The sequence below is a fragment of the Corynebacterium atrinae genome, assembly GCF_030408455.1.
In the GTDB taxonomy this organism is placed as follows: domain Bacteria; phylum Actinomycetota; class Actinomycetes; order Mycobacteriales; family Mycobacteriaceae; genus Corynebacterium; species Corynebacterium atrinae.
Genome location: NZ_CP046977.1, coordinates 509,587 through 565,907, shown reverse-complemented (window position 1 = coordinate 565,907; position 56,321 = coordinate 509,587). Strand labels below are relative to the sequence as shown.

Below are 56,321 nucleotides of genomic sequence, written 5' to 3'. Positions count from 1 at the left end.
CAAGGCAACCCGATCGATGATCGGCCACTACCTCGGGGTCCTGTTCATCATGTTCTGGGGTCTGGCCCCGTTCTACTGGATGGTCGTCGTCGCCCTCCGCGATAAGGCGTACACCTTCGATACCACCCCGTGGCCCACCCACGTCACGCTGGATAACTTCCGCGACGCCCTCTCTACCGACAAGGGCAACGACTTCCTCGGCGCCATCGGCAACTCGCTGTTCATTTCCTTAACGACGACCGCGCTCGCCGTCGCCGTCGGCGTCTTCACCGCCTACGCGCTCGCCCGCCTGAACTTCCCCGGCAAGGGCATCGTCACCGGCATCATCCTCGCCGCCTCCATGTTTCCCGGAATCGCCCTGGTCACGCCCCTGTTCCAACTCTTCGGCAACCTCGGCTGGATCGGCGAGTACCGGGCGATGATCATCCCCAACATTTCCTTCGCCCTCCCCCTCACCATCTACACCCTCGTCTCCTTCTTCCGGCAGCTGCCCTGGGAACTGGAGGAAGCCGCGCGTGTCGACGGCGCCTCCCGCGGCCAAGCCTTCCGCCTCGTCCTCCTCCCCCTCGCCGCCCCCGCGCTGTTCACCACTGCCATCCTGGCGTTCATTGCCACATGGAACGAGTTCATGCTCGCCCGCCAGCTCTCCACCACTGCCACCGAACCCGTCACCGTCGCCATCGCCCGGTTCTCCGGCCCCAGCGCCTTCGAGTACCCCTACGCCTCCATCATGGCCGCCGGAGCCCTGGTCACCATCCCGCTCATCATCATGGTGCTCATCTTCCAGCGCCGCATCGTATCCGGCCTCACCGCCGGCGGCGTCAAGGCGTGATCGAGTGAACCCGACCGAACCCAGCGACTCTGGGCGGGGGCAGCGCCGAAAGCTCCAGCACGAGACCCTGCTCGGTTTCCTGGGCTTCTTCGCCTTCCTCGCGTTAGCGCAGGCGGTAGCGAATCTCTTCTCCCCGGAACCTGCGATTTGGCCCGGGCTGTTGGCCGCCGTTCTCGTAGGCCTGACCTGGTGGGTGTGGCGACGCTAGTCTGGACCCAATGCCGATCATCTACAACGCCGCAACCACCCTCAACGGCTTCCTTGCCGATGATCACGACCTACGAATGGCTCCTGCGGGAACTCGGCACCCCGGACGAGATCGTCATCCAACACGGTGGCCGACCAATCTGGGTGTTCAGCTCCCGCGAGCTTCCTCTCCCCGAGTCCGGCACAATCCGGCTGCTCAACGGTGCGGTAGCTGATCATCTTCCCCTCATCCGGGAAAACGCAGACACCATCTGGGTCATGGGCGGCGGAGATCTAGCCGGTCAATTCTTCGATGCCGGTGCGCTCGACAGAATCATCCTCACGTTGGCACCGGTGTTCTTGTCCTCCGGGCGCCCCACCCTTCCCCGCAGGATCGATTGCTCTTGGCTCAGGATTTCAGATCATCGACAGGTGGGAAGGTTCGTCGAGGTCACGATGGACATAATTACACCGTAGCTATTTATCTCCAACATCGAACACATGGTTTAAAGGTTCAAGCCTCATGTCTGAAGTGGTGGATAGCTTCTGAATTGTCACCAACAACGGTGACCTTTCAAGCAAGGAGTCCACTGTGACTAATCCCCAGCCCTTCCACCAGGACCAGGTCCCGAACCACCCTCAGTACCAGGCATTCTCAGTCGAAAAGCCGAAGAAAAAGAAGAAGTGGCCGTGGGTCGCAGGCATCGGCGCGCTTCTGGTCCTTTTCGCCGCTACGAGTGGTGGCGACTCCGAAGACACAACCACCACCACCGCGGGGCCGGCGGGAGCCACCCAGCGGGCCAACTCCGAGCAGACCGAAGCGAAGCAAGCAGTGCAGGCAGCGGCGGTTCCCGCGACACTTCAGATGGGTGACGCCACCGAACTCGGCGGCATGCAGGTGATCATCAGCAACGCTCACTTCGCTTCCGACTACTTCAGCAGCTACGTCTGCGCCGACGTGGACCTAACCAATAACAGCGACCGCGCCAAACGATTCAGCCAGTTCGACTTCGAACTCGAGAAGCCTAATGGTGTCGTCGCGAGCACGACCTTTACGGGGCTCGACACTAAAGATCTAGAGTCCGCAGAGCTAAACCCGGGCGGCAACACCAACGGCACCATCTGCTTCGAGGGAGACAACACCTCAGGGTTGTACAAGGTCATCTACGAGGGTGGCCTGTTTGATAAGCCAGTCAGCTGGGACGTCACGCTCTAGGAGAAAGGCTGAAAGGGGCCCTTTCTTCATCGTGATATCACGGCGAACCGGTGGGCGGAGCTCCAGCGCTGCCTCGGGGGTCATCGATGAGGTCGAACTCTCCGATGGTGGCAAGGGATTCGCGGGCGGCGGCTTCGTCGATGAGCGACATGGCGAAGCCGTTTTGGATGAGCACCCAGTCGCCCACCTCCGCCTCGGGGAGGTAGGCGAAGCAGCAGGGGCGCAATTCCCCGACCATGTCAATGGAGCCCATGGGTAGCGGGCTCGTGGGGTCGCCGGTGTCGAGGACGCGGGCGGGTATGCCGAGACACATGCGATCAGGCCTCCTTAATGCTGAGGTTCATTGCTCCGGGTGGGGCGGCGGTGCAGGGCAGGCAGGGGTCGGCGGCGCGGATGGCATCTTCCACGGCGATCATCCCTTGGCCGGTAGCAAGTGCGGTGGTGAGCATGTCGGACATCCAGCCCTCGTTCTGGGCGGTCGGGGTGATGATGCGGCTGGCAGCCAACCGGCCGGTGCCGTCGGCGCGGTATTCGTGGACGAGTAGTCCCCGAGGGCCGTCGACCACGCCGACGCCAACTCCAGTCACTCCTTCCAAGGATGCCGAAGGTCCGCCGACCTCTCCTTCCACCAGTTCCGGAAGCGACAGCAGGTCCAGGACGGCGTCGATGGATTCTTGGACCGCCAACGCCTGCGCTCGACGGGGTGCCACCCCGGGGAAGCGGGCGACGGGGCCGACGCGGTAGGGCTGCGGCTCGCCGCCCAAGAGCAGGCGGGGGCGCGGGGCGATGTCGGTGGGGTTGGTCTCCACGAGGACCTCGGGAAGCGCAGACACCGGGATCATCGTCGAACCGGCGTGCAGCCAGGAGCCGAGAGGATCCGGCGCTCCCGCCTCGTCGACGACGACCACATCGAGACCAGCAAACGTGTCTGACCAGGTGGTGGGGAGGGTGTCGATGAGGGAGAGTAGGCGCGAGCGGACGTCGATAAGCAGGGACGATAGGCCCTCGATCTGGGCGACGGTGCGCACCCCGCCGGGGACGGCGACATCAGGAAAGTGGCCCGGCGCGCCCGCGGCGGCCATGACCGCGCCGCCGACCTGCTTCAGCTTGATAGCCAACGATCGGTCTTCCGCGAAGAAGCGTACGCCCATGACCGCGATAACGGAGCCGTGGTGGAGGAGGCGCCGCACGGCCTGCGCCGTCGGAGATGGCCGAAGGTCGAGGAGGCCATCGAGTGCGCGGATACCGGCGAGGTGATGGGTGACCGGGCAGAGGCCGCAGAGGCGGGTGATGAGGCCGGGGACCTCGGCCAGGGGTCGGCCGACGAGGAGGGCGTCGACGCGGGGCACACCGCTGAGGTCGAAACTCGCCGTGCCATCCGGGCGGCGGAGGATGGTGGCCTGCAGGGGGTCAATGATCTGATCAAGTTGGAGCTTCTGTCGTGCCATGGGTCTCCTCCTTTCGCGTTATGCTGCGATTATGCATGAACTTAGTCTGCTCGCGGGCGTAGTTGGGGCGGTCGAAGAGGTGGCCGGGGATAAGCCCGTTAGTTCCGTGGGGCTGCGGGTGGGGGCGCGGTCCGGGGTGATGGTCGATGCCCTCGAAGCTGCCTGGCCGGTTGCTATCGTGGGCACTCGGTGCCACGCTGCCAGCCTGGAGATCGAGGCTATCCCGGCCACCGTGTGGTGCCCCACCTGCCAGAACGAGCAGGTCATCGACGAGTTTTTCGCCCTCGTGTGCCCGGTGTGTGAGACCCCCACGGCGGATTTACGCCAGGGACGCGAGTTCACCATCAGCTGGGTTGACGTTGGCACCAACGATTAAGCAGTGCCACCGCGGAGTCGGCGGCCGCCGGGAGCGCCTCAGCGACCGTGTCAGTGATGCCGACGTGTAGCTGTACGTCCTGCGCCACCACTCCCACCACGGCGACCGCTGCCGGTTCCTGGTCCAACAGCCGTGCCGCCGAGAGTAGGTCCAACAGCCCCACTTGATGGGGAGAGAGCTTGGATTGCAACAACCGGGGGATCTGATCCCCTTCGAGTGTGACCACGTCTCCGCTGGTGCCGGGCCCGGCGAGGGCGTCGAGAAGCAGCAGGTAGTCGGCGTCGAGGATGTCGGGGAGGATTTCCATGCCGGAGGTCCCGCCGTCGGTGTAGGTCACGCCGCGAGGTCCCTGCTTTTCGACGATCCGCAGGAGTTCCAGTCCCGTCGCATCATCACCCATGATGGGGTTCCCCACGCCGAGGCAGGTGATCCGGGCGCTCATTGCACTTCCGGGGCGTCGACTGGCTTGGTGCCCCGCGGCAGCCACAGCCCGCCGTTGATCATGGAGGACACGCTGCCGTGCCCTTCGAGAGCGTCGGAGCGGAAGGCCAAGTAGACGTGGAGGACAACGAAGGCCCAGATGATGAACATGATCATCGTGTGGATGAGGCGCACCACCGGGATCCCGAGCCAGTGCACGGGATAGGACAGCATGACGAAGAACCAGGTGGTTTGGTTCGCCAGTCCGAACAGCGCCAAGCCGGTGATGATCTGGATGATACAGAGCACGTAGATGCCGGAGTAGGTGAATTGCTGCAGGGAGTTGTGGCCCACGTAGAGCGGCCCCTCCTTCTTGAGGAAGAGGTAGTACTGCGTGGTTCCCCACATATCTTTAGCGTTTTGTTTGCTGTGGATTGGCCATAGTGATCGCCACCGCATCTGCCGTTCCTTGGCAAAAATAGTCAAGCCCAGGCGCCACAGCGCCAGCACGATCCACCCGAATCCGGCGGCGAAGTGAATGAAACGGATCAGCCCCATGAGGTAGCCAGTGTCCTCCGAGGCGGCGGGCCCGAAGAAGGGCCGCATGATGTAGTAGCCGGTCATACTCAAGGCGACGATGAGGATGAGATTGACCCAGTGCTGGATGCGCAGCGCCAACGGCCACATTTCTACCCGCGCGTATCCACCTCGGCTCGGGGCGGAGACCCTCTCGTGGTGTCCCGGTGCCAGCGCGACAAACCCCGCGAGCTGGAACTCTCCCGCCATGCCATCAGCATCGATCTCAGCCACGCCCACGCCCAAGCAGCGACGGCCCAGCTTCTTCATGGCATTGGCATTGCGGACCACCAAAGCACGTTGCTCCCGGGTGGCGGTAGTGGCTTGGAGGACCGCCCCCATATCGCCGCGGATGATCGCCTTATCGCCCACCCGGGCCAAAGAGTAGCGCTGTTGCACCGTGGCTGGCTCGAATTCCTCGGCGACGGGAGCCGGCCCCGTGCGCACGGAGGCCGCCAGCGCCAGGTCCACCGGGTCGGTTGAGCCCGCGGGGGCGGCGGCCGCCAAAGTCACCAGGCTTTCTGCTCCCACGTCCGCGACCGGGTAGGAGGCGACGACGGAGATGTCCCGCTTGGTCATGGGACGGGCGGAGGTGTCGGTCATTGTGTCATCACCTGGAACAATTCCTCTCCCGACGGATCGAGGAGATGGACCGCGCAGGACATGCACGGGTCGAAGGAGTGGATGGTGCGCAGGACTTCCAATGGCTGCTCCGGGTCCACCAGCGGGTGCTTCCCGTTACCGGCCAATGCCTCCTCGTAGGGCCCTCGCTGACCTTCCGGGTCACGTCCGCCGGCCAGCCAGGTGGTGGGGACGACAGCTTGATAGCGTTCGACCTTTTCGTCCTTGATGCTCACCCAGTGGCCGAGGCAGCCGCGGGCCACTTCCATCATGGCGAAGCCGCTGGATTCCTTCGGCCAGGACTTTGGTTCCCACTTGGTGGAGTCGAATACATCGATGTCTCCGGATTGGAGGCCCTTGATGAACTCCGGCAGGAGGTTGTGGGCCAGATCGTCGGCGGTGGTGACCGCCTCGACGGCGCGGGCCAGAGTACGGCCGCCGGTGGAATTGAACTTGTCGATGGTGATGCCGAGGGAGGCCATCGCCTGATCAACCAACTCGACGGTCTGTTTCTCTCCCTGCAGGTACGCCAGCAGCACCCGGGCGTTCGGACCGACCTGGACGGGGCGGCCGTCGTAACGCGGGGCCTTGGACCAGGTGTACTCCTCGCGGTCCGCCAACCACTCGTAGGGCGGCTTTGGACCGGTGTAGGCGGGCGTAGTCTCCCCTTCTGCCGGGGCGAGGCCCACCTCGTTGCCGTCTTCGTAACTAAACCAGGCGGAGGAGACGTACTCGCGGATCTTGGCCGGGTCCAGCGGGTGCACCTTCGTGTAATCACCATCAAGGATGATGCCCGGGGTGACGCTCGGATGGGCATAGGACAGGCTGCGGGAAAGCTGGTCGCCGCGCACGATCGCGCCCGCCATACCGACGGCCATGAACGTGTCCGAGGCCGCTCCGATGTCGAAGTAGTCCTTGTACACCCCCATGATCGCCAGGGCATCCGGAAGGTAGCAACCGTGGACAAACTCCTCGATCTCGGCTACCCAGTTCTTGATCTGGTCAAGGTGGACTTGGTTGACCGTCTCGGAGCGATCGGGGTCGATGGAACACGCCATGCCGCCGACGAGGAAATTCGGGTGCGGGTTCTTGCCGCCGAATACCGTTGAGATGCGAATGATCGAGCGCTGGAACTGCAGCGCATCGAGGTAGTGGGACACGGCCATGAGGTTGGCCTCCGGGGGAAGCCGGTAATCCGGGTGCTCCCAGTACCCGCCGGTGAAGATAGACAGCTGACCCGATTTCAGCACCCCCTGCAGCGTCTCCTTCACCTTTTGGAATTTCTCGAGGGAGTTTCCCCGCCACGTCGACCCAATCGACTTAGCGAAGTCCACCGCCTTCTGCGGGTCTGCCTCCGCCGCCGAGACCACGTTCACCCAGTCGAGGGCATGCAGGTGATAGAAGTGCACCACGTGATCATGGGTCTCGTGAGAGGCCAAGACGAGGTCGCGGATGAGCTGCGCCTGCTTAGGGATGTGGGAGCCGATCGCGTCCTCCACCGCCACGACGGAAGCGACCGAGTGGGTGCCGGTGCACACACCACAGATGCGGCCGACGAAGGCCCACACATCACGCGGGTCGCGGCCCTCCACAATCGTCTCGATGCCGCGGTACTGGGTCGTCTCCGACCAGGCCTCCTTGATTTGCTTCCCGTCGACTTCCAACTCGACGCGCAGGTGCCCTTCAATGCGAGTCAGCGGATCAACAACAACTCTTTCGGTAGCCATGGGAGGTCCTTAACTGTTCTTCGGCTGGTCGGAAGGGGAAATAGTGCTTTGCGACGGTGCGTCGGGGTCACCGAAAGCAGCGAGCGTTTCCACCTCGCCATTTTCTCGGCGCATACCCACCTGACGCACCAGGGTCACGCCACCGTGGATGGCGGCGCCGGCCGCCGCCGCGCCGACCAATCCCCATCCAACCTTTTCTGCCGTTGCCTCCACACCGAACCCGGTGATGTGCGGCAGCGTGGAGTAGAAGGGAGTGAACGTGTCGAAGAAGTCCTTCTCCGTGCAGCCGATGCAGGGGTGGCCGGCACCGATGGGCCAACCGGATTTAAGGTTCCACTGCACGATCGGACAGGGGCTAAACGTCGAGGGGCCTTTACAGCCGACTTCGTAGAGGCACCAGCCGTTGCGGGCGGCTTCATCATCGAAGGTGCGGACGAACTGCCCGGCGTCAAAGTGGGCGCGCTTGGGACAGGAATCATGGATGCGCTGGTCGTAGGCGAATAGCGGGCGACCCTGGGCATCGACCTTCGGCGGGCGGCCGTGGGTGAGCAGGTACGTGATGGTGGCGGTGATAACTTCGCCGATGGGCGGGCAGCCGGAGACGTTGATGACGGGCTTGTCCTTGATGATCTCGTCCACTCCCACCGCGTGCGTCGGGTTGGGGCGGGCGGCTTGGACCGATCCGTAGACGGCGCATGCCCCGACGGCGAGGATGGCCGTGGCATTTTCTGCGGCCTCCTCGAGCACCTGGAGGGAGGTCTTGCCGCCGATCATGCAGTAGACCCCGTCCTCGGCCAGTGCCACCGAGCCATTGACCACGAGGATGTGGGGCTCCTGGTTGAGTTCGTGGAGAGCCTGTTCGGCCGCAGCCCCAGAAGCCGCCATGACCAGCTCGTTGTAATTCATCGAGAGTTGATTGAGTACGAGATCTTCAACAGTAGAGGAACCGGAGCGCAGGACCGACTCCATGCATCCAGTGCATTCCTGCAACTGCAACCACGCCACGTTGGGTTTTTTCACGGCTCCCAGCGCGTCCGCGATGTCTTGAGCTTCCGCCGCATAGGCCTTGCCTGAGCCCATCGCGGGGGCACCGGTGGCAAATATGGCGGCCAAGCCCGCGCACATCTTCATAAAATCGCGGCGACTCACTCCGCGGCGTTCCAGATTGTCGCGGAGGGTCTCCCCCTGCCAGCTATCAACGAGATTCATCGTGGGGCCCTTCTCGGTTGTTATCACCAGCCGGGCCCTTTGCCCCTCACCCTAGGGTGAAGGAAAATGCACGAAGGAAGACCAGCTTGTGAGCTCATTGCTTCCTTCTAGCTTAGTTCTCCACCGCGCCAGCCACAGGCGATTGTGGGATGTCTAACCCAATTCTGGTGATAACCACTCCAGCCATTCGGAAAGCCCCTCGCCCGTGGTGGCGGACATCTCAATGACCTGGACCCCGGGATTGACCTTGTCCAGGTTTGCTTTGAACAGGTCGAGGTCGAAATTCAGGTACGGGAGCAGGTCGATTTTGTTGATCACCACGACTTCGACGGAGCGGAACATCACTGGGTACTTCGACGGCTTATCTTCACCCTCGGTGACGGAGGCGATCATTGCCTTGCGGTGCTCGCCGACCTGGAATTCGGCCGGACACACGAGGTTGCCCACGTTTTCGATGAGCACCAGATCCAACTGTGCGAGGTCGAGCCCCTGCAGAGCCTTCGCCACCATCGGGGCGTCGAGATGGCATTCACCACCGAAGCCTTGCCCGGTGTTGAGCAAGGAAATCTGCGCCCCATAGTTGTTCAGCCGGTCAGCATCCAAGGATGTCTCGATGTCGCCCTCGACTACCCCCACCCGCACCTTGCCTTGAGCGGCGGCGAGGGTGCGCTCCAACAAGGTCGTCTTGCCAGCTCCCGGGGAGCTCATGAGGTTGACGCACGTGACACCGTGGTCGTCGAAGGCACGCCGGTTGGCATCGGCGAGGCGGTCATTTTCAGAGAAGATGTCCTCGAGCACTTCGATGCGCTCGCGGCCGGTGGCGTAGCCCGAGTGATCGCCGTGCTCATGATGCTCATGTCCGTGATCGTGGCTGTGCACGGTGCCGTCTTCGTGGCGGTGGAAACGTCCCATAGTGGGCCTCCTGGATGAGTCAGTCGACGCTGAGTGACTCCACCTCGATGTCGACGACGGTGAATTCTTCCCCTCCGACGATAGCCGCGATTTCCCCGCACCGAGGGCAGTGCAAATCCAACTCGCCGTCCACCTCCGAACAGTGCCCGGCGGGGCAGGTAAGGCGGACGGGGAGAGAATCAATGCTGAGGGAAGCTTCTGCAAGCAGGGTTCCCCGGGTCACCATGGACCAGGCGTAGCGCAGAGTGTCCGGGACCACCTGGCGCAGCTGACCGATCTGGAGGTGCACGGAAAGCACCCGACGGTCTCCCGCCGCCCGCGAAACCACTCCCGCGAGCTGGGTACTCAACGCGACTTCATGCACACCCTTGAGGCTACCCTCGATGTCATGGAGCTCACCCGTCGCCGCTATCGCCTCTTCGGGGTGGTGCAGGGAGTGGGTTTTCGCCCCCACGTGGCGCAGGTTGCGCAGAAGTTCCCGGTCACCGGCTTCTGCGGCAATAACGACCGGGAAGTGTTCATCGAGGTCCAGGGCACGCTGTCCGACGTCGAGGCGTTCTACGCCGAGCTGCTGGAGACGTTGCCGGCGTTGGCCACTGTGGTGCGGGCGGACGTCGACAAGCAAGACCCGCGGGAGGAAGCTGGCTTTCGGATTGTGCCCTCTGAGCACGTGCCCGGCGCGCGCACCTTGCTCCCGCCGGATGTGGCGACCTGCGCGGATTGCCTGGCGGATATGTCCGACCCGGCTAATCGGCGCTACCGCTACCCCTTCACCACCTGCACCAATTGCGGGCCCCGGTTATCGATCATCCAGGGGCTGCCGTATGACCGCCCCTTGACCACGATGCGGGATTTTCCCATGTGCCCCGCCTGCCAGGCCGAGTACGAAGACCCACGTGACCGGCGTTTTCACGCCCAGCCGATCTCCTGCCCCGATTGCGGTCCTCGCTTGTGGACTTCCCCTGAGTCGGAGGACGTATTTCACGCTGTGCGGATGGCCCTCGATGCCGGGCAGATCATCGCCGTGCGCGGTATCGGCGGCTTTCATCTGCTGTGCGACGCCCAGTCCCCCTCAGCACTGCGCACCCTTCGGGAGCGGAAGAATCGGCCCGGAAAACCGTTGGCCATCATGGCCCCGACGCTCGAGTCGGCCCGCACCCTGGCGGTGTTCTCCCAGGAGGAGGAAGAACTATTGCTCTCCCCCGCCCGGCCAATCGTCATCGCGCCCTCCCGCGGCGTGTTGCCGGAGGAGGTGGCACCGGGCCTGAGTGACGTCGGGATCATGCTGCCGTACTCCCCGCTGCACCACCTCCTGGTTGATCGGCCAGTGGCCGCCACCTCGGGAAACGTCGCCGGGGAGCCGTTGTGCTTTAGCAACGACCAAGCGCTGGAGAAACTGGGCGGTATCGCCGATCTCTTCGTCCTGCACGACCGAGAGATTCACGTTCCCGTGGAGGACTCGGTGTTTATCGGCAGCACCCCGGCGCGCCGCTCCCGCGGATACGCCCCCGTACCCATCCCCTTGCCACCCGGCCCGAGTGTGCTCGCCGTCGGCGGCGAGCTGAAGAACACCTTCACGCTGGCCCATGAGGACTACGCGCACGTTTCCGCCCATATCGGCGACATGGGTTCGCTGGCCACCCAGGAGGCCTTCGAGCGGGCCGTCGAGCAACTGCTGAGCATGCGCCGCGGCGCGCCTGAACTGGTCGTCTGCGACCTGCATCCTGGCTATTCCACGAGCTCCTGGGCGGCACGTTTCGCCGAACGTCACGGCCTCGACCTGGTCGAGGTCCAGCACCATCACGCACACGCGCTCTCCTTGCTGGCCGAACACGGCATCTTCCAGGGCCCCGCCGTGGTGGCCACCCTGGACGGCACCGGCTTCGGTCTGGACGGCACCATCTGGGGTGGCGAGCTCCTCACCCTCTCCCCCACGCTCGACCAGGCGGCCCGCACCTGGCACCTACCCGACTTCCCACTGGTCGGCGGCGACCGCGCCGTCACGCATCCGTGGCGCAGCGCCCTGGGAGTGGCGGCGGCTTATGGCCTGGACTGGTCCCCACCGGGAGCACCTGCGGCCGAGGTGGAGCTGGTGCGCTCCCAGCTGTCCAGCGGCATCGGCACCGTGTCCACCAGCTCTACTGGTCGGCTTTTCGACGCCGCCGCGGCCTTCCTCGGCGTCGTCCCAGGCGCGATCACCTTCGAGGCCCAGGCGGCGATGTCGCTGGAAGGCCTGGCGTCGACTGGCGCTTATCCGGACCGCATCCCGGACAGCATCCCCGCCCTCATGGCTGCGCTTCTCGACGCCTCGCTCACCCCAGCCGACCGCGCCCGCCTCTTCCATGCGGGTCTCGCCCGCCTCGTCGGCGGCGAGCTGCTCCGCGCCGCCGACGACGCCGGCACCGAGGTCATCGGTCTCACCGGGGGCTGCGCCCTCAACCGGATCCTCGTCGCGGATCTGCAGGCCGTCATCGAAGGCACCGGTCACCGGCTCCTCCTGCACGAGAAGGTGCCTGCCAACGACGGCGGGCTGAGCCTCGGGCAGGCCCTCGCCGGGCGCCTAGCGGTGGGGCTAACAGATTCGCGGCAGTGGGTCGCCGACGAGCTTGTCCACCATCCGAGTGCCGCCGAAGGCGGTGAGGAGCACGACGGAGGCTTCCGGTTCCGCCGCGACCCGTCCCACCAGGCACGCCTCCGGGGCGCCCGCTGCCTGCAATGCGGCTAAGGCGGCTTCCGCTTCCTCAGCGGCGACCACGGCGGCGAAAGTGCCCTCGTTGGCCACGTAGAGCGGATCGATGCCCAGGATGTCGCAGGCCGCGCGGGTCATCGAGCGCACGGGCAGGGCGGTATCCTCGAGCAACACGGCAAGGCCCGTCTGCTCGGCCAGCTCATTCATTACGGTGGCTAGGCCACCGCGCGTGGCGTCACGCATCCACTTCGTCCCCTGGGCCGCGTCCAGCAGCGCGGCGGTGAGGGAAGCGACTTCGCGGGTGTCGGACTCGATGGGGGCGTCGATGGCAAGGTCGCCGCGGGCCATCATGACGGACATGCCGTGATCGGCGATGGGACCGGAGAGGAGAATCCGATCACCCGGCTCAACCCGGTGGAATCCCAAGTCACGGGAGTCGGGGATCTCGCCTACCCCGGCGGTGGTGATGTAGATCCGATCGCAGGCGCCGCGCGGGACAACCTTGGTGTCACCGGCGGCGATGACTACTCCCGCCTTCTCGGCGGCAGCTGCCATCGCGGCGACCACCCGGCGCAGCACGGAGATCTCTAGCCCCTCTTCGAGGATGAACGCCGCGGAGAGGTACTTCGGCACCGCACCGGCCACCGCCAGATCATTAACCGTGCCGTTAACCGCCAGCTCCCCGATGGAGCCGCCCGGGAACTCAATGGGATTGACCACATAGGAGTCGGTGGAAAAGGCCAGGCGAGCTGGGCCCACGAGATCGAAGACTGCGGAGTCCCCGGCTTGGCCCAACAGGTCATTGCCAAAAGCTTCATAGAAAACCTGCTCCACCAGTGCCGCCGACGCTTTCCCCCCGGCCCCGTGGGAGAGGGTGACGTGATCGTCCTTCAGCCGCCCCGGGCGGCGCCGGACCCGGGAAATGGTGGCGTTGACTTTGTCCACGTCCTCGTTGAGTCGGTTCTTGGGATCCATGAAGATCATGCTAGTCCGGCGAGTAGCATCGGATTAAGACCTTTTCCCGTCACCCGACCGAGGAGCTGTCAATATGTGCCTAGGAGTACCCGCGCAGGTGGTGGACATCAAGGATTCCACCCGCGCCACCGTCAGCATCGACGGGGTGACCCGGGTAATTTCCACCGACCTACTGGTCGCCGAGGGCCTCGAGATCGGTGAGTGGGTGCTCGTCCACGTCGGATTCGCCTTGAGCAAGATCGATGAGGAAGAGGCGCGCACCACCCTGCAGCAGATCAAGCAGCTGGGAGCCAATACCTTCGAGGACGAAGTTGATTCGTTCACCACGACGAGGATCGAGTAGCCCCATGAAATTCGTTGATGAATTCCGGGACCCAGCCGACGCCCGCGCCCTCATCATGCGCATCACCGACAAAGCCGCCCGCCTCGACCGCCCGGTGAAGATCATGGAGATCTGTGGCGGCCACACCCACAGCATTTATCGCTACGGCTTGGAGAACCTCCTGCCCAGTTCGATCGATCTCGTGCATGGCCCCGGCTGTCCCGTCTGCGTCATCCCCATGGGCCGCGTCGACGACGCACTGTGGCTCGCCGAACAGCCCGAGGTCATCCTCACCACCTTCGGTGACATGATGCGCGTGCCGGGTTCCGATGGCTCGCTCCTGCAGGCTAGAGCCCGCAGCGCTGACATCCGCTTCGTGTACTCCCCGCTCGACGCCTTGAAACTCGCCGAGGACAACCCCGACAAGCAGGTGGTGTTCTTCGCCGTCGGCTTTGAAACGACCGCCCCGTCCACCGCCATCACCCTGCGCAACGCGCGGGACCGTGGCGCAGACAATTTCTCTGTCTTTTCCAACCATGTCACCATCGAGCCCCCGCTGCGCGCCATCGCCAATGGCGGCAAGACCGCGGTCGATGGATTCATCGGCCCCGGCCACGTGGCCACCATCGTGGGCACCCAGGCCTTCGAGTTTCTCCCCGCCGAGCATCACTTGCCCGTCGCCGTCGCCGGCTTCGAGCCGCTGGACATTCTCCAGGCCGTGGAGATGCTCATCGACCAATTCCTGGCCGGTGAAGCCAGGGTGGAAAACCAATACGCCCGCGTGGTGCGCCCCGGCGGCAACCCCGCCGCCCGGGAACTCCTCAGCGAGGTGTTCACGCTCCGCGACACCTTCGAGTGGCGCGGCCTCGGCTGGCTGCCGGACTCCGGCCTGGGCGTCTCTGCGGACTACGCCGCCTGGGATGCCGAGATGCTTTTCGACGTCCCCGGCTCCCGCGTCGACGACCCCGCCGCCTGCGAGTGCGGGTCCGTCCTCACCGGACAGATCAAGCCCTGGCAGTGCAAGGTCTTCGGCACCGCCTGCACCCCCGACACACCGATTGGCACGTGCATGGTCTCCCCCGAGGGTGCCTGCGCCGCATATTACAACTTCGGCCGACTCGACCGCGCGATGACGGCATCCTTAACCTGAGGCTGTCAGCCGAATGGAGGACCCGTGATTGTTACAGGCCAACCGATCAGGATATCCGCTAAATCCTAGAGGTAGCGTTCTGCGTCCCTACGGGCCGTATCCGACTGCAGGACGGACTCAATCTTCTGTGTCGGGGTGGCTGCCAACTGCAGCGACTCGTGCGTAGCAAGCAACTGCCGGTAGATTTCGGCGGCCTGATCGTCATGCCCGTAAAGTTCAGTGCCGATTCCCTTGGTCACAACCAGGGTGTCGAACCTCGCTATGGTCTCCGCCAGTTCCAATGAGGCGTCACGTCTCAGGGCTTCGAGTTCGGAGTCAACTGCTTCATGAGTGCGGACCTGGCGACGTGCGTCATTGGCTTGGGAGAAGATCATACAACCGAAAATCAGTCCCGCGATCGGAACGGCGATAGACAGAAGCCACAGCGCAACACCAACAACCCACAGCACGGCCATGACCACTAAGGCGAAAAGAACAAGCGTGCCGAACCCAGCATTGTTCTTTTTCATGAGTTCAGCCATGCCCACATCGAGTCGGCTATAAGGTAAATACCATAACCAAGCGCACATCCAGCCCCGATGATGAGCACACCGAATAGAGCGAGAATCCACGGGCTGGATGGGGCAGGACGTTGCTCCAGATCAGCCGCTAGCTGGAAGAGGCGTGCACGGACTGCGATGTATTCCGGTTCCGTGGCAGCAGAGCGGCGCTGTAGGCGAATCCACTCAACATCCTCGGCCGTGACATCCCTGTTGGCGGTTACGTTTTCAAGTTTCACAGCCTGATCGTATCCCCGACCCCAGACATGACCGTCTTGGGTATTCGAACTAGGGCAACGAGCGATTGTCCGCCTCCACATGAGAAGAAATCCTCGCCGTCTATCCCTCCCGGGCAGGAGCCTCCCCACCACCTAGAACTTGACCGATCCCTGCTTTTCAGACCTGGCCATGACGTCCAGCCCGGAATTGTGCTGGCCAGAGACTTCGAACCTGTTCCACTCGCCGGACAAGTCGTCAACACTTCACTGGTACGTGCTTTGGTGCACATGGAAGCAAAACGTCACAGTCAACGCCCTCGAATCGCTCGAAGTTGGTCACAATCCATCTGCGCCGAGTTTGGTGCCGAGAGGGTGCTGTTGCTCTTTGGAGCCCCCAACCGGGATGCTTCATGAACAACCTTTCGAAATGATCCAAGCATTCGGACCTCATCCGTCGGCCCTTGGCAGTAGCGTCCATTCTATGAAAACCGATGCAATTACCATCGATGAACTATCCGACGGTCGCGTTATTTGCGAGCTACGCTCCCCGAAAGGCCGCTACATCTCCATCGATATGCGACCAAACCAGGCAGAGCCGATAATTGAAGGTGATGCGATCCTCACTGGCAACCCGGCGATGAAATCCAGCTTTCTGCTCGCCCTCGGCGCCTACCTCGACAGTCACGACGAATCCTTGAATGAGGACGAGCAAAAGGCACAGGCCAAGGGAGCCGAGGCATTGTTCAAGGAATGCTCCCAACTCGCCAAACTGTCCGATAGGCTCACAAGTGATTCCAGGCAGGCTTGGTGCTCATCCTGCTTGTACTTCACCGTGCACCAGAAGGTCGAAAGACGCGGCCCAGGCACGACCATCTACCTGTGTGGCGGTTGTGGATCAGCCACCATCACCTGCACAGTACCTGGGTGCCACGCGCTCGCGGTCTACAAACGCAAGGTCCGCAATGTGGTCCCCTACTGCTCCGAACACCGGCACGAGCTCCCATCGTTCGAAAACGCGGCAGCACCTCTCGCGGATCTAGCGGATTTCCGCGAAGCGATGAACTACACGCGAAAGAACATGGCGCGCAATACTCTCTATGCAACGGCTGGGATCGGAGCCGCCGGTGTAGCGACCATAGCGGCGGCCGGGGCCGCACCTGCAATCGGTGGCTTCATCGGAGTGAAGTTTCTGGGTTTGACTGGTGCGGCAGCTACAAATGCAGGTCTAGCGACGCTCGGCGGCGGCGCGCTCGCAGCGGGCGGATTCGGTATGGCAGGTGGAACCGCCGTGATCACCATGACAGGTACAGTCATCGGCGGCGCCTGGGGAACCCTTTATCTCAGGGGATACCTCGATACCGATAAGTCATTTAAAATCAAAAAGATCCATCAAGGCACAGGCCCTGCCGTCGTCATCGCCCGCGGCTTCTTCACTGAAAACGACACCAGTTGGTTGAACGAGGAGCGATTCGCCAAGTTAAGCTACGATAACCCCACAATTTACCTTCTTAGCTGGGGCGCCAAGGAACTGAGCGATCTCGGAGTTTTTCTGAGCAACGGTGCGGCAAAGGGCCTCGCGATTGCCGGGGCGAAAAAGGTCGTAAAGCGGGCAAGCAAGAAGGCCGCGAGAAACCTAGGACCGGCCGGCGGCTTGTTGGGTGCCCTGGACGTCGTCAACAACCCTTGGCACCTCGCAGTTAACAAGGCGGAGCGAGCCGGGCAGGCGCTGGCGGAGCTCATCATCAAGACCGATCGAAAGGACTGGGTGCTCATCGGCCACAGCCTCGGTGGTCGTGTGATGATCAAGACGGCAACCGCGCTGTCAACGAAGTCAGATGTGCCCCGGATCTTAGATGTCCATTTGCTTGGTTCTGCTGTCAGCCAGCGAGCGTCAAAGGAATGGGCCGGTCTGGGCAGATCTGTATCGGGAACAATTCACAACTACCATTCGAAGAACGACTCGATTCTCGCGTGGCTGTACCGCACTGCTCAAGGCAACAAAGTCTCCGTGGGGCACTCAGGATTTCAAACAAACATTGCGTCCATCATCGACCATGATGTCAGTGATCTGGTGAATAGCCATGGAGCCTACTACTCGCAGATTAGCCAGGCACTGCGTGCAAGCTCAGACGATCGCCGCTAAAACCTAGCTTCCAAGCAGCTTTCGTCGCAGGTTTTCGTCCTTGCGCTCGACTTCTTGAGCCATGGCCGCCTGGTAGGCGGCCATCTTCTCCACCAGGGCCGGGTCGCCTGCGCCGAGGATGCGCACGGCCAGCAGACCAGCGTTTTTCGCCCCGCCAATGGAGACGGTGGCGACGGGCACGCCCGCTGGCATCTGGACGATGGACAACAGCGAATCCATGCCGTCGAGATCCTGCAGCGCACGGGGTACACCGATGACGGGCAGCGGCGTGGCTGCGGCGACCATCCCCGGCAGGTGGGCGGCGCCACCGGCGCAGGCGATGATGGCCTTGAGGCCACGCTCGTGTGCCGCCTTGGCGTAGGCGAGCATCTTCTCCGGGGTGCGGTGAGCTGAGACGACACCCACTTCAAAGGGCACGCCGAACTCGGCGAGGGCCTCGGCGGCGGGGGCGACGGTGGGCCAGTCCGAGTCCGAGCCCATGATGATGCCAACTTGGGGATTCATGGGTGTCATTGTGCCAGAGGCGAACCTAGGCAGAGCTGCTAAGCAGCGATGAAACCGTCGGCCCAGCGGCCATGGACGAGGAAGTCGGCCGCGAGGTTCGCTTCCCGGCGGACGAGTTCAACGTTCTCGCCGGAGACGTTAACGTGGCCAATCTTCCGCCCGGCGCGCCAGGTCTTGCCGTAGAGGTGGATCTTGACGTGGGGGAAGCGCTGCCAAACCTGCGCCATGCGCTGAGCCATGGGCATCTCCGGGTCGGCCTCACCACCGAGGACGTTAGCCATGACAGTGACGGGGGCGGTGGGCTCGGTGGAGCCGAGTGGGTAATCCAGGACGGCCCGCAGGTGTTGCTCGAATTGGCTGGTCACGCAGCCGTCTTGGGTCCAGTGGCCGGTGTTGTGCGGGCGCATGGCCAGCTCGTTGACGGCGATGTCTGGTTGGCCGTTGGCGTCGGCGAATTCGAAGAGCTCGACGGCAAGGACGCCGGTCACCCCGAGTTCTTCGGCGACGTGCACGGCCAGGTCGCGGGCTCGCTGACCCAGCTCCGGGGACAAGCCCGGCGCGGGTGAGACCGCCTCGGTGCAGATTCCGTTGGTCTGGACTGACTCCACGACGGGCCAGGCCTCGACGCGCCCGGATGGGGTGCGTGCCACCATGGCCGAAAGCTCGCGCACCAAGGCGACCTTCTTTTCTGCCATGAGTGGGGTGTCTGCCGCGAGTAGTTCGGCAACGAGAGTGCGCAGCTGCGCGCGGTCGGCGGGGAACCAGACGCCGTGGCCGTCGTAGCCGCCGCGGCGAGCTTTGAGGCAGACGGCGCCGTCGACGGCGTCGAAAAACGCTTCCGCATCCTCGACTGATTCGATCGCCGCGAAGGGCGGGACGGGGGCGCCGATCTCGCGGAGGCGTTTGCGCATGACCAGCTTGTCCTGGGCGTTGACCAAGGCGTCGGGGCCGGGTTGGACGTTGATGCCCTCGGCGATGAGTGCGCGCAGGTGCTCGGTGGGCACGTGCTCGTGGTCGAAGGTGACGGCGTCGGCGCCCACGACCGCCCGGCGGAGATCAGCAAGGTCGGTGTAATCGCCGTAGACCACATCCGCGGCCACTTGGGCTGCCGATGCGTCGGGGGAGGCTGCGAGGAGCCGGATGGATTGACCGAGTTCGATGGCTTCGGTCTGCATCATCCGGGCGAGCTGGCCATCGCCGATTACGGTGACGGTGGGCATGCCCGGGACGTGGGCGTGGGGGTTTCCTGCAGCGTCAATCACGGGCTTTACTATAGCCGTCTACCAGTAGCGCACCGGCACGGGCGGCAGGGAGGACTCGATGAGGGACGCGACCTTCTTGGTGCGCGGGACATCGGGGAAATACAGGGGGCGGTCGAAGCCGAGGATCGCCAAGGTGATGCCGTTGCGGCGGCGTTGGACGCCGCGGACGTCGTGAAGCGGGATGGAGTCGACCCGGGAGCGGAAGGTGCCGTCGCGGACGATGATGCGGCGGTCGGTGACCAGGAAGCGGCGGCGGCGCGCGCGTAGCAGCGGCACCACGAAGCGCCACAGCACCAGCAGTGCCCAGATCCCCACGAGTCCGTTGCGGATATCTACACCGAAGGCCTGGCCAGGTTGATCGAGCCATCCGATGCCCATCCAACACACCCCGGTGATGAGGATGAGTTCGAGAGTGGGGAAGGTGAGCGTGCGCAGCGGCGCCGTGAGGTCGGCGCGCACTACCTCTCCTTGTCCCGGTCGGATGGATCCCATGGGGCGAGAGTCTAGTAGCTGGTGTCGGTGCGGCGAAGGTGAGTGACGTCACCGGCGGAGATAAAGTGGCGGGCTCCTTGTTCGTCTTCGAGCTCCAACCGTCCGTCATTGGACACGCCGGTGACGGTGCCCAGGAGTTGTCCGGTGGCGGCCTCGACGCGGACTGGCTTGCCGATGGTCGCGCAGACCGCGCGGTAGTCCGCCATGAGGCCACGCCCGCCGGTGGCCCACTGTCCCAGCCTGCGATGCAGGGCGGTCAGGACGGTGACGCCGGCCTCCTCGACGGGAATGTCGATGCCTTCCAGTGCCAGCGAGGTGGCGTGCGGCACGGGGAGTTGCTCGCGGGTGAGCGAGACGTTAAGTCCCAGGCCGACGACGATGCGGGGATCTTCCGGCAGCCCGGCGGCCTCGGCGAGGATGCCGCAGATCTTCTTCTCGTTCAGCAGCACGTCGTTGGGCCATTTGAGCTGTACGTCTGCCCCCGTTCCTGCGACCTCTCTCACGGCGTCCAGCACCGCGAGGCCCGCCGCCAGGGGGATGGTGCCCAGCTGGTCCATCTCTTCGACCGTGGGGCGCAGGAGTACTGACAGGATGACCTGAGTGCCGGCGGGTGAGACCCACGGGCGCCCCATCCGGCCGCGACCTGCGGTTTGCTGCCCGGCCAGGCGCACGGTCCAGGCCGGGGCTAGGGAATCCGCGAGGAGGTCGGCGTTGGTGGAGCCCGTCTCGGGGACCCAGTCGACGCGGGCGTAGGACGGCAGGTGGTCGCGGTAGTAGCTCTCAGGGGTGGTCACGGGAAGCGAGTGTACAGGTCCGGGAAGGCCCATCTAGTCACATGAGCCACTTCCGACACGCCGATATTTTGCCCGCAAAAGCGCCGCCACCTGCACAAACATGAAGTGTGATACTCATCACGTAGGTTTCGTTGTGGAAACTACGCATCAATGGGTCTACTATTCCCAAACATGACCATTTCCTCACCTTTGACGGACCTGTCCGATCTGACCGACGTCACCACCACCGCCGGCAAGATCGCCGACCTGAAGCGTCGCCGCGCGGAAGCCACCTACCCCATGGGCGAGAAGGCCGTGGAGCGGGTGCACGCCCAGAACCGGCTGACGGCACGTGAGCGCCTGGATTACCTCCTCGACGAGGGCTCCTTCGTCGAGACCGACATGCTGGCCAAGCACCGCACCACCGACTTCGGTATGGGCAAGAAGCACCCCACCACCGACGGCATCGTCACCGGCTGGGGCACCATCGACGGCCGCGAGGTCTGCATCTTCTCCCAGGACGGCACCGTCTTCGGTGGCGCCCTCGGCGAGGTGTACGGCGAGAAAATGATCAAGATCATGGACTTGGCCGTCACCACCGGCCGCCCGCTCATCGGCCTCTACGAGGGTGCTGGCGCGCGCATCCAGGACGGCGCGGTCTCCCTCGACCAGATCGCCCGGACCTTCTACCAGAACATCCACGCCTCGGGTGTGGTCCCGCAGATCTCAGTGATCATGGGCGCCTCCGCTGGCGGCAATGCGTACTCCCCCGCCCTCACCGACTTCGTCGTCATGGTGGACAAGACCTCCAAGATGTTCGTCACCGGCCCAGACGTGATCAAGACCGTCACCGGCGAGGAAATCACCCAGGAAGAGCTCGGCGGCGCCACGACGCACATGGCCACCGCCGGTAACTCCCACTTCACGGCCCAGACCGATGAAGAGGCCCTCGACTGGGTCCACGACCTGCTGGGCTTCCTGCCTTCCAACAACCGCACGGTCGCCCCCTACGAGCCCTTCACCGCTGACCAGGGCGCGGTTGGCGACAACATCACCGCCGATGACCTCAAGCTCGACGGCATCATCCCGGATTCGCCGACCCAGCCTTACGATGTCCGCGAGGTCATCGAGTGCCTCACCGACGACGGCGAGTACCTGGAGATCCAGGCTCAGCGCGCCGAGAACGTCGTCATCGCCTTCGGCCGCATCGAGGGCCAGTCGGTCGGCTTCGTCGCGAACCAGCCCTCCGTCTACGCCGGCTGCCTCGACATCGACTCCTCCGAGAAGGCCGCCCGCTTCATCCGCACCTGCGACGCCTTCAACATCCCCATCGTCATGCTTGTCGACGTCCCGGGCTTCCTGCCCGGCGCCGGCCAGGAGTACGGCGGCATCCTCCGCCGCGGTGCGAAGCTGCTCTACGCCTACGGCGAGGCCACTGTCCCGAAGATCACCGTCACCACCCGCAAGGCCTACGGCGGAGCGTACTGCGTCATGGGCTCCAAGGGCCTCGGCGCTGACGTCAACCTGGCGTGGCCGACCGCGCAGATCGCCGTCATGGGCGCTGCCGGTGCCGTGGGCTTCATCTACCGCAAGGAGCTCAAGGAGGCCTCCGAGAAGGGCCTCGATGTCGTCGAGCTGGCCAAGTCCTTCGAGCGCGAGTACGAGGACCACATGCTCAACCCGTACAAGGCAGCGGAGCGCGGCCTCATCGACGCGGTCATCCTCCCCAGCGAGACTCGCGGCATGATCGCCCGCAATCTCCGCCTCTACCAGGACAAGAACGTGTCCCGCCCGGCCCGCAAGCACGGGAACATCCCGCTCTAAGAATTCGGCCGAGAAGTTACCCCGCGCACCTCTTCATTGGGGTCCGCGGGGCCTTCTTTTCGCGGTACCTGCGCAACAACCTAGACTAGAGGACCATGACGACCACCTCCCCTGATCTCACCACCACCGCCGGAAGGCTCGCCGATTTGCGGGCCCGCCTGGCGGAGGCCGAGGCCCCGGTGGGAACCGACGCTGTCGAGGCCACCCACGCCGCGGGCAACCAGACCGCCCGCGAGCGCCTCATCAGCCTGCTCGACGACGATTCTTTCGTGGAAACCGATGCCCTGGCCCGGCACCGTTCCGCCGAGTTCGGCCTAGACGGCGAGCGCCCCCTCACCGACGGCGTAGTCACCGGCTACGGCACCATCCAAGGCCGCAAGGTCTGCGTGTTCTCCCAGGATGCGACGGTATTCGAGGGAACTCTCGGCGAGGTGTATGGCGAGAAGATCATCAAGATCTATGACCTCGCCATCAAGACCGGTGTGCCCATCATCGGCATTCATGAGGGCGTCGGCGCACGCATCGCCGAAGGCATCGTCACCCTGTCGATGTACTCGAAGATCATCGCCCGTTCCACCACCGCCTCGGGATTGATCCCCCAGATCGCCATCGTCACCGGCCACACGGAAGGCGTCCACGCGCTGGCACCCGTGTTCGCGGACATCCTCGTTATGGTCGATGGCCAGGCCAGCCTGCATCTGGTGGCCGCAGACGTCGTGGAAAAGGTCACCGGCACGGCCGCCACCGCCGATTCCCTGGGCAGTGCGCAGGTTCACGCGGCCACCTCCGGCACGGCACACGCCACCGCAGACAGCGATGCCGCCGCCATCGAATTGGTCCAGGAGATCGTGGGTTTCCTGCCCGCCAACAACCGGGCGGAAGCCCCCCGCGCCGAAGCACCAGAGGCACAAGAAGGCTCGGAGGGCTCCGAGGCGGACATCGACCTCGACACCATCGTCCCCGACTCCAACGCGCAGACCTACGACGTCAGCGATGTCATCCGTCGCGTGGTGGACAACGGCACCTTCTTCGAGCTGCAGCCGCAGTACGCCACCAATATCGTCACCGGATTCGCCCGCGTCGAGGGCCGCACCGTGGGCATCGTGGCCAACCAGCCCTCCGAGCTGGCCGGGTGCCTCGATTCCACCTCTGCGGAGAAGGCAGCGCGTTTCATCCGCACGTGCGACTCCTTCAACATTCCGCTCATCGAGTTCGTCGATTCCCCCGGTTTCGTCCCCTCCGAGGGGGAGGAACACGGCGGAGTCCTGCGTCGCGGTGCCAAGCTGGCGTATGCCTACGCTGAGGCCAGCGTCGGCAAGATCACGGTGATCACCCGCCGCGCCATCGGCGCCTCTTATGTGCTCATGGGGTCGAAGGACCTCGGCGCGGACCTCGTCTTCGCGTGGCCCACGGCGCAGATTGCGGTGGCGGAGGCTGCCGCGGCCGTCGATAAGCTCTCGGTGGACGAGGCGGACTACGCCGAGAAGTACCTCACCCCCTACCTGGCTGCGGAACGCAGCTTGGTGGACGCGGTGATTGAGCCGTCGACCACCCGGGCTCGCCTCGTCGATGGCCTGCGCCTGTTGGATCGCAAGGTCCTCATGACCCCGCCGAAAAAGCATGGCAACATCCCCCTCTAAGGAGCAGAACGTGACCACAACCATGGAAAAGCCACTGTTTCGGGTCCTCAAAGGAAACCCGGATGCCACCGAGCTAGCCGCGCTCACCGCCGTCATCGCGGGTCTGGCCAAGCGCCGCCCCGCTGAGGATTCCGGCGAGCGTAACCTGTGGGGCCGCCCCGAGGATCGTCTCCAGCGCACGACCTTGTACAACCCGAACGCGTTCCGCAACGTCACGTTCTACTGATGCAGCTGGTCCTCGCGTCAGCCTCGCCCTCGCGGAAGTTCATCCTTCACTCCGCGGGGGTTGAACCGATTGTTCATCCGGCCCACGTCGATGAGGAAGCACTGTTCACCCAGCTTATCGACGCCCCCGCCTCCCGCACCGTCGCCGCCCTCGCCGAGGCGAAGGCACTCGCCGTCGCCGGCGAGTATCCGGCCGATACGGTGGTCATCGGCTGTGATTCCATGCTCCTGCTGGACGGGGAACTCCAGGGCAAGCCCCACACGGTGGAGCGCACCATCGAGCGATGGCAGGCCCAAGCAGGCCGCAGCGCAGAGCTACTCACCGGGCATTGCGTGGTCTACGGCGGGCACACAGTCGTAGAAACCGCCTCCACGACGGTGCACTTCGCCGACGCCTCCCCCAAAGACATTGACGCCTACGCCGCCACGGGCGAGCCCCTAGAGTGCGCCGGCGCGTTTACCCTCGAGGCCCTCGGCGGCTGGTTCATCGACCGCATCGAGGGCGACCCCTCTTCCGTGGTCGGGCTATCGCTGCCCCTCGTGCGACGGGCCCTGTACCACTTCGGCTTCTCGGTATCGGACTTCTGGAACCGCTAGAAGAATTCCTTGATCTCGTCCCACAGCAATGGCGCGAGACTCTCCCCGTAGGCCACGGAGAAATGGTTGCCGTCACGGTAGACGTAGACGTTGCCAATTACTCCCGGGCAGGTATCCCCCGGGCAGAACCAGTCTGCGGTGTCCACGGCCTTCATGTTCGGCAAGCGCTTGAGATAGCGCGCCGCCGGATCGACGGAAGCGTAAGCCTCGGAGCGGGGCTGGCCGCAACCGTCCACGTCGCCCGTTTCGGCGACACACCGCGACACCATGAACCCGGACCCATCCGGCTCCAGGAACCACGGATTATCCCGCAACCCCACGAAGGGGATCCCCCGGTCTGCGAGGAAGTTCCACAGCGTAGGGTAGCTCAGCGGCACCTCATCGACGGTGCGTCCCTTCTCGATCAACGGGCGCGTCGAGGTCGAGATGACCAGATCGGGGCGATCCTCGTCGATCTTGCGCAACACCGACTTGTTAAAGGTCTGGCAGTCTTCGCTAAACACCCCATCCAGCTCCGTCTCAAACGTCGGGCAGGACTGTCTGGTCAGGGGGATCACCCGGAAGCGGTACTGCCAGCCCAACATGTCCAGCGCCGTCGTCCACTGCTCAGCGTGGGAACCCCCAACGACGTAGACGTCGAATCGGGCATCAGGATCGCCCAACACGCAATCCTCTTCGCCACGCTCTTCCACCGGAAGCAGGGCGGGATCACTGCCAAACACCGACATGCAGCCCATCGTCCACGCTGGTGGGTAGTACTCATGCACCACGGGAAGCTCCGGTTGAAATTCCTCCACTGCCGGTACCCGCTGCCCGGCTGTCGCCATTGCCCCCGGATACTCCCGCGGGTCCAACCTCATCTGCCCGATGTCCGCAATGCGCTCGGCCCAGGCTTGTGGGACTGTTAGCAACATGGACGTCAGGGCCACGATGAGCACGGCGCCGATGGAACGCCCTCGGGCGCTGGACTCCGTCTGCAGCTCCTCCACGGCACCGGCCACTCTTTTTTCGCCCTGGACGGGACGTCTACCGTGCTGGCGCAGCGGGACCTCCACGAAGCGGTGGGTGAAATCGGCAAGGATCACCGACACGGCCACGACCCCGATGCCAATCCAAATGTTTGCGTCTTCCCCGGCATAGGCCAGCGCGAGGATGAGCAACGGCCAATGCCACAGGTACAGCGCGTAGGCAATGTCGCCGAGCCAGCGCATCCACCGGTGCGCCAACGCCGCCGACAAACGACCATAGCCCCCGCCGGCGATGACGAGCGCGGCCCCGCCGATCGGGAACAGCGCAGCGGGTCCGGGGAAGTTCGAGGCACCGTCGAAGAGGAAACCCGTGGTGAGGACCATCGCCAAACCCACCCACGTTGCCGCCACGCGCACCCGATCCGGCAACGTGAGGTGCGAGCCGTAGAGTGCCAGCAGCGCCCCCAGCGTGAGCTGCCACAACCGCGACCACGTGGAGTAGTAGTTCAGTTGCTGATCAACGCCGTGCAGCTTCCAGGCGTAGAGGAAAGACGCGACCGTGACCACGACGAGGAGAGGGCCGACCAATTTCGAGATATCCGACCCAGTCCGGCGCACCCAGATCACCGCCATCGCCAGGCCGATCGCCATGAGATAGAACTGCCCCTGCACCGCCATCGACCACAAATGCTGCAGGGGGCTGACAAAGAGCGAAGCCGAGTCATAGGCCGCATCCTGGGTCGCCAGCTCCCAGTTTTGGTAGTAGCCCAGGCTGGCCCACAGCTGCCGACCCAAGGTGTTTGTCCGCAGCTCAGGGGCCACGGCGACGAGCAAAGCCACCGTCGCAGCCAGCACCACCACGAGCGTAGGCACCAGTCGGCGAATCATCCGCCAGATCGGCCACCACGGATTCGCACTCGCCTCCGGGCGACGCGCGTAGCGCAACTGCGAACCCAAAAAGAAATAACCCGACAGCAGCAGGAAGACATCCACGCCGCCCGATACCCGGCCGACGAAGACGTGGAAGAAGACCACGAATGCAATGGCGATGCCACGCAGGCCGTCGAGATCATAGCGGTAGGAAACGCTCCGGGGACGGATCTGCTCCGCCGGGGCTGCCGCCACGCCTGACACCATATGTCCTCATCTTCACTGCCGAAATCTCCCGTAACAGAAACAGACTACCCACCCGCCTGCCTTCTCCAGACATCTCCGCATATGGTGGGTGGGCATGGAACTCAACGACATGCTCGCACCGCCCCCAGTGACACTGCCTGCCGACCCAGCGGCCGACCTAGATCCGGCTTCCTCGGACGCCGCCTTCGCCCACCCCGACAGCCCCCTCATCTGGGCAACCCGCGCTGAACGCGCCCTCGCTGACGCCTCCAGCGATGAGGACAAGCTCGTGGCCTACGCCTACGCCCGCACCGGCTACCACCGCTCCCTGGACCGCTTGCGCGCCAACAAGTGGAAGGGCTGGGGCCCGGTGCCGTGGGATCACGAGCCGAACCAACCGGTCCTGCGTGCCATTGCCGCCCTTGCACAAGCGGCCGCACTCATCGGGGAAACCGACGAGTACGACCGCTGCCGTCAAATGCTTTCCGACGCCGACCCCGGCGCCGTCGAGCGTCTCCTGCCTTAAGCTCCCTTAAGCCTTAGCCTCCACGCGGCCGATCGCTTCCTTGGCCACGAGCTCCTGAATGCCCATGTCCAGCTCGGAGGTGAAGCCGACGCAGGAGCAGTTGATCTCGCCGAGCACGTAGGTATCGGAGCCGTCTTCACCATCGGCAAGCATGAAGTCGGCGGTCCAGATCAGCGGGATGTTGTCGCCGCCGAGCTTCTCCGCGATGACGGGGCGGGCGTCGGCGAACTGGTCAACGAGTTCCTGCCAGGCCTCGGGCTTGTCGTAGGTGTACTTAGCGCCGGAGAACAGGGTGGCGGAGAAGTTGTCGCCACCGGCGGCCGGCTTCTTGTGCACGACGAAGACGGGGTGCGGGCCGACGAGGAGGATGCGGATTTCACCTTCGACGATGCGCGGCATGAAGCGCATATCCACGAGCATGCCGTTGTCGCCGATGATGTACTGGTCGCAGAAGTCCATGAACTCGCCGAGCTCACGGATCTCGGTGTGATTGTCCACGGCTTCGGTGGCCTTGAGCTTGGTGTCCAGCGGCAGGGCGGTGCCCGGTTCGACGGAGGCGGCGAGGTCTTTGTCTTCGAGCTGGACGCGCCAGATTCCGGAGCCGGTGGAGCCGCGGTTCTGCTTGAGTACGCGCTCGCCGTAGGACAGCGACGTGGGGAAGGTGTTGTGGAAGCTTTCGACGTCGTAGTAGGCGGCAGTGTCGGCCGGAACGAGATCGGTGTCGTTGAGCTTGACCAGGGCGTCCTTGGCGCCGTAGGCCATCATCTCGGCCGGGGTGGACATACCCACGAGGCCCGCGTCAGACAGACGGGTCAGCAGGTCGAAGTAGCCCTTCTCGCCGCCGGGAATGTTGCCGGGATTAACGCGGGAGATGTAGCCACCAAAGTTCTCGGAAACATAGGTGAACAGGTCCTCGGTCCATTCAGGGCGGAAGAAGACAACCTCGGCGTGCCAGCCGGCCTCCTTGATGGCATTGACGATCGGCATGGTGTCCTTGCGGTGACCGTCGATGTACTTGTCAGATCCGCCCTCGACCTCGAAGACGACGATAGCCTTGTTCACTGAAGTATTCCCTTTCGCGAGAAAACGATGTATTGGACCGCGTTAAAAACAGCGGTTCATCTGCAATTTTAGTGCCTGGCACCCCACCCCGCGGGCACGGGGGTATTGGAGTTACCAAAGACACACTCTTTCTCCCACCATGCCTCCCCCCACTCATAAGCACTAGTCTCTAAGTGAACCTCTCTGAGATCCCTCAACCGAACCCAGAAACGCACCGTAAATAGAAAGGCTTCACCGCCGTGGACACTCCCTTTGACCCGTATCCCCAGTTCCAGGAGTATGCCCATCCGGAGCGCCTGGTGTCTGCCGCCTGGCTGTCCGCTCGTTTGGGCAGCCCCGGTTTGCGTGTGGTCGAGTCTGATGAAGACACCTTGTTGTACGACATCGGCCATCTTCCCGGCGCTGTGCGTATTGATTGGCGTAATGATCTCAATGATCCCGTCACGCGTGATTTCATTGATGGTGAGGCTTTTGCCCGCCTCATGAGCGAGAAGGGCATTAGCCGCGACGATACCGTCGTTATTTATGGCGACCAGGCCAACTGGTGGGCCTCCTACACGCTGTGGGTCTTCGAGCTTTTCGGTCACCCGGATGTGCGGCTGCTAGACGGTGGGCGCGACGCTTGGATGGCCGAGGAGCGTGACACGTCCTTCATGGTCCCAGATTATCCGGCTACCGATTACCCGGTCGTTGAACGCGATGATGCCTCCTCCCGCGCGTTGGTGGATGAGGTGCGCGGGGCCATCGACACGGAATTGCTTATCGACGTCCGCTCGCCCGAAGAGTTCGCCGGAACCGCCGATGCTAGCTCGGCCCCAACGTTGCGTCGGGGACATATCCCCTCCGCGAAAAACTTCCCCTGGGACACGACGGTTCACCCGAATTCCCGTTTCCGTTCGTGCGAAGAGCTGACGGAGATCTACGGAGATCTCAAGGCCCAGGATCCGACAATCCTCTACTGCCATTTGGGCGATCGCTCGGCCCACACGTGGTTCGTGCTCAAGTATTTGCTCGGCTTTAGCAATGTCCGAAATTACGATGGTTCATGGTCGGAATGGGGCAATATGGCCCGCATGCCGATCGAGCTGGGAGAATAATTCCTCCCCTGCCACCTGGGAAAATGCCACTGTTGGGCCTCTTTCTTGGCGCGAAACACCAGACCTGACGAAATGCTCACGTTTTTGTGTGCAAGAATAGTCTGCATGCGTTGCGCGGCCGCCTGCTCTTGGCCGGCTAGCGCGACCCACAATCGCAGCACATGAAAGGGATTTCCCAGTGGCAGTTGAGACCAAGAAGATCACGAAGGTCCTCGTGGCTAACCGCGGCGAGATCGCCGTCCGCGTGATCCGAGCCGCCAAGGATGCGGGCATCGCCAGCGTCGCCGTCTACGCCGAGCCGGACGCGGATGCACCGTTCGTCGCCCTGGCCGACGAAGCCTTCGCTCTCGGTGGCCAGAGCTCCGCCGAGTCCTACCTCGTCTTCGACAAGATTCTCGACGCCGCCGCGAAGGCCGGCGCCGACGCCATTCACCCCGGCTACGGCTTCCTCTCCGAGAACGCGGACTTCGCCCAGGCCGTCATTGATGCCGGTCTAATTTGGATCGGCCCGCCGCCGTCCGCCATCGCCGATCTAGGCGATAAGGTCACCGCTCGCCACATCGCCGAGCGGGCCGATGCCCCGATGGCACCGGGTACTAAGGATCCGGTGGCCAACGCCGACGAGGTCGTCGCCTTCGCCGAGGAGCATGGCCTGCCCATCGCCATCAAGGCTGCTTTCGGTGGCGGTGGCCGCGGTATGAAGGTCGCCTACGAGATGGGCGAGGTCGCGGAGCTCTTCGAATCCGCCACCCGTGAGGCCGTCTCTGCCTTCGGTCGCGGCGAGTGCTTCGTCGAGCGCTACCTGGACAAGGCCCGCCACGTCGAGGCGCAGGTCTTGGCCGATCAGCACGGCAACGTCGTCGTCATGGGCACCCGTGACTGTTCCCTGCAGCGCCGTTTCCAGAAGCTCGTCGAGGAGGCCCCGGCCCCGTTCCTGAGCGATGAGCAGCGCGCCGCCATCCACGAGTCCGCCAAGGCGATTTGCCGCGAGGCTGGCTACTTCGGTGCCGGCACCGTGGAGTACCTCGTCGGTGCGGATGGCCTCATCTCCTTCTTGGAGGTCAACACTCGTCTGCAGGTGGAGCACCCCGTCACCGAGGAGACCACCGGCGTGGACCTCGTGCGCGAGCAGTTCCGCATCGCGGAGGGCCAGGAGTTGCGCTTCACCGAGGATCCGACCCCGCGCGGCCATTCCTTCGAGTTCCGCATCAACGGCGAGGACGCGGGCAACAACTTCATGCCCGCTCCGGGTTCCGTCACCGAGTACGTCCAGCCCAACGGCCCGGGCGTGCGCGTGGATTCCGGTGTGACCAAGGGTTCGGTCATTGGCGGCCAGTTCGACTCTATGCTGGCCAAGCTCATCGTCACCGGTGAGGACCGCGATCAGGCGCTGCAGCGGGCACGCCGCGCGCTCGACGAGTTCATCGTCGAGGGCATGCCCACCGTGCTCCCCTTCCACCGCCACATTGTCTCCAACGAGGCCTTTGTCGGCGATGGTGAATCCTTCGACATCTACACCAAGTGGATTGAGGAGGAGTGGGATAACCCGCTGGAGCCTTTCGTTGATCCGGCTGATGCCGACGATGAGGACGAGGCGGTGCCCGCGCAGAAGATCGTCGTCGAGGTGGATGGCCGCCGCGTCGAGATCGCCCTTCCCGGTGATCTGGCACTGGGTGGCGGGGCTGCCCCGAAGAAGAAGGCCAAGAAGCGTCGCTCTGGCGGCGGTGGCTCGGGTGCGTCCGGCGACGCTGTCGCCGCGCCGATGCAGGGCACTGTCATCAAGGTCAACGTGACCGAGGGTGCTGAGGTCGCCGAGGGCGACGTCATCCTCGTTCTCGAGGCCATGAAAATGGAGAACCCCGTCAAGGCACACAAGTCCGGTGTGGTCACCGGCTTGGCCGTTGAGGCCGGGGCGGGCGTAACCAAGGGTCAGGTCCTGCTCGAGATTAAGTAGCCCGGAATCACCACAACCTCCCTCATTCGAGGGAGGTTGTTTTCTTTTAAAGGGCTTCGATCTTGTCAGTAGCCTCTTGCAGGATCTCGACGATCCGCTCGGTGTTATCATCGTCGGTGCCGCGGACGGCCTCCTTCAGGCGGCGAAACGCCGCCCTCCGTTCGCTGTGTGGGCCGCCGGGTTGTTCGGGGTCACGGTAGGCATCCAGAATGTCGCCGTCTTCGGTTCGCTTATCGACGGTCTCTCGTCCCAGGTCAGTCAACGTCGCCATCTTGCGACCGTTGTCGACGGTGATGGTGATGAGGCCCTCGTCTTCCAACATGGCCAAGCGCGGGTAAATGGCGCCGGCGCTGGGGGTCCAGCGCTGCTCGGTGCGCTCCGCGATCGTGGCGATGATCTGGTAGCCGTGCATCGGCTGCTCCGCCAGGAGGGAGAGGATGACATTTTTCAGGTCGCCCCGACCTGCGCGACCGCCGCGTCCGCGTCCATGACGCCGACCTCCGCGGCCGCGGTGCTCCCGATGCTCGTGGTGGGAGTGCGGGTGGTGATGGTGAAACTCGCTCATGATTGTTGAGCCTTTCTTTTTCGATGTCAGGGGCGTGTCCCCCTGCGACATCGCTAACGATATATCGTTACTGTCTATCTGTCAACGATATATCGCTAATTCACCTTTTCGGCACCATCCTCGGGACGAATCGAACCAAGATCACCATGGCCACCAGCTCCACGAGCGTCTGCGTCACCACCACCGGCGCGACGCCCGGCACCGCCAGGGCCAGCGGCAAGACGACGAGAGAATTCCTCGTCACGCCCGAAAAGACGAGCGCCCTCGTCGCGGGGACATCTTGGCCAAAGAGCCGCCCCACGATCTTTCCCAAGGGAACCATGAAAGCCACGAAAGCCACATAGATGGGCACCACCGTGAGCATCGACGCCTCCACTCCCCCGATCTGCGAGGCGACGACAACCATCAACGTCAGCATCATCAACGGGACCATGAGCCCATTCATCGCCACCATGATCTGCGACAGCTTGAGCCACTGCGTACAAGCCGCCAATCCCAGCGGAATGACGATGAACAGAACCAACGCCTCAAGGAAAGGGCCCGCCTCGATGAGATCCGTCGGTCCGCCCAGCAGCCGCACGTACACCGGGATGAGCAGCATCTGGACGAGCATGAGGATCGGGGCCGCCGCCAACAGGCGCTCATTCGCCGCGCCCGCCAGCCCCGAGAACACGATCACGTAGTCGATGCAGGGCGCCAGCAGCACCAACAGCACGCCCAGCAACAACACCGGGTCACTGGCGACGAAACGCGACAGCGCGAAGACGACGACCGGGACCACCACAAAGTTGAGGATGAGCAGGGCGGTGAGGAAACGGACGTCGATAAGCGCAGCCCGCAGGGCACGCAACGGAACCGCCAGGAACGTGGCGTAGAGCAACGCCATGAGAACCGGATTGATAGCCGGCGTGACATCACCAAGCGGGGCGATGAGCACGCCCAGGCCCAACGCCACGATGAGCAGGGGGACCTGCCAGCGCTCCAGGAATGCGACCATAGGCTACGACCTTAGCCAAGATAGCCTCCCTACAATGGTGCCCATGGCTGACTTCCACCTGCGCCCCGCAACCGAATCCGACCGGACCTACCTGGAACGACTGTTTCACCTGGCCGACGTGTGGGGTGATGAGTCCCAGACCCCGGGCGAGGGCTACGCCGATGACCTGGGCATGTACGTCGATTCTTGGACTCCGGACCAGGGCGGCATCATCGCCTATCAGCATCGCGTGCCCGCCGGAGGACTGTGGTTGCGCTCGGGCACGGACCGTCGCCCACCCTACGGATTCGTCGCCGAGGACATCCCCGAACTAGCCATCGCGGTGGAGGCCGCTTTCGGCGGCCAAGGACTAGGCGGCCAGCTCCTCAACGCCGCCCTTGATCTCGCCCGCGAACAAGGCCGCCGAGGCCTTTCGCTAGCAGTCGACGATGGCAACGAACGCGCCCGGCGCCTCTACGAAAAAATCGGCTTCGAAGTGGCCGAGGAACGCCCCGAGCTAAGCACCACGACCATGGTCACCTACTTCTAGGCCCAGAAAAAGCGAAAGCGCTGTCCCCTCGCGGAGACAGCGCTTTGCTGATGAGCTAGCCGATGACGACGATCAAGTCGCCGCCCTCGACCTTGGTGGCCTTGGCTAGGGCCAGGCGCTCGATGGTGCCGTCGACCGTGGCGGTGATGGTGGCTTCCATCTTCATGGCCTCGATGACCGCGATCGGATCGCCGGCCTTGACCTCGTCGCCCACCTGCACGGTGATGGAGACTACGCCGGCAAACGGGGCAGCTACGTGTCCGGCGATCGTCGGATCGGCCTTCTCCGCGGAGGCGGTGACGGACTCGGCGTTGCGGTCGCGGACCTTCATCGGACGGATCTGTCCGTTGACGTTGGCAACGACCTGGCGCATGCCCTTCTCGTCGGGCTCGCCGACGGCGTCGAGACGCACGACCATCGGCGGAGTCCCCACATCGGAGGCGAAGCGGATGATGCTTTCCTCGCCCTCCTCCAGGCCGTAGAAGAAGACGCGGTCCTCCAGGGCCTCGGTGTTGCCGTACTGACGGCGGTGCTCGAAGAACTCCGCGGCCTGCTTCGGGAAGAGCAGGCGGTTGAGTGTAATGCGGCGCTCGTCGCGATCCGGGCTCTCCAGCTTGGCCTCGTCTTCGGGATTGACATCGACGAGACCCTTGGTGCCTTCCCCGCGACCAGCCAGCGCCTTCTCGCGCAGCAACGGCCAGCCACCGGGCGGGTTGCCCAGGCCGCCGCGGAGGAAGTCGATGACCGAGTCCGGGATGTCGTACTTCTGCGGGTCAAGCGCGAAGTCGTGCGGATCCACCCCGGCACCGACGAGGTGCAGGGCGAGGTCGCCGACAACCTTGGAGGACGGGGTCACCTTGGTCGGGCGGCCCAGCATCTCGTTGACGGCCGCGTAGTTGTCCTCGATGAGCTCGAAGCGGTCCTCCAGGCCGAGGGCCTTGGCCTGCGTACGCAGGTTGGACAGCTGGCCGCCGGGGATCTCGTGCTTGTACACGCGGCCGGTTGGGCCAGGTACGCCCGCCTCGAAGGGGGCGTAGAGCTGGCGGACGGCTTCCCAGTAGGGCTCGAGGTCGGAGACGGCGTCGAGGGAGATGCCCGTGTCGCGGTGGGTGTTGGCGAAGGCCGCGACGATGGCGGACAGCGAGGGCTGGGACGTGGTGCCGGCGAGCGGGGCGGAGGCGCCATCGACGGCGTCGGCACCTGCCTGGGCAGCGGCGTAGTAGGTGGCCAGCTGGCCACCCGCGGTGTCGTGGGTGTGGACGTGGACGGGCAGGTCGAACTCACGGCGCAGTGCGGAGACCAGCTTGGCAGCGGCCGCGGGGCGGAGCAGACCAGCCATGTCCTTGATGGCGAGGATGTGAGCACCGGTGCCCACGATTTCTTCGGCCAGCTTGAGGTAGTAATCCAGCGTGTAGAGGTTTTCATTCGGGTCGAGCAGGTTGCCCGAGTACGCCATCGCAACCTCGGCGACGGTGTCGCCGGTCTCTAGGACGGCGTCGATAGCCGGTCGCATCTGCGAGACGTCGTTCAGCGCGTCGAAGATGCGGAAGATATCGATGCCCGAGGATGCGGCCTCCTTGACGAAGGCGCGGCACACCGAATCCGGGTACGCGGTGTATCCAACGGTGTTGCGTCCACGGAGCAGCATCTGAATGTTGACGTTGGGCATAGCCTCACGCAGCATGTCCAAGCGCTGCCACGGGTCCTCGAAGAGGAAGCGCATGGCAACGTCGTAGGTGGCACCGCCCCACGCCTCCACGGACAGCAACTGTGGGGTCAGGCGACCGACGTGCGGGGCGGCAGCCACGAGCGCGGAGGAGCGCAGGCGGGTGGCCAACAGGGACTGGTGGGCATCACGGAAAGTAGTGTCCGTGACGGCCAGGGCGTCCTGCTCGCGCAGGTGCTTGGCAAACTTCTCCGGACCCAGGTCTCGCAGGAGGTCGCGCGAACCGCGCGGCATCGGACCATCATTACGCGGCGGCAGCTTCTTCGCCGGGCGCACCTTGGTGGGGCGCTTGCCGTGCGGACGGTTGACGGTCACATCGGCCAGGTAGTTAAGGATACGACCCGGCTCATCATCGGCCGGCGGGGCCGACAGCAGGTGAATGTGGTCGTTGATGAAGTTGGTGGAGATGCGGTGGTGCTGGAAATCATCCTCGCGGAGCAGGGCGCGGAGGAAGCCGATGTTGGTGGCCACGCCAGAGACGGTGAACTCGTTGAGCGCACGCTGCGCGCGAGCCACGGCAATTTCGAAGGTGGCACCACGGCAGGTCATCTTGACCAGCATGGAATCGAAGTTCGGGGAGATCTCACCGCCGAGGGAGGCCGCGCCGTCGAGACGCACACCCGCGCCACCCGGGGAGCGGTACGCGGTGATGGTGCCGGTGTCCGGGCGGAAGTTGTTGGAGGGGTCTTCGGTGGTGATGCGGCACTGCAGGGCCGCGCCGTGGAGCTTGATCTTGTCCTGGGTCAGACCCAGTTCCTTCAGAGTCGCACCGGCGGCGAGGTTCATCTGCGCCTTGACCAAGTCGATGGAGGTGACCTCCTCGGTCACGGTGTGCTCGACCTGGATGCGGGGGTTCATCTCGATGAAGACGTGGTTGCCCTTTTCATCAACGAGGAACTCAACGGTTCCGGCGCACTGGTAGCCAATCGTCTGGCAGAACCGCACGGCATCCGCGCAAATCTTGTCCCGCAGCTTGGGGTCGAGGTGCTGTGCCGGGGCGATCTCCACAACCTTCTGGTGGCGGCGCTGCAGGGAGCAGTCGCGCTCGTAGAGGTGGATGACATCGCCCGTGTGGTCGGCGAGGATCTGCACCTCAATGTGCTGCGGGTTAATCACCGCCCGCTCCAGGTAGACATGGCCATCGCCGAAGGCAGCCTCTGCCTCGCGGGAGGCCTCGGCGGCCAACTGGGCCACGTCCTCGGGCTTTTCTACGAAACGCATGCCACGTCCGCCGCCACCGGCCACGGCTTTGACGAAGATGGGGAAGGTGAAATCCTTCGACATCTCGACCAATTCGTCGATGTCCTCGGAAGGCTCTGAATCCTGCAGGACCGGCAGGCCCGCCTTCTTCGCCGCTTCCACGGCAGCCGACTTGTCACCGGTCAGGTCGAGGACCTCCGGCGGCGGGCCGATGAAGGTGATCCCGTTCTCGGCGCATTCGCGGGCAAGCTGGGCGTTTTCGGAAAGGAATCCGTAGCCCGGGTAGACGGCATCCGCATGCGACTTCTTTGCCGCGCGGATAATCTCATCGATGTCCAGGTAGGCCTTAACCGGGGAACCCTCCGTACCGATTCGAACCGCCTCGGAGGCGAAGGATCGGTGGAAAGAATTGCGGTCTTCGACTGGGTACACCGCGACGGTGGAGGAACCAGTTTCAAAGGCGGCACGGAAGGCACGCACGGCAATTTCGCCGCGGTTGGCGACGAGTACCTTCTTGAATGCTGGTGGGATGTAGGTAGCCACGTTGGAGTCCTTTCCAAGCATCATGCCGGGGTGGGTGGCATGCGGGAATTGTTGGGGTGCAGACAAGAGCACAGTCTCTCGCTACTCCACATTAATGCAACAGGTGATTTCTGATTCGGGTGAGCACCAATAGATAAAACGGGGGTAGCCCGCTTAAGTTCAGTGGTCTGACCATAAAAGCATAATCCCACGACCAGTCCCCGTCTTGGAGACCGGGATATTTGGCCGTGGGATCTTGCTCGATGCAGGTCAGGCGGTGAAAATTAACGGTCCGCGATGGGGGTAACTTCGCGTTGCTCCGGGCCGACGTACTCAGACAGCGGGCGGATCAGCGAGTTTCCCTCGAACTGCTCCACGATGTGCGCAGTCCAGCCCGCGATACGGGCGACGACGAACAACGGGGTGAAGAAGTCGACCGGGAAGCCGAGCAGGTAGTAGGCCGGACCAGCCGGGAAGTCGAGGTTCGGCTTGATGCCGGTGCGCGCGTCCATGGCTGCAGCCATGTTCTCGTACATCTCGACCCACTTGGCGCCGTCATGGCGGGCGGCGAGCTCGCGGAAGGACTTCTCCATGCTCGGGACGCGGGAGTCACCCTTCTTGTACACGCGGTGACCGAAGCCCATGATGAGGTCCTTGTTGTCCAGCGCGTTGTTGACCCACTCGGTCGCCTTAGCCGGATCCTCAATCTGGAGCATGGTGTGCATGACGAACTCGTTGGCGCCACCGTGCAGCGGGCCCTTGAGGGCGCCGATGGCACCGGTGATGGCCGAGTACACGTCCGAGCGGGTGGAGGTGATCACGCGCGCGGTGAAGGTCGAGGCGTTGAAGGAGTGCTCGGCGTAGAGAATGAGGGACTTCTCAAAGTCACGCACGTCATCCGGGTTCGAGGCCGGAGAATCCGGGCCGGTGCCAAAGACCATCGCCAGGAGGTTCTCCGCGACGGACTTGTTGGAGTCCGGAGCGATGATGTCCTTGCCTTCACGGCGACGGATGTCCATGGCCAGCACCATCGGCAGCTGGGCGAGGAGGTTGTGGCCGACGTGGGTGATGTGATCGACGTCGGGGGTGAAGTGCTCGTTGTCCTTGGTGCCCATGTAGGACACGGCGGTGCGCATGACGTCCATCGGGTGGCAGTCTTTGGGCAGCGAGTGGATGAGAGCGATCAGGCCCGCGTCGAGGCAGCGGTAGGAACGGCCGCGCTCCATAAATTCGTTGAGCTGCTCTTCGTTCGGGAGTTCACCGTTCCACAGGAGGTAGAAGACCTCCTCGAAGGAGCAGTGCTCCACCAGGTCCTGCACGGCGTAGCCGCGGTAGGTCAGAGAGTTAGTCTCCGGCATGACCTTGGACACGGCGGTGTAGTCGGCGATGACGCCGTAAAGACCCTTGCGGACATCGGGATTGTTGTTCTCGGACATGTTGCTCATCCCCTTTCGAAGGAGTGAAGTTTTAAGGCTGGGTGAAGGCGGGCTGGTAGCTGTCGACCGAGTAGGTGAACACCTGCTGATCGAAGTCGTTGTACTCCGAGTAGCGCAGGAGCTCGTAGAGGCGAGAGCGATGCTGCATACGATCGAGCCACTCGGTTTGCGTGCCAGTCTCAGCGATATCCGCGAGGGCCGACTCGACCTGCCCCATGGCGATGCGCAGGGTGGTCACCGGGTAGATGACGGCGTTGTAACCGAGATCCTCGAGCTGCTGGGCGGAGAGAAGCTCGGACTTACCGAACTCGGTCATGTTGGCCAGCAGCGGCACGTCGACGGCGGCGCGGAACTTCGCGAATTCTTCCGGGGTATGCAGGGCCTCGGTGAAGATGAGGTCGGCACCGGCGTCGGCGTAAGCCTTGGCGCGCTCGATGGCGGAGTCGATGCCCTCGACCCCGGCGGCGTCGGTGCGGGCGCAGATGACGAAGGTGTCATCGCGGCGCTCCTTGACCGCGGCGCCGATGCGCCGCAGCATGAGGTCCGTGGGCACGACCTCCTTGCCGTCGAGGTGGCCGCAGCGTTTCGGGTTGACCTGGTCCTCAAGGTGGCAGCCGGCGAGGCCGGCGTCTTCGAGGGCGGCGACCGTGCGGGCGGCAGACATGGGCTCTCCGAAGCCGGTGTCGGCGTCGACAAGCACCGGGAGGTCGGTGACGCGGGCGATCTGCTGGGAGCGGCCGGCGACCTCGGTGAGGGTGGTCAGGCCGATGTCCGGCAGGGCCAAGTCGGCGGCGACGACGGCGCCGGAGACGTAGACGCCTTCAAAGCCGGCTTCTTGGATCGCGCGGGCGACCAGCGGGGAGAACGCGCCGGGGAGGCGCTGGATCTTGTCGGAGGCCAGTCCGTCACGGAACGCTTGACGACGCTGCGTCGGGGTTACCGTGGAGGAGAAAAGTCCACTCATATCAGAACAGTCCCTTGCCCAGAGTCGGGGCCTTGGCCAGGACGTCAGCATCGAGTTCGATGTTCAGCTCAGCCAGGTCGGTGAGGTTTTCGGTGTTCTCGGCAGCAGCGAGGAAGCGGTCCTGCTCGGCCGGGGCGACGACGCCGTCGGCGAGGATGCGGAACTTCTCGATGTACTGCTCGCGGGCGAACGGGCGGGCGCCGAGCGGGTGAGCGTCGGCCACGGCCAGCTCGTCCTCCACCACGGTGCCGTCGGTGAAGGTGATAACGGCGCGGGCGCCGAAGGCCTTCTCGTTCGGGTCGGTGGAGTGGTAGCGGCGGGTCCACTCCGGATCCTCGACGGTGGAGATCTTCTGCCACAGCTCGATGGTCTCGGGGCGGTTGGCGCGCTCCGGGGCGTAGGAACGCTCGTGGTGCCACGCGCGGTCCTCGAGTGCCACGGCGAAGATGTACATGATGGAGTGGTCGAGGGTCTCGCGGGAGGCCTGCGGATCAAACTTCTGCGGGTCGTTGGAGCCGGTGCCGATCACGTAGTGAGTGTGGTGCGAGGTGTGCAGGACGATGGACTCGACGTCGCGCAGGTCCTTGCCCTCGGCGAGGAGCTTCTCGCCCATGCGGCGGGCCAGGTCGATCGGGGCCTGGGATTGGTACTCCGCGGAGTGCTCCTTGGTGTAGGTGTCCAGGATGCCGCGCTTGGCCTCACCCTCGCCGGGCAGCGGAACGATGTACTCGTGGCCCGGGCCGGACAGCAGCCAGGCGATGACGCCGTCTTCGCCTTCCCAGATCGGGGACGGGGCACCCTCGCCGCGCATCGCACGGTCGACGGCCTCGATCGCCATCTTTCCGGCAAAGGCCGGGGCGAAGGCCTTCCAGGAAGAGATCTCGCCCTTGCGGGACTGGCGGGTGGCGGTGGTGGTGTGCAGAGCCTGGCCGATGGCCTGGTAGATGGTCTCGACATCGAGGTCGAGGAGGGTGCCGATGCCGGCTGCGGCCGAGGGGCCGAGGTGGGCAACGTGGTCGATCTTGTGCTCGTGGAGGCAGATGCCGCGCACGAGGTCGACCTGGATTTCGTAGCCGGTGGCCAGGCCACGGATGAGCTCGCGGCCGCCCTTGCCAGCCTGCTGGGCAGCGGCGAGGATCGGCGGGATGTTGTCGCCCGGGTGGGAGTACTCGGCGGCGAGGAAGGTGTCGTGGAAGTCGAGCTCGCGGACGGCGGTGCCGTTGGCCAGGGCGGCCCACTCAGCGGCGTACTTGCCCGGGAGGCCGAAGACGGAGGCGCCGCGGCCGTCGGTGACGGGGCGGGCGGCGGCCATCGCGCGGGCGGAGGTGACGGGGCGACGGATGACGGAGGCTGCCTGGACGGAAGCGTTGTCGATGATCCGGTTGATGATCATTTCCTTGGTGTCTTCCGGGACCTCAACGGGGTCGGCGGCGACGCGGGCGATCTTGTAGGCCAGGTGCTCCTCGTGGGGGAAATCCTCGGCGGAGCGGTAGGTGCGAACGGTGTGGTTGATCATGTGATTGATCTACTCCTTCACGAAGTCTTGTTGAGTTAGTCCTCACAGTACGGCGAATCTTGTGTCAGTAGTCACAGCGAAGTATGTGTAACAGAGTGGCACTTTGTGGCCTTTTTTGCAAAACTTGTGGAAACGGCAGGCCACAGCAGATTCCGGGCAGGAAGTACACCAATGGCAAAACACTTTGCGGGGGCACGTATCCGCAACCTCCGGCGGGGGCGCAAACTTACTCAACAAGAGATGGCCAAACGCCTCAACCTCTCCACCAGCTACCTCAACCAGCTGGAAAACGATCAGCGCCCACTCACCGTCACGGTGCTCATGGCCCTGTCCCAGCACTTCGACGTCGACCCCGCGTTCTTCTCCCCCGATCACGAGGCCCGCACGGTTTCCGAGCTCCGCGACGCCTTCCCCACCACCCCCGACGACCAGCTCGCCGACCTCGCCGCCCGTTATCCCGACCTCGTCGCCGAGATCTTAGAAATCGCCGACCGCGAGCCCCCCGAAGTGGAAAAAGGCCCCTACAGCCTGGTCCGCGATTTCTTCTACGAGGCCCGCAACTACATCGACAGCCTCGACCGGCTCGGCGAGGAACTGGCCAGCCGCCTCGGTGAACCTCAGCTGCGCGTCACCCGGCTGGCCACGGCTCTCGACCGGGACCTCGGCGTCACGGTGCGTTTCCGCAAGATCACCTCCGGCCCGCGCCGCATCTTCCACCCCGACACCCGCGAGCTCCACCTGCGCACCGGCCTCTCCGAGGCCCAGCTCACCTTCGAGTTGGCCCTCCAATACGGTCTCCTCGCCCACGTCTCGCTTCTCGACGACCTCGCGTCCCCCCTCCCCACCGAAGAGTCCCGCGCCATCGCGGTCCTGGCCCTCGGCCAGTACTTCGCCGCGTCCGTCGTCATGCCCTACGGGGCCATGTTGGAGCAGGCCGAAGCCACCCGCTACGACATCGACCGCCTCGCCGACCACTTTGGTACCGGCTTCGAAACGACCTGCCATCGCCTATCCACCCTGCAGCGCCCCGGCGCGCGCGGCGTCCCCTTCTTCTTCGTCCGCACCGACCGGGCGGGCAATATTTCCAAGCGCCAATCCGCAACAGGCTTCCACTTCTCCCGCACCGGCGGTTCCTGCCCACTGTGGGTCATCCACCGCGCCTTCGAAACACCGGGGCGAGTGACCCGCCAGGTCGCGGGCATGCCGGATGGGCGCAGCTATTTGTGGATCGCCCGCACCGTCGCCGGGCAGTTGCGCGGTTTTGGCCAGCCCCGCAAGGAATTCACCGTGGGCTTGGGCTGCGACTTGGAACAGGCCCAACGGCTCGTCTACGCCAACGGCCTCGACCTCAATCCGGCCTCGGCTACCCCCATCGGGCCGGGTTGCCGGGCGTGCCCCCGTGAGCGCTGCCCCCAGCGCGCCTTCCCCCAGGCAGGACGAAGGGTGGCCGTCGACCTCGACGCCACCCTGGATGAGTCCTACGTAACCCTCTGATTACTCCAGATCGTCGTGCGCCACGAGGCGGCGCGCGGCCTCAGTGATGGAGCCGGACAGCGAGGGGTACACGGCGAAGGATTCCGCCAGCTGCTTGACGGTGAGGTTGTTCGACACCGCCACCGCGATGGGCAGGATGAGTTCCGACGCCGTCGGCGCGACGATGACGCCACCGATGACAAGACCGGAGTTCCGGCGGCAGAAGAGCTTGACAAAGCCGTGCTTGAGCGAACGCATCTTGGCGCGCGGGTTCGACTGCAGCGGCAAAACGACCGCCCGCGCCGATACCTCGCCCGCCTCGATCTGTGCGTGGGTAATGCCAACGGCAGCGATCTCCGGGCGGGTAAACACGGCGGTAGCCACCGTCTTCAACCGGATGGGGGTCACGCCCTCGCCGAGCGCGTGGTAGACGGCCATCCGGCCCTGCATCGCGGCGACCGAGGCCAGCGGGAACAGGTCAGTGCAGTCACCCGCGGCGTAGATGCCGGTGACGTTGGTGCGGGAGACCCGGTCGACGTGGATGTGGCCGGACGGGGTCAGCTCGACGCCCACGGCGTCCAGCCCGAGGTCCTTAGTTGCCGGAACGGAACCGATGGACATCAGGGCGTGGGAACCGAAGATCTCGCGGCCATCGGTGGTCCGCACGCACACGCCGCCATCCTTAGTGCGAGTGACCGATTCCACGCGGGCATGCTTTTCCAACGACACTCCGCGCTGGGACAAAACGTGCTCAAGGACGTCCGCGGCATCGGCATCATCGTGGGGCAGGATGCGGTCGCGGGAGGCCACCATAGTGACCTTGACGCCCAACTCTGCGAAGGCCGAGACGAACTCCGCGCCGGTGACACCGGAGCCCACGACGATGAGGTGCTCCGGGGTTTCAGTGAGGTCGTAGACCTGCTGCCACGTCAAAATGCGCTCGCCGTCGGGCTCCGCGCCGGGCAGAATGCGGGGAGTAGCACCGGTGGCGAGGAGCACGAGCTCGGACTCCAGCACTTCCTCGGTGCCATCGGCGTGGGTGGCCACGACGGAGTGGAAGAGGTGCTCGTCCTGGGCATCAGAGAAGCGGGCGCGACCGTTGATGATGCGCACTCCGGCGCGATCGAGTTGGACCCGCACGTCGTCGGACTGCTCTTGAGCGAGGACCTGCACGCGCTTGTTCAGCGCTCCGAGGTGGATGCGGGCACGGCCGAGGAGGCTATTGAGGCCCATGTCATCGGCGCGGCGCAAGTCAGTTTTGATGCCGGTACCAGCGATGAAGGACTTAGAGGGAACGCAATCAAGCAGAACTGAAGAACCGCCCATGCCTTGATCCTCAACGAGAGTGACCTCGGCCCCGTATTTGGCTCCGGCTAGTGCTGCTTCGTAGCCGGCAGGCCCGCCGCCAATGATGACGATCCGTTTGTTCACAGAGGTCTCCTACTCGATTGCTGGTTCTCCGGCATTCGAGTCTAGCCGCTAGGACAGAAAGCCGTCAGCTTGGCCTATGCGGGCGGGACTACGCCCGAACTGCTCCATGATCGAGGCGAAGAGGCGGATGCCCACATCGATGGAACGTTCGTCGAAAATGATGTCGCCCTGGTGCAAGTCGTAGGACCGGCCGGAACCCGATCCACAACCCAGGCGGGCCATGGATCCGGGCACGTGCTCGAGGTACCAGGAAAAGTCCTCCCCGCCCGAGGACTGCGGGGCTTGGACGACGGACTGCGGGTCGACGGTGCGGGCGGCGTCGGCAAGCAAGGCCGTAGCCACGTCATCATTGAGCACCGGTGGCACGCCGCGCTGGTAGGTGAGCTCGTGGGTGCAACCGGTAGGCGCGAGCACCTGCGCGATGAGTTCTTCCAGCAAAACATCGATGTCCCGCCAGGTAGAAATGCTGGCAGTGCGGACCGTGCCAGTGAGGCTGCCGTGTTCCGGAATGGCGTTGGCGGCGTAACCGGCGTTGATGCTGCCGAAGACCAGGACCGTGCCGGTGCGCGGGTCGATGCGCCGGGACAACAACCCAGGCAAGTCGGTGACCAGTTTGCCCAACGCATAGACCACATCAGCGGTCAGGTGCGGCCGCGAGGTATGTCCGCCCGGCCCAAAGACGTTGATCTTGAGCACGTCCGCAGCGGAGGTGATCGCTCCCGTGCGCACACCGATCTTGCCGACGCTCAGCTTCGGTTCGACGTGCAGCGCATAAATCGACCCCACGCCGTCGAGGCCACCCCAGGCGATGACTTCCGGAGCACCACCATCCATGACTTCTTCGCAGGGTTGGAAGATGACGCGGATCCCGTGGGTAAGCAGGTGCTGGTTCTCGGCCAAGGCACAGGCCACTCCGAGGCAGATTGTTGTGTGGATGTCGTGGCCGCAAGCGTGCGCGACGCCGGGCTCCTCGGAGCTAAAACTCAGGTCAGCAACTTCGCTGACGGGAAGCGCATCGATGTCCGCCCGAAACGCCAACCTGTCCGGGGTGTCCGGGCCCAGGTCAACCATGAGGCCCGTGCCGGGGAAACGGACGGGATCGAGTCCGTGCTCGCGCAGGCGGGCTTCGATGAAATCGGTCGTCGCGTACTCCATGTGCGAAAGCTCTGGGTGCGCGTGGATATGACGGCGCCAGCCAATCACATGGTCGTGGTTGGTGCGCAACCACTCGTCGACACGTGCGGCAATTCCCTCCACGGCAGCGGTCCTTTCACCAACCCAATTACATCGCCGCTGAGTCTACTCGCCGGGTGGAAGCTCCCCGCCATCTGCCTCATCGATCCCCGGGTCCTCGCGAGGCGTGGCCACGGCATACTCCGGCGGGTCACCCGGCTTGGCCAGCTGAAGGTACGCCGCGCTGAAAGGAAGAGTGTCACGCTCAACTCGTGGCCAAACAATCGAGATGTTGAGCGAAACATCCGGGCAAATGGCGTCCACTCGCTGATCACCGGCAGGAAGGAGAACGGACGGCGGGACGTCGAGGACTTTTGCCAGACGGTAGAGCGTGGACAGCTGCGGGTCGGCGGCCTGGCCGTTGTTGTTCTCGTTGCGCTCGATGTTGGAAATGGTGTTGCGCGCCAGGCCAGCCAAATCCCCTAGCCGTTCCTGCGTGAGCCCCCGGAGACGCCGAAGGTCACGCAGGTTCTGGCCGAGCCGGTGACCGTAGCTCGGCCACGGTTTCCATGTCGGCTCCGGGCTCATGCCTCCACGGTGCCCACCAAAGTGGGAACTAACCGCCCACTACAGTGGGCATGATCTTAAATGTCGATGTTGCGCGGCCCGTACAGGCGATCACCAGCATCACCGAGCCCCGGCACGATGTAGGCGTCTTCGTTGAGCTCCGGATCAATGCAGGCGGTGACCAGGCGCACCGGCAGCCCGGAGTTGGCCAAGGCATCCACGCCCGGTTGCGCGGAGACCATGCAGATGGCGGTGATGTCGGTGGCGCCACGGGCCGCGAGCAGCCGAATGGCATGTAGGAGAGAACCACCCGTGGCCAGCATCGGGTCGACGACGAAGACCGTCCGCCCGCTCAGGTCGTGGGGCAGGGCCTCCAGGTACGGCACCGGCTCGTGAGTCTTCTCGTCGCGAGCCAGGCCGATGAACCCGACCTGCGCGTCCGGGATCATGGACAAGGCGGGGTCAACCATGCCGAGCCCGGCACGGATGACGGGGACGATGATGGGCGGGTCCTCCAGGCGAATGCCCTCGGCGATAGCAACGGGGGTTTTACAGTCGAAGCGCTCCACGGGCAGATCGCGGGAAGCTTCGTATACGAGCATGGTGCCCAGATCAGCGAGGGCGGCGCGGAAGGCGGCGTTGTCACTGCGCTCATCGCGCATGATAGTCAGGCGGGAAGCGGCAAGCGGGTGATCAACCACGGTGATATCCATGACCACCATGCTAAACCCCTTCGGCAGGGAACCGCGAAGCGGTTTTTCCGGTCCAATGGTGCATGAGAGCTTTCGACTTTGATCCCGACCACGCCCGCCGGCTCACCACCGAGCTTTTTGATGCCGCTGCGGCCCGCCCCCATACTCCCACCCTGCCGGTGGAAGACCCCTCCCCCGCGCTCGACCGCTTTACGGGGGCGCTATCGCGCGCCCTCGGGGGCGTCGATACGCAGACTCGCCTTGTGCATGAGCAAGCACATCGGTTGGCGGATGCTGCCTCCCAGGCTATTGGCGCCGCCGTGGACACCGATGCCGACTTGGCCCGGAGGTTGACGCCGTGAGAGAGATCATCACGGCGCTCAGCCGCATCGCAGAACTCGAACCTTCCGCCCTATCTCCGTTGACTCTGGAACGATTGCCCGATTTTGCCCCGGCAGCGCCCCTAGCCCAGATGCTGGCCAACGAGGCCCCGGGCGGGCTCCGCCTCATGGAGGCAGCTGCCGGGGTGGGCGCAGATCGGGAGTTGATCGACACGATTGCTGCCACCGCCCGCGGCCTCATCGAGGGCACTCGCGGCGACCTCGTCTCCCTCGCCTTGGATTTGGGGCACCAGGCCTTGCCCCTGTTGCCGGGCCTGCTCTCACCTGTCCCCGGCGTCCGGGCGGCCACCTTCACGCAGTTGGAGCAGCTCGCCCAGAGTTTCATCGGCGCCGCACTCGCCCGCTCCGAAGGGCTGTTGACCTCGCTGGACCCGCTGGCCGTTGACCTCGATCGAATCGCTACCACCTCCCACGTCGGCGAGTTCACGGCCGCCTCCTTCGAGGAGACCACCGTGGCCCCCAGCAGCGGCAGCGGTGAGGCGGCCGTTTCCGCCGCGATGTCCGCGCTGGGCACCCCCTATGTGTGGGGTGGCACGAGCACGGCTGGCTTCGACTGCAGCGGCCTCACCCAATGGGCGTGGCGCCAAGCCGGGGTCGAGCTTCCCCGGTTGGCCGAGCACCAAACTGTGGGACGCCAGGTCTCCGCCGAGCAACTGCAGCCGGGGGATCTAGCGGTATGGGACGGGCACGTGGCCATGTATGCGGGAAACGGGCAGATGATTGAGGCGGGGGACCCAGTCCAAACCAACCCGGTCCGCACCACCAACATCGGAATGCCGTTCAAGGGATTCTGGCGGCCGACCGGATAACCGCAGGCCCCATTGGGTAGGATTTTGCCCCATGAGCAACCGCGCAATTGTTCCCGTCAAACTCTCCCTCACCGAAGGGGACTTTTACACCCTGTGGGCCCCCACGTGGAAAGAGCATGGTGCGGAATGGCAGGCGTTCCTCGGCGATGACGAGCACGTCCTCGGTTTCGCATCCCCCGCCGACTTGCTCGTGTTCTTGGAAAAGGGCACCAAGCACGACCTCTCCTCTCACCCCAAGTGGCGCGCTTTCGAGGCAAGCAACGCCGACCGCGTCGTGCCGGGCAAGCGCGATGACATCGACATTATCGGCGCCCCGGAGTACCTCGCCGGCCGTCCCTCCCACGAGAACGTCGCCTCCCTGGCCCGCGTGTTCGCCGTCACCCGCAGCCTCGCCGAGGTGACCGCCGCCAGCGACGCCGTGTTGTTCTTCGCCTCCCACTCGATCCTGGGCAATGTCGCCCGCGGCTCCGAGCACTACGCCGGCGAGCACGGCCTCGGCGAGTGGACGGCCGTCGGCCGCGCCGTCTTAAGCAACTGGGAAAAGGTCGTCCACTCACTCGACCCGCAGGTCCGCCTCGTCGAGGTCGATGCGGAGGCATCCCAGGATGCCTCCCTGCGTATCGACGCCGCCGTGGCCGCCGCCACCGAAGCCCGCGAGCGCCAGGAACTCGCCGAAAAGGAAGCCGCGAACCAGGCCGATCCCTATGACTCCACCCCGTGGGCGGCGGCCGGCATCGATCCGATCAAGATCACCATGCAGGGCAAGTCGGTGTACTCCTTGCGCACCTACGTCGATGGCGCCCCGCTGTTTTTGGGCAAGTACGGAGAGATCTTCACCTTCCCCAGCAGCAAGCACCTCGTGCGCTGGATGGTGGAGAACGATGACCACGACCTAGCCCGCACGGCCACCTGGGAGGACCTCATGGTCTCTGCCAACGCCGGCGAACTTGACGTCATGGTCCACAAGGACAACTCGTACTCCTACTCCGGTCTCGTCGCCGACATGGAGAAGGGCCCGGAGGCCGTCGACACCGATCAGATGGCCCGTGGCTACGAACTCTTCGCCGACGCCGCCGACTGGGCAGCCGATGACTCCCTCAACTCCTTCTTCCTAGCCAACCCCCGCATGCAGGACTACATCTCCTACATGATCGGCTCGACCGAGGCCTCTGGCTACGTCCCCTCCAAGCCCTACTCCGACCACGCGGCCGGATGGAAGGAGCTGGAGGAGATGCTGCTCAAACGCTTCTCTAAGTTCTAAGCGAAGGACCTAGGCGAAGTCGGTCGCGTCGAATTCGTCGAGTCCTGCCTGCATGTCCAGGGCCTCGTATGCCGGGAGGATGATCCGCTCTAGTAGGTCTTGGCGCTCGACCTCAGTGAGATAAGACGCCTGGACTGCGTTAACGGTGAGGTCGAAGAACTCCTCGACGCCGTATCCGAAGGTCTCTGCCAAGGCGAGGAATTGGTCACTCATGCCGGTGGCCGAGCGAATGCCCGGGTTGACGGTGCAGGTAAAGCCCAACTGCTGGAGCAAGGTGAGCGGATGATCTCCGAGGGAATCCGCCGCGCCCAGCTGAACCTCCAGGGTGGGGGCGATCTCTAAGGGGATGTGACGATCGCGTACCCAGGAGGAGACCTTGCCAGGGACGATCCCTTCTAGATCGACTCCAAAATCATCAACAATGCGGGTCGCGTGCCCCAGGCGCGTCGCCCCCAATTGGATGGCCTCCGCGATGGACTCAACGCCTGCGTCGAGGCCGACGTGAACGGAAAACGGGACGTAGTTCTCGCGCAACAGCGCGAAAGACTCGGCTTCCCCCGCCAGGGGATAGCCTTCCTCGGGCCCAGCCACATCCATTCCGACGACAACCGCGCCATGCCGGGCGACGGTGAGGGCGGCGACGTCGGCAAGCGAGCTACCAGAACGCTGAGCGGTGAGGACGAGGCGGACGTCGATACCCTCGGCGGCGTCGAGTCCGCCGACTGCGCAGTCCACGGCCTCGCTAAGGGTGAGTCCACCCGCGGTGTAAAGCTCCGGGGAGATCCGCAACTCGGCGTAAACGACGTTGTCGGCGGCCAAATCGCGGACAGCTTGTTCGACGGCTTCGCGCAGTGCGGTGGGGGTCTGCAGGGTGGCAACATCGATGCCGGGGCCGCCCTCTAGGTGGTCGTGGATAACCACCTTGGGCAAAGAGGTGACAATTTCTTGGATGGTGAGTTCCTCGTGCATGCCCACCAGGCTACCGGCCGTTCTTCTTCACCACTTCCAACCCTGCCCAACGATCATGGGCACCGAGGTATCCACTTCCGGCATTGATGGAGCTACCGAGAATGATGAGTGCCACGAAGGAAACCAAGCTACCCAAGATGGGCACCAGACTCACCAGCCGCCACCAATTGCGCTTGGCCGCCTGCTCGATGCTCGGCTTCTGGCCCGTAGCAATGTCGCGGATCTGGTAACCAGCCAATTGCTTGGCGGGAGTTCCTCCCATCCATACTTCGAATCCGATGAAGTAGGCAATCATGGCGATACCGCCGAAGAGGTAGCCGAAGAAGGAATACTCATCGACTCTGAAAGCTCCGAAGATGATGGAGGAGGTGATGCCCGCGACAACCAGGTCGCAAATAAACAGCAATAGGCGCTTGCCGGCGGTCGGACGATCAACAGCTACCCCTTCAATAGCCCCCAGGTTTGGCGAGGCTGCGAAGGGAGCGACATATGGCATCGCGGTCGGCGGCTCTACAGTCGGCGACGTGGGATAAGCGAAGGGGTACCCGTAGTCCGGCGTCGAGGCGGCGGCCGAGGGTGTTTCCGGCAGCTCACCGAACTCCGCGAGCGACTCCAGATCATCCCAGGACAACTCTCGTCCGACGATGAGAGCCTCGTCGTAGATCCTGCGACGGTTGTCGTCGCTAAAAATGCCGAAGGCGATGACGAGGCGCCGACGACGTTCATCTGTCTCAGCAACCCCCGCGCTTTCCAACTGGTGGTCTTGGCGGGCGATTTCCACCGAGATGGCTTCACCGGGAAGTGAACGATCGAGAGAAAACAGGTCGTAAATGTTGATCTGCTGAGCGGACATGATGGGGAAGCCTTTCGCCGGAAACGGGATGTTAGCTCCACACTAAGTCACTGCTACCCCACTGTGACATCCGGGAACGCCCTGATCGTTCCCCTATTTCCCGGTGCGTTAAATGAGAGTCGCACGCCGGATCGCGCGAAGGGGCGGGCTTAGAATGAGCTGGCCATGAAAGCCGCCCTGATGAGCCTCACCGCCGTTGCCGTCCTCGCGCTCGGCGTCCCCGCTATCGGGGCTTCGGAAGAACCAGTGCCCACGACGAGTCGGGAACACGCACCCAACACCGACACCTGCCCGAACCAGCTCGTCCCACCGCCAGCACGCGCCACCTCCGAGACCCCCACCCCGCTGCCTGTGTCCGTGGCGGGGAACTGTGGTGTCACGGCCCCGGCCGGATTCGAGGTCCCCGAGGAAGTGCTGGCCAGCGCGTGGCTCATCGCCGACATGGACACCGGCGAGATCATCGCGGCGAAAGATCCCCACGGTCGCTACCGCCCAGCCAGCATCATCAAAGTATTGCTAGCCCTGCTTGCCATTGACCGCCTCGACCCGAACCAGGAGGTCACCGTCAGCGAGGAGTCCGCCGGGCAGATCGGCTCCGCCGTCGGCATCGGCGCCGGCGGGCACTACACCGTTGACCAATTGCTCCACGGTCTGCTTCTTGTCTCCGGTAACGACGCCGCGCATGCGCTCGCCCAGGAACTGGGCGGGGACGACCAAGTCCTCGCCGACATCAACGAACTCGCCCGCGAGCTCGGCACCACCGACACTGTCGCCGCCAGCTATTCCGGCCTCGACGCCCCCGGCCTGGCCACCTCCGCCTACGACATGGGGCTGATCTACCGGGAGGCCTACTCGCGGCCGGAATTCAGGCGAATCATCGACACCGACCACGTCCCCTTCCCCGGTTACGACGATCGCCCCGGCTACGAGGTGTGGAACGACAACGGCCTGTTCCTCAACGACCCGGACGGCATCGGCGGCAAGACGGGCTACACGGACGACGCCAACCACACCTTCGTCGGCGCGATGGACCGAAATGACCGTCGGCTGTTCGCCGTCATCCTCGACACCACGACCGACCGCGCCCGGCCGTGGGAGCAGGCCCGCCTGCTCCTCAACGCCGCTTATGAGATCCCGGACGGTGACGGTGTCGGGCTGCTGGAACCAGTAGCCACCGAGGGATCATCCGCCACACCCACCCCTGCAGCGAACCTACCGGGGGATGCGGTGAAAGAACCCGGCGTCCACGCCCAGGAGCCAGCCCAGCCCCAGAATGTAATCCCGGGCATCATCGCGGTGCTCACGGTAAGTGTCTTAGTGGCCCTGGCCGTTGCCATCACGCGACGGAACCGTTGAAGCTTTTAGCCACTTTTTCCCATCCGGTTTTCCGGCAAAACAACTGCTACGGTGCAGTATGACTGTCGCTTTTCATCATCACATTGTGACTTGATTCTGAAGATTCGAGCAACGAGATGTATCACCGAGACTATTACCGCCGGATACCGCTGATTGAGTCCCTGATCTTCGTTGCCAGCTTCTCCCTCTTGCTGTCGGCCCAATTCCTCGATGTGGATTCCCTGTCCGAACCGGCACTTCTCATCACGTTTGGAATCTGCCTTGGTTCCTTTCAAGCCATATTCTGGACCCTGGCTCTGTCTCATCTATCAACGTCATTCCACATCGGGATGACGATGGTGAGCACGTTGATAGCGATCGGTACTTTCGTCGCCAGTGTGCCAATCGGACCGACTGCGATGTTGAGCCCAATCCTTTTAACCTGGGTCAGCTTAGGGCCAGCCATCTCGGGGCTATCCACTCTTATGAGTCGATCATTCGGTGATGAAAAACGCTGAGATCCCAGCGGATGCTACTTGCGGGTCAGAATCGCAATGAGGCCCGCACCTACTGCCCCGAGGGCTGCGCCCACGCCGAAGCTAGTTCCCGTGCCGGGCCCGTGATTGATCTCTTGGCGCACACGGATGATGGCGGGCTCCGGAGCGGGAACCTGGGCCAGCTTCAGGGATTCCTCCGAGGTGGCGGCCCACGCGGAGATATACATGACCAGGCGCCATACGAGGTAGAGGATGACCATGAGGCCGATGATGGGGCCGAAGGTCGCACCGGCGGGGTTGGAGAGGGCATTAGAGGCGAACAGGGAGCCGAGCTGTTTGATCACTTCGAAGGCAATGGCCCCGATGAAGGCTGCCTGGAGCCCAGAGCGACGTGGCACCGTTGTGCGCGGCAGGTAAAAGACCATCCAAGCCATGACGAGGAAGTTGGCCAGGATGCCGACGAGGATCGCCACGATGAGGGTGATGTAGCGGATGCCGGGGACTCCCCCGAGCCCGACGAGGTCAAGGAGGGATTCCGTGAGGCCGGAGCTGCCGACGGCGGTGATGCCGAAGGCGATTCCGAAGGCGAGCATGAGGCCCACCAGGCCCAGCAGGTCGCTGATTTTTCCTTTGAGGAAGCCGCCCGTGTCGGTGGGGTCAAGCTTCCACATTTTTGACACGCCATAGCGGAGATTGTTCATCCAGCCGAGGCCGGACCATAGGGCGGTCAGGGCACCAATGCCGGCGACTGCGCCGCGCTGATCAATAGCGGTGGCGAGGATATCGTTGAGCAGCGTGCCCAATTCGCCGCTGACTGATTCCGCGATGCGATTCTCCAGGTCCACGAGCAGCTGTTCGTTGTTGGCCAAGACACTGGCTGCGGCGGCCATCGCGAGCATGAGGATGGGGAAAATCGAGACCACGGAGAAGTAGGTGATACCCGCGGAGTACTGGTTTCCGCCCGCAGTGCCGTAGCGCTCCTGCATGCGCATGGCGTGGTCTACCAGCGGAGACTTGCGGCGTACCTTGTCCACGGCACCCGGCTCGTCCTGATGCGCCCGCTCGATCCCGAATTCGTCCGTGTAACGCTCATCTGGCTGAGTGCTGGTGGCCACTGGGTTTCCTTCCCGAATAAATCAGTACTGATACATCAACGTTAGGTAGTGATGTGGCCAGCCGCACATTTTAAGAAGAACTAGCGGCGCGGGGCGAGGAACCCAACCTTGGAGTAAACCTCCTCGAGCAGCGGCTCGGAGACTTCGCGGGCGCGCTCGGCACCGGCGGCGAGGATGCGCTCGAGCTCGCCAGGATCGCCCATGAGCTCGTCGTATCGCGCCTTGAGCGGCGTGGTGAATGCTTCTAACGCCTCAGCGGTGTCGGTCTTCAACGCGCCGTATCCCTGGCCCTCGTAGCCAGCGACGAGGTCGTCGATGGGGGTAGAAGTCAGGGCCGACTGAATGACCAGGAGGTTGGACACGCCCGGCTTGTTGTCCTTGTCGAAGGCGATGACCCCGTCGTTGTCCGTGACGGCCGACTTGATGCGCTTGATGGACACCTTCGGGTCATCGAGCAAGTTGATGCAACCCTTGGGGTTATCGGCCGACTTGGACATCTTGGCGGTGGGGTTCTGCAGATCGAAAATCTTGGCCGCACCCTGGGGAATGAAACCCTCGGGCACGACGAAGGTTTCGCCGTAACGGGAATTGAACCGCTCCGCGAGGGTGCGGGTGAGCTCGAGGTGCTGGCGCTGGTCTTCGCCCACCGGGACCAGCTGCGGGCGGTAAAGCAAAATATCCGCAGCCATGAGGACCGGGTAGGTAAACAGGCCGACCGTCGTGCGGTCCTGGCCCTGCTTGGCGGACTTGTCCTTGAATTGGGTCATGCGGCCGGCCTCACCGAAACCGGTGATGCAGCTGAGCACCCAGTTCAGCTCGGCGTGCTGTGGCACGTGGGATTGGACGAAGAGGGAAGACTTCGCCGGGTCGATGCCCAGAGCGATAAGCTGCGCGGCACCGGCGACGGTGCGGGCGCGCAGCTCCGAGGGATCCTGCTGGACCGTGATGGCGTGCAAATCGGGAATGAAGTAGAACGCCTCGTATTTATCTTGCAGATCGATCCACTGCTTGAGTGCTCCGAGGTAATTGCCCAGGTGATAGGAATCTGCCGTCGGCTGAATACCGGAGAGGACGCGCTGGCGAGTATCGGTCGAAGTCTGCTCACTCATGGGGAACAAGTCTAGTCCCCCAAGAATGGAGTGGTACTACTTGCCCAGTTTGCGGGAGGTGGGGCTGAAGTTGTCCAGGCCCATGGCGATAGCGGTGACGATCAAGGCGCCGCCGAGGCCCATGACGATGGCGGCGACCATGGTCATGACGGAGTGGCCGAGGCTGGCGGCCCAGAAATAGCCGCCCACGAGGAGGACAGCACCGAGGACGAGCGAGATGAGTGCGCGCATGAGCGGATTCCACTTCTGTTGTTGTGATTTAAGGCAATGTCGGGGTCATTCTATCAACCGGCTGTCTGATCTGGGTCATCTCTCCGCTTCCATTTCTGCTTCTTCTCCCCCTCGGGCCGCTTCTTCCGCTCGAGGAGGGAGTAGCGGGAGATATCGAAAGAGACGCGACGGATACCGCGGCGCATGTAGCGGTAGGAGCTGCGCAGGCGCGGGTCGATGGGTTGGTCTTTGCCTTGGTAGTCAAAGACGGGCAGGCTCCAGCCGCGGTACATGGCGAGCACGCGCACGGCGAAGGCGGTGACCAAGGTGATCACGATGACCCAGTTCTCCCCCAGGCCCAGCTCCAGCAGGCTGACGTAGGTGATCGTGGCCAGGATGGAGATAGAGGCGTAGAGCTCCTTGGAAAACACCAGGGGCACCCGGTCGGACATGAGGTCACGCAGCACACCGCCGGAAACACCGTTGACCACGGCGGCGACGCAGGCGATGACGAAGCCATGTCCCATCTCCAGTGCGACCTGGGTGCCGATGACGGAGAAGGCGGCGAGGCCGACGGCGTCGGCAAGCAGGAACAGCTTGCGGAAGTAATGCATGATGAAGGACAGCGCGACCGTGGTCAAGGCGGCGGCGACCACGATGATGAGGTAGCGCGGCTCCGCGACCCACGCCAGGGGGTAGTGGTCGAGGAGGACATCGCGCATCGTGCCGCCGCCGAGGGCCGTGAGGCCCGCGAGCGCGATGACTCCGAAGAGGTCCATGCGCTGCCGACCAGCCGCGAGTGCTGCGGTGATCGCTTCGGCGGTGATGCCGATGATGAAGAGCGTGGTCAGCAGCTGCGCGGTGTCCAGGGCATCCATTAGCGGTAGGTGACGTTCAGCGGCGAGTGGTCGGACCAGCGAGTTTCCACGGACGGAGCGCGGTCGACCCAGGAATGCTCGGCACGCTCCAGCATGGACTTGGTGGCGGCTTGGTAGTCGATGCGCCAACCAGCGTCGTTGTTAAAGGCCTGCCCGCGGAAAGTCCACCACGTGTAGGGGCCGTCGCCTTCCGGCTGGAGGCGGCGCGCCACGTCGAACCACTGCGGCTGCGCGGCGGCGGTGCGGACGGTGCGGCCGGGATAATCAACCACGCCGAAGTACTCGCCCAGGCCGGGCTTTTCCTGGCTGGTCTCTTCCGGGAAGGCGCCGAACACGGAGTCCATGAAGGCGCGCTCGTCGGGGAGGAAGCCGGACTTCTTCTGGTTGGTCTTCCAATTTTTCAGGTCCTCGCGGCGGTGGCAGATGTTCCAATCACCGCCGATGACCATGTCGCCGAATTCCTCCGCACGGGCATCGAGGATGCCGGTGAACTC

Annotated in this window: 55 protein-coding genes and 1 pseudogene (2 of these 56 only partly in view); 22 read left to right on the top strand and 34 right to left on the bottom strand. The window is 64.0% G+C overall.

Going from position 1 to position 56,321, the window contains the following annotated elements; all coding sequences use genetic code 11:
* The 4 genes from CATRI_RS02870 to CATRI_RS02855 form a co-directional block, all read left to right on the top strand.
* Positions 1-832, top strand: the 3' portion of a protein-coding gene (locus CATRI_RS02870) for a carbohydrate ABC transporter permease (protein WP_290219539.1). 5 nt of this gene lie to the left of the window's left edge; the window shows 832 of its 837 coding nt (coding positions 6-837); its start codon lies beyond the left edge, outside the window; its stop codon occupies positions 830-832.
* Positions 833-836: 4 nt separating this feature from the next.
* A complete protein-coding gene (locus CATRI_RS02865; RefSeq protein ID WP_290219537.1) occupies positions 837-1,040 on the top strand; it encodes a hypothetical protein in 204 nt (67 codons plus the stop codon).
* Positions 1,041-1,099: 59 nt separating this feature from the next.
* On the top strand, positions 1,100-1,495 hold the full coding sequence (locus CATRI_RS02860; protein WP_353959732.1) for a dihydrofolate reductase family protein: 396 nt from the start codon (positions 1,100-1,102) through the stop codon (positions 1,493-1,495).
* Between the two features lie 115 nt (positions 1,496-1,610).
* Positions 1,611-2,234: a DUF4352 domain-containing protein gene (locus tag CATRI_RS02855; protein WP_290219535.1), complete on the top strand. Its 624-nt coding sequence runs from the start codon at positions 1,611-1,613 to the stop codon at positions 2,232-2,234.
* Positions 2,235-2,271: 37 nt separating this feature from the next.
* Here the strand turns inward: CATRI_RS02855 and CATRI_RS02850 are convergent, their stop codons facing one another.
* On the bottom strand, positions 2,272-2,547 hold the full coding sequence (locus CATRI_RS02850) for a HypC/HybG/HupF family hydrogenase formation chaperone (RefSeq protein ID WP_290219532.1): 276 nt from the start codon (positions 2,545-2,547) through the stop codon (positions 2,272-2,274).
* A 4-nt stretch (positions 2,548-2,551) separates the two neighbouring features.
* Positions 2,552-3,682, bottom strand: a complete 1,131-nt coding sequence (locus CATRI_RS02845; protein ID WP_290219530.1) for a nickel-dependent hydrogenase large subunit — start codon at positions 3,680-3,682, stop codon at positions 2,552-2,554.
* Between the two features lie 31 nt (positions 3,683-3,713).
* On the opposite strand from CATRI_RS02845, the gene CATRI_RS02840 reads away from it, so the two are divergent.
* Positions 3,714-4,058, top strand: coding sequence for a hydrogenase maturation nickel metallochaperone HypA/HybF (locus CATRI_RS02840; RefSeq protein WP_290219527.1), 345 nt, complete (start codon positions 3,714-3,716; stop codon positions 4,056-4,058).
* Here CATRI_RS02840 and CATRI_RS02835 read toward each other — a convergent pair.
* The 6 genes from CATRI_RS02835 to CATRI_RS02810 all read right to left on the bottom strand — a co-directional run bounded on the left by CATRI_RS02835 (position 4,027) and on the right by CATRI_RS02810 (position 9,887).
* Positions 4,027-4,500: a hydrogenase maturation protease gene (locus tag CATRI_RS02835; RefSeq protein WP_290219526.1), complete on the bottom strand. Its 474-nt coding sequence runs from the start codon at positions 4,498-4,500 to the stop codon at positions 4,027-4,029. The genes CATRI_RS02840 and CATRI_RS02835 overlap by 32 nt on opposite strands.
* On the bottom strand, positions 4,497-5,657 hold the full coding sequence (gene cybH / locus CATRI_RS02830; RefSeq protein WP_290219523.1) for a Ni/Fe-hydrogenase, b-type cytochrome subunit: 1,161 nt from the start codon (positions 5,655-5,657) through the stop codon (positions 4,497-4,499). The genes CATRI_RS02835 and cybH overlap by 4 nt, the downstream gene beginning before the upstream one ends.
* Positions 5,654-7,402 carry a nickel-dependent hydrogenase large subunit gene (locus CATRI_RS02825; protein WP_290219521.1) on the bottom strand — a complete coding sequence of 583 codons (1,749 nt, stop codon included), beginning with the start codon at positions 7,400-7,402 and terminating at the stop codon, positions 5,654-5,656. Before CATRI_RS02825 ends, cybH begins: the two co-directional genes overlap by 4 nt.
* Before the next feature lie 9 nt (positions 7,403-7,411).
* On the bottom strand, positions 7,412-8,611 hold the full coding sequence (locus CATRI_RS02820) for a hydrogenase small subunit (protein WP_290219519.1): 1,200 nt from the start codon (positions 8,609-8,611) through the stop codon (positions 7,412-7,414).
* A gap of 153 nt (positions 8,612-8,764) precedes the next feature.
* Positions 8,765-9,523, bottom strand: coding sequence for a hydrogenase nickel incorporation protein HypB (gene hypB, locus CATRI_RS02815; protein ID WP_290219517.1), 759 nt, complete (start codon positions 9,521-9,523; stop codon positions 8,765-8,767).
* A gap of 19 nt (positions 9,524-9,542) precedes the next feature.
* The gene (locus tag CATRI_RS02810) at positions 9,543-9,887 is read right to left on the bottom strand and encodes a hydrogenase maturation nickel metallochaperone HypA/HybF (protein ID WP_290219515.1); all 345 of its coding nucleotides are present in this window, start codon (positions 9,885-9,887) and stop codon (positions 9,543-9,545) included.
* Positions 9,888-9,911: 24 nt separating this feature from the next.
* Between CATRI_RS02810 and hypF the strand changes: the two are divergent.
* A pseudogene (gene hypF, locus CATRI_RS02805) lies at positions 9,912-12,101 on the top strand (carbamoyltransferase HypF); the annotation flags it as partial.
* Here hypF and hypE read toward each other — a convergent pair.
* Positions 12,096-13,187: a hydrogenase expression/formation protein HypE gene (gene hypE / locus CATRI_RS02800; protein WP_290219513.1), complete on the bottom strand. Its 1,092-nt coding sequence runs from the start codon at positions 13,185-13,187 to the stop codon at positions 12,096-12,098. The pseudogene hypF and the gene hypE sit on opposite strands and share 6 nt — an antisense overlap.
* A gap of 73 nt (positions 13,188-13,260) precedes the next feature.
* On the opposite strand from hypE, the gene CATRI_RS02795 reads away from it, so the two are divergent.
* Both CATRI_RS02795 and hypD read left to right on the top strand, forming a co-directional pair.
* Positions 13,261-13,530: a HypC/HybG/HupF family hydrogenase formation chaperone gene (locus CATRI_RS02795; RefSeq protein ID WP_290219511.1), complete on the top strand. Its 270-nt coding sequence runs from the start codon at positions 13,261-13,263 to the stop codon at positions 13,528-13,530.
* Positions 13,531-13,534: 4 nt separating this feature from the next.
* The gene (gene hypD, locus CATRI_RS02790; RefSeq protein ID WP_290219508.1) at positions 13,535-14,659 is read left to right on the top strand and encodes a hydrogenase formation protein HypD; all 1,125 of its coding nucleotides are present in this window, start codon (positions 13,535-13,537) and stop codon (positions 14,657-14,659) included.
* 65 nt (positions 14,660-14,724) lie between these two features.
* On the opposite strand, the gene CATRI_RS02785 is transcribed toward hypD, so the two are convergent.
* Complete coding sequence (locus CATRI_RS02785) at positions 14,725-15,180, bottom strand: hypothetical protein (protein WP_290219496.1); 456 nt, start codon at positions 15,178-15,180, stop codon at positions 14,725-14,727.
* 717 nt (positions 15,181-15,897) lie between these two features.
* On the opposite strand from CATRI_RS02785, the gene CATRI_RS02780 reads away from it, so the two are divergent.
* Positions 15,898-17,559, top strand: coding sequence for a DUF726 domain-containing protein (locus tag CATRI_RS02780; RefSeq protein ID WP_290219495.1), 1,662 nt, complete (start codon positions 15,898-15,900; stop codon positions 17,557-17,559).
* Positions 17,560-17,562: 3 nt separating this feature from the next.
* Here CATRI_RS02780 and purE read toward each other — a convergent pair whose 3' ends face one another.
* From purE to CATRI_RS02760, 4 genes are read right to left on the bottom strand one after another with little or no spacing between them, the layout of a single operon-like run.
* Positions 17,563-18,063, bottom strand: a complete 501-nt coding sequence (gene purE, locus CATRI_RS02775) for a 5-(carboxyamino)imidazole ribonucleotide mutase (RefSeq protein WP_290219493.1) — start codon at positions 18,061-18,063, stop codon at positions 17,563-17,565.
* A 38-nt stretch (positions 18,064-18,101) separates the two neighbouring features.
* Complete coding sequence (locus CATRI_RS02770; protein ID WP_290219491.1) at positions 18,102-19,325, bottom strand: 5-(carboxyamino)imidazole ribonucleotide synthase; 1,224 nt, start codon at positions 19,323-19,325, stop codon at positions 18,102-18,104.
* 18 nt (positions 19,326-19,343) lie between these two features.
* Positions 19,344-19,817: a PH domain-containing protein gene (locus CATRI_RS02765; protein ID WP_290219489.1), complete on the bottom strand. Its 474-nt coding sequence runs from the start codon at positions 19,815-19,817 to the stop codon at positions 19,344-19,346.
* Between the two features lie 11 nt (positions 19,818-19,828).
* The gene (locus CATRI_RS02760; RefSeq protein WP_290219487.1) at positions 19,829-20,611 is read right to left on the bottom strand and encodes a biotin--[acetyl-CoA-carboxylase] ligase; all 783 of its coding nucleotides are present in this window, start codon (positions 20,609-20,611) and stop codon (positions 19,829-19,831) included.
* 171 nt (positions 20,612-20,782) lie between these two features.
* On the opposite strand from CATRI_RS02760, the gene CATRI_RS02755 reads away from it, so the two are divergent.
* The 4 genes from CATRI_RS02755 (at position 20,783) to CATRI_RS02740 (ending at position 24,876) form a co-directional block, all read left to right on the top strand.
* Positions 20,783-22,414 (top strand): acyl-CoA carboxylase subunit beta, encoded by a 1,632-nt coding sequence (locus CATRI_RS02755; RefSeq protein WP_047252452.1) that lies wholly within the window; start codon positions 20,783-20,785, stop codon positions 22,412-22,414.
* Positions 22,415-22,509: 95 nt separating this feature from the next.
* Positions 22,510-24,054, top strand: coding sequence for an acyl-CoA carboxylase subunit beta (locus CATRI_RS02750; RefSeq protein ID WP_290219482.1), 1,545 nt, complete (start codon positions 22,510-22,512; stop codon positions 24,052-24,054).
* Positions 24,055-24,064: 10 nt separating this feature from the next.
* Positions 24,065-24,280 carry an acyl-CoA carboxylase subunit epsilon gene (locus CATRI_RS02745; RefSeq protein WP_376701792.1) on the top strand — a complete coding sequence of 72 codons (216 nt, stop codon included), beginning with the start codon at positions 24,065-24,067 and terminating at the stop codon, positions 24,278-24,280.
* On the top strand, positions 24,280-24,876 hold the full coding sequence (locus CATRI_RS02740) for a nucleoside triphosphate pyrophosphatase (RefSeq protein ID WP_290219478.1): 597 nt from the start codon (positions 24,280-24,282) through the stop codon (positions 24,874-24,876). Before CATRI_RS02745 ends, CATRI_RS02740 begins: the two co-directional genes overlap by 1 nt.
* Here the strand turns inward: CATRI_RS02740 and CATRI_RS02735 are convergent.
* Positions 24,873-26,981, bottom strand: a complete 2,109-nt coding sequence (locus tag CATRI_RS02735) for an acyltransferase family protein (protein WP_435384179.1) — start codon at positions 26,979-26,981, stop codon at positions 24,873-24,875. The genes CATRI_RS02740 and CATRI_RS02735 overlap by 4 nt on opposite strands.
* A 94-nt stretch (positions 26,982-27,075) precedes the next feature.
* On the opposite strand from CATRI_RS02735, the gene CATRI_RS02730 reads away from it, so the two are divergent.
* Entirely contained in the window at positions 27,076-27,486 is a 411-nt protein-coding gene (locus CATRI_RS02730) for a DUF3151 domain-containing protein (RefSeq protein WP_290219474.1), read from the top strand.
* A gap of 6 nt (positions 27,487-27,492) precedes the next feature.
* Here CATRI_RS02730 and CATRI_RS02725 read toward each other — a convergent pair whose 3' ends face one another.
* The gene (locus tag CATRI_RS02725; protein ID WP_290219472.1) at positions 27,493-28,548 is read right to left on the bottom strand and encodes a Cj0069 family protein; all 1,056 of its coding nucleotides are present in this window, start codon (positions 28,546-28,548) and stop codon (positions 27,493-27,495) included.
* 239 nt (positions 28,549-28,787) lie between these two features.
* On the opposite strand from CATRI_RS02725, the gene CATRI_RS02720 reads away from it, so the two are divergent.
* The gene (locus tag CATRI_RS02720; protein WP_290219470.1) at positions 28,788-29,645 is read left to right on the top strand and encodes a sulfurtransferase; all 858 of its coding nucleotides are present in this window, start codon (positions 28,788-28,790) and stop codon (positions 29,643-29,645) included.
* A 178-nt stretch (positions 29,646-29,823) separates the two neighbouring features.
* The gene (locus CATRI_RS02715) at positions 29,824-31,599 is read left to right on the top strand and encodes an acetyl/propionyl/methylcrotonyl-CoA carboxylase subunit alpha (protein ID WP_290219468.1); all 1,776 of its coding nucleotides are present in this window, start codon (positions 29,824-29,826) and stop codon (positions 31,597-31,599) included.
* A 46-nt stretch (positions 31,600-31,645) separates the two neighbouring features.
* On the opposite strand, the gene CATRI_RS02710 is transcribed toward CATRI_RS02715, so the two are convergent.
* Together CATRI_RS02710 and CATRI_RS02705 are read right to left on the bottom strand one after the other, a co-directional pair.
* Complete coding sequence (locus tag CATRI_RS02710) at positions 31,646-32,164, bottom strand: PadR family transcriptional regulator (protein ID WP_290219466.1); 519 nt, start codon at positions 32,162-32,164, stop codon at positions 31,646-31,648.
* Between the two features lie 100 nt (positions 32,165-32,264).
* Positions 32,265-33,161, bottom strand: a complete 897-nt coding sequence (locus CATRI_RS02705; RefSeq protein ID WP_290219464.1) for an arsenic resistance protein — start codon at positions 33,159-33,161, stop codon at positions 32,265-32,267.
* Positions 33,162-33,204: 43 nt separating this feature from the next.
* Between CATRI_RS02705 and CATRI_RS02700 the strand changes: the two genes are divergently transcribed.
* Entirely contained in the window at positions 33,205-33,690 is a 486-nt protein-coding gene (locus tag CATRI_RS02700) for a GNAT family N-acetyltransferase (RefSeq protein ID WP_435384178.1), read from the top strand.
* Between the two features lie 55 nt (positions 33,691-33,745).
* On the opposite strand, the gene CATRI_RS02695 is transcribed toward CATRI_RS02700, so the two are convergent.
* The 4 genes from CATRI_RS02695 to prpD all read right to left on the bottom strand — a co-directional run bounded on the left by CATRI_RS02695 (position 33,746) and on the right by prpD (position 41,054).
* Complete coding sequence (locus tag CATRI_RS02695; protein WP_290220927.1) at positions 33,746-37,180, bottom strand: pyruvate carboxylase; 3,435 nt, start codon at positions 37,178-37,180, stop codon at positions 33,746-33,748.
* 242 nt (positions 37,181-37,422) lie between these two features.
* The gene (locus CATRI_RS02690) at positions 37,423-38,574 is read right to left on the bottom strand and encodes a bifunctional 2-methylcitrate synthase/citrate synthase (protein ID WP_290219462.1); all 1,152 of its coding nucleotides are present in this window, start codon (positions 38,572-38,574) and stop codon (positions 37,423-37,425) included.
* Positions 38,575-38,605: 31 nt separating this feature from the next.
* A complete protein-coding gene (gene prpB / locus CATRI_RS02685; protein WP_290219460.1) occupies positions 38,606-39,538 on the bottom strand; it encodes a methylisocitrate lyase in 933 nt (310 codons plus the stop codon).
* 1 nt (position 39,539) lies between these two features.
* Positions 39,540-41,054, bottom strand: a complete 1,515-nt coding sequence (gene prpD, locus CATRI_RS02680) for a 2-methylcitrate dehydratase PrpD (RefSeq protein ID WP_290219458.1) — start codon at positions 41,052-41,054, stop codon at positions 39,540-39,542.
* Between the two features lie 171 nt (positions 41,055-41,225).
* Here prpD and CATRI_RS02675 point away from each other — a divergent pair, with 171 nt between their 5' ends.
* Positions 41,226-42,548 carry a short-chain fatty acyl-CoA regulator family protein gene (locus tag CATRI_RS02675; RefSeq protein WP_290219456.1) on the top strand — a complete coding sequence of 441 codons (1,323 nt, stop codon included), beginning with the start codon at positions 41,226-41,228 and terminating at the stop codon, positions 42,546-42,548.
* Here the strand turns inward: CATRI_RS02675 and CATRI_RS02670 are convergent, their stop codons facing one another.
* The 4 genes from CATRI_RS02670 to upp are packed head-to-tail and all read right to left on the bottom strand — an operon-like array spanning position 42,549 to position 46,411.
* Positions 42,549-43,958, bottom strand: a complete 1,410-nt coding sequence (locus tag CATRI_RS02670) for an NAD(P)H-quinone dehydrogenase (RefSeq protein WP_290219454.1) — start codon at positions 43,956-43,958, stop codon at positions 42,549-42,551. It abuts the gene before it with no gap.
* Positions 43,959-44,006: 48 nt separating this feature from the next.
* Positions 44,007-45,215 (bottom strand): M20 family metallopeptidase, encoded by a 1,209-nt coding sequence (locus CATRI_RS02665; RefSeq protein WP_290219452.1) that lies wholly within the window; start codon positions 45,213-45,215, stop codon positions 44,007-44,009.
* 42 nt (positions 45,216-45,257) lie between these two features.
* Positions 45,258-45,719, bottom strand: a complete 462-nt coding sequence (locus tag CATRI_RS02660) for a helix-turn-helix domain-containing protein (RefSeq protein ID WP_290219450.1) — start codon at positions 45,717-45,719, stop codon at positions 45,258-45,260.
* A gap of 56 nt (positions 45,720-45,775) precedes the next feature.
* Positions 45,776-46,411: a uracil phosphoribosyltransferase gene (gene upp / locus CATRI_RS02655; RefSeq protein WP_290219448.1), complete on the bottom strand. Its 636-nt coding sequence runs from the start codon at positions 46,409-46,411 to the stop codon at positions 45,776-45,778.
* 62 nt (positions 46,412-46,473) lie between these two features.
* On the opposite strand from upp, the gene CATRI_RS02650 reads away from it, so the two are divergent.
* The 3 genes from CATRI_RS02650 to CATRI_RS02640 are packed head-to-tail and all read left to right on the top strand — an operon-like array spanning position 46,474 to position 48,861.
* Positions 46,474-46,752: a hypothetical protein gene (locus tag CATRI_RS02650; protein WP_290219446.1), complete on the top strand. Its 279-nt coding sequence runs from the start codon at positions 46,474-46,476 to the stop codon at positions 46,750-46,752.
* A complete protein-coding gene (locus CATRI_RS02645; protein WP_290219445.1) occupies positions 46,749-47,600 on the top strand; it encodes a C40 family peptidase in 852 nt (283 codons plus the stop codon). Before CATRI_RS02650 ends, CATRI_RS02645 begins: the two co-directional genes overlap by 4 nt.
* 31 nt (positions 47,601-47,631) lie before the next feature.
* Positions 47,632-48,861, top strand: coding sequence for a SatS C-terminal domain-containing protein (locus CATRI_RS02640; RefSeq protein WP_290219444.1), 1,230 nt, complete (start codon positions 47,632-47,634; stop codon positions 48,859-48,861).
* Positions 48,862-48,870: 9 nt separating this feature from the next.
* Here the strand turns inward: CATRI_RS02640 and CATRI_RS02635 are convergent, their stop codons facing one another.
* Both CATRI_RS02635 and CATRI_RS02630 read right to left on the bottom strand, forming a co-directional pair.
* Positions 48,871-49,830 (bottom strand): adenosine deaminase family protein, encoded by a 960-nt coding sequence (locus CATRI_RS02635; protein WP_290219443.1) that lies wholly within the window; start codon positions 49,828-49,830, stop codon positions 48,871-48,873.
* Positions 49,831-49,840: 10 nt separating this feature from the next.
* A complete protein-coding gene (locus CATRI_RS02630; RefSeq protein ID WP_290219442.1) occupies positions 49,841-50,683 on the bottom strand; it encodes an RDD family protein in 843 nt (280 codons plus the stop codon).
* Positions 50,684-50,848: 165 nt separating this feature from the next.
* On the opposite strand from CATRI_RS02630, the gene CATRI_RS02625 reads away from it, so the two are divergent.
* Positions 50,849-52,039 (top strand): D-alanyl-D-alanine carboxypeptidase family protein, encoded by a 1,191-nt coding sequence (locus CATRI_RS02625; RefSeq protein ID WP_290219440.1) that lies wholly within the window; start codon positions 50,849-50,851, stop codon positions 52,037-52,039.
* Between the two features lie 301 nt (positions 52,040-52,340).
* On the opposite strand, the gene CATRI_RS02620 is transcribed toward CATRI_RS02625, so the two are convergent.
* From CATRI_RS02620 to CATRI_RS02595, 6 genes are all read right to left on the bottom strand, one after another.
* Positions 52,341-52,499 (bottom strand): hypothetical protein, encoded by a 159-nt coding sequence (locus CATRI_RS02620; RefSeq protein WP_290219438.1) that lies wholly within the window; start codon positions 52,497-52,499, stop codon positions 52,341-52,343.
* Positions 52,500-52,550: 51 nt separating this feature from the next.
* On the bottom strand, positions 52,551-53,630 hold the full coding sequence (locus CATRI_RS02615; RefSeq protein WP_290219436.1) for a YhjD/YihY/BrkB family envelope integrity protein: 1,080 nt from the start codon (positions 53,628-53,630) through the stop codon (positions 52,551-52,553).
* Positions 53,631-53,710: 80 nt separating this feature from the next.
* Positions 53,711-54,739, bottom strand: a complete 1,029-nt coding sequence (gene trpS / locus CATRI_RS02610) for a tryptophan--tRNA ligase (RefSeq protein WP_290219434.1) — start codon at positions 54,737-54,739, stop codon at positions 53,711-53,713.
* A gap of 36 nt (positions 54,740-54,775) precedes the next feature.
* Positions 54,776-54,970 carry a hypothetical protein gene (locus CATRI_RS02605; RefSeq protein ID WP_290219432.1) on the bottom strand — a complete coding sequence of 65 codons (195 nt, stop codon included), beginning with the start codon at positions 54,968-54,970 and terminating at the stop codon, positions 54,776-54,778.
* A gap of 53 nt (positions 54,971-55,023) precedes the next feature.
* A complete protein-coding gene (locus tag CATRI_RS02600) occupies positions 55,024-55,827 on the bottom strand; it encodes a trimeric intracellular cation channel family protein (RefSeq protein WP_290219430.1) in 804 nt (267 codons plus the stop codon).
* A protein-coding gene (locus tag CATRI_RS02595) for an exodeoxyribonuclease III (RefSeq protein WP_290219428.1) crosses the window boundary here: on the bottom strand, positions 55,827-56,321 show its 3' portion. Its footprint extends 405 nt past the window's final position; 495 of the gene's 900 nt are visible here — the last part of the coding sequence; the start codon falls outside the window, past its right edge; the stop codon is at positions 55,827-55,829. The genes CATRI_RS02600 and CATRI_RS02595 overlap by 1 nt, the downstream gene beginning before the upstream one ends.

What these genes read in the sequence shown, in the direction of transcription:
- CATRI_RS02860 (WP_353959732.1), top strand. Translation starts at nt 1,100, where the DNA reads ATGATCACGACCTACGAATGGCTCCTGCGGGAACTCGGCACCCCGGAC.
- CATRI_RS02850 (WP_290219532.1), bottom strand. Translation starts at nt 2,547, where the DNA reads ATGTGTCTCGGCATACCCGCCCGCGTCCTCGACACCGGCGACCCCACG.
- CATRI_RS02845 (WP_290219530.1), bottom strand. Translation starts at nt 3,682, where the DNA reads ATGGCACGACAGAAGCTCCAACTTGATCAGATCATTGACCCCCTGCAG.
- CATRI_RS02840 (WP_290219527.1), top strand. Translation starts at nt 3,714, where the DNA reads ATGCATGAACTTAGTCTGCTCGCGGGCGTAGTTGGGGCGGTCGAAGAG.
- CATRI_RS02835 (WP_290219526.1), bottom strand. Translation starts at nt 4,500, where the DNA reads ATGAGCGCCCGGATCACCTGCCTCGGCGTGGGGAACCCCATCATGGGT.
- cybH (WP_290219523.1), bottom strand. Translation starts at nt 5,657, where the DNA reads ATGACCGACACCTCCGCCCGTCCCATGACCAAGCGGGACATCTCCGTC.
- CATRI_RS02825 (WP_290219521.1), bottom strand. Translation starts at nt 7,402, where the DNA reads ATGGCTACCGAAAGAGTTGTTGTTGATCCGCTGACTCGCATTGAAGGG.
- CATRI_RS02820 (WP_290219519.1), bottom strand. Translation starts at nt 8,611, where the DNA reads ATGAATCTCGTTGATAGCTGGCAGGGGGAGACCCTCCGCGACAATCTG.
- hypB (WP_290219517.1), bottom strand. Translation starts at nt 9,523, where the DNA reads ATGGGACGTTTCCACCGCCACGAAGACGGCACCGTGCACAGCCACGAT.
- hypE (WP_290219513.1), bottom strand. Translation starts at nt 13,187, where the DNA reads ATGGATCCCAAGAACCGACTCAACGAGGACGTGGACAAAGTCAACGCC.
- CATRI_RS02795 (WP_290219511.1), top strand. Translation starts at nt 13,261, where the DNA reads ATGTGCCTAGGAGTACCCGCGCAGGTGGTGGACATCAAGGATTCCACC.
- hypD (WP_290219508.1), top strand. Translation starts at nt 13,535, where the DNA reads ATGAAATTCGTTGATGAATTCCGGGACCCAGCCGACGCCCGCGCCCTC.
- CATRI_RS02785 (WP_290219496.1), bottom strand. Translation starts at nt 15,180, where the DNA reads ATGGCTGAACTCATGAAAAAGAACAATGCTGGGTTCGGCACGCTTGTT.
- CATRI_RS02780 (WP_290219495.1), top strand. Translation starts at nt 15,898, where the DNA reads ATGAAAACCGATGCAATTACCATCGATGAACTATCCGACGGTCGCGTT.
- purE (WP_290219493.1), bottom strand. Translation starts at nt 18,063, where the DNA reads ATGAATCCCCAAGTTGGCATCATCATGGGCTCGGACTCGGACTGGCCC.
- CATRI_RS02765 (WP_290219489.1), bottom strand. Translation starts at nt 19,817, where the DNA reads ATGGGATCCATCCGACCGGGACAAGGAGAGGTAGTGCGCGCCGACCTC.
- CATRI_RS02755 (WP_047252452.1), top strand. Translation starts at nt 20,783, where the DNA reads ATGACCATTTCCTCACCTTTGACGGACCTGTCCGATCTGACCGACGTC.
- CATRI_RS02750 (WP_290219482.1), top strand. Translation starts at nt 22,510, where the DNA reads ATGACGACCACCTCCCCTGATCTCACCACCACCGCCGGAAGGCTCGCC.
- CATRI_RS02740 (WP_290219478.1), top strand. Translation starts at nt 24,280, where the DNA reads ATGCAGCTGGTCCTCGCGTCAGCCTCGCCCTCGCGGAAGTTCATCCTT.
- CATRI_RS02735 (WP_435384179.1), bottom strand. Translation starts at nt 26,981, where the DNA reads ATGGTGTCAGGCGTGGCGGCAGCCCCGGCGGAGCAGATCCGTCCCCGG.
- CATRI_RS02730 (WP_290219474.1), top strand. Translation starts at nt 27,076, where the DNA reads ATGGAACTCAACGACATGCTCGCACCGCCCCCAGTGACACTGCCTGCC.
- CATRI_RS02710 (WP_290219466.1), bottom strand. Translation starts at nt 32,164, where the DNA reads ATGAGCGAGTTTCACCATCACCACCCGCACTCCCACCACGAGCATCGG.
- CATRI_RS02705 (WP_290219464.1), bottom strand. Translation starts at nt 33,161, where the DNA reads ATGGTCGCATTCCTGGAGCGCTGGCAGGTCCCCCTGCTCATCGTGGCG.
- CATRI_RS02700 (WP_435384178.1), top strand. Translation starts at nt 33,205, where the DNA reads ATGGCTGACTTCCACCTGCGCCCCGCAACCGAATCCGACCGGACCTAC.
- CATRI_RS02695 (WP_290220927.1), bottom strand. Translation starts at nt 37,180, where the DNA reads ATGCTTGGAAAGGACTCCAACGTGGCTACCTACATCCCACCAGCATTC.
- CATRI_RS02690 (WP_290219462.1), bottom strand. Translation starts at nt 38,574, where the DNA reads ATGTCCGAGAACAACAATCCCGATGTCCGCAAGGGTCTTTACGGCGTC.
- prpB (WP_290219460.1), bottom strand. Translation starts at nt 39,538, where the DNA reads ATGAGTGGACTTTTCTCCTCCACGGTAACCCCGACGCAGCGTCGTCAA.
- prpD (WP_290219458.1), bottom strand. Translation starts at nt 41,054, where the DNA reads ATGATCAACCACACCGTTCGCACCTACCGCTCCGCCGAGGATTTCCCC.
- CATRI_RS02675 (WP_290219456.1), top strand. Translation starts at nt 41,226, where the DNA reads ATGGCAAAACACTTTGCGGGGGCACGTATCCGCAACCTCCGGCGGGGG.
- CATRI_RS02660 (WP_290219450.1), bottom strand. Translation starts at nt 45,719, where the DNA reads ATGAGCCCGGAGCCGACATGGAAACCGTGGCCGAGCTACGGTCACCGG.
- upp (WP_290219448.1), bottom strand. Translation starts at nt 46,411, where the DNA reads ATGGATATCACCGTGGTTGATCACCCGCTTGCCGCTTCCCGCCTGACT.
- CATRI_RS02650 (WP_290219446.1), top strand. Translation starts at nt 46,474, where the DNA reads ATGAGAGCTTTCGACTTTGATCCCGACCACGCCCGCCGGCTCACCACC.
- CATRI_RS02640 (WP_290219444.1), top strand. Translation starts at nt 47,632, where the DNA reads ATGAGCAACCGCGCAATTGTTCCCGTCAAACTCTCCCTCACCGAAGGG.
- CATRI_RS02635 (WP_290219443.1), bottom strand. Translation starts at nt 49,830, where the DNA reads ATGCACGAGGAACTCACCATCCAAGAAATTGTCACCTCTTTGCCCAAG.
- CATRI_RS02630 (WP_290219442.1), bottom strand. Translation starts at nt 50,683, where the DNA reads ATGTCCGCTCAGCAGATCAACATTTACGACCTGTTTTCTCTCGATCGT.
- CATRI_RS02625 (WP_290219440.1), top strand. Translation starts at nt 50,849, where the DNA reads ATGAAAGCCGCCCTGATGAGCCTCACCGCCGTTGCCGTCCTCGCGCTC.
- trpS (WP_290219434.1), bottom strand. Translation starts at nt 54,739, where the DNA reads ATGAGTGAGCAGACTTCGACCGATACTCGCCAGCGCGTCCTCTCCGGT.
- CATRI_RS02605 (WP_290219432.1), bottom strand. Translation starts at nt 54,970, where the DNA reads ATGCGCGCACTCATCTCGCTCGTCCTCGGTGCTGTCCTCCTCGTGGGC.
- CATRI_RS02600 (WP_290219430.1), bottom strand. Translation starts at nt 55,827, where the DNA reads ATGGATGCCCTGGACACCGCGCAGCTGCTGACCACGCTCTTCATCATC.